The following is a 43,331-nucleotide window of genomic DNA, read 5'->3' as shown; positions in this document are numbered from 1 at the left end:
GCCGGGAGTCATACGCCCCCGACCAGCACGAGCACCCCGAAGCCCATGCACACCAGCCCCGTGACCTGCAACTTCACGATGCACACAACTCATTGTGCCGTGATCTGCGGCGGGTCGAAGCGGTGGATGGTCAAAGCGGCCTCGGCACCCATGTGGTGGCGCAGCGACTGGTCCTCGATCAGCCGGTTGAGCTGGTAGGCGAGTGCATCGACGTCGCCGTGCGGCACCAGAAGCCCGGACCGGCCGTCCAGGATGATCTCAGCGGGGCCGTTGGGGCAGTCGTAGGAGACCACCGGCACGCCGGCCGCCTGTGCTTCCATGAGAACCAGCGGGAACGCCTCGTTACGAGAGGTCATGAGGGCGATACTCGCCTTGGCCCACTCCTCCGCCAGGTGCGGGGTGTTGCCGTTGAGCTGGACACTGTCGTGCAGGCCGAGCTGGTTGATCTGGCGGCGCAGTGCGCCGGCCATCGGGCCGTCACCGAAGATGCGCAGCACCCAGTCGGGGTGGTACGGGGCGATTGCGGCCCAGGCGCTGAGAGCGTGGTCGAGCTGCTTCTCCCCCACCAGTCGGCCCGCGGTGACCACCGTGCGGGTCTCCAGCGTGGAGCGGGGACGAAAGCCGTGGGGCAGGGCGTTGGGGATGACGTCGATCCGCGGGGCGCTTTCGCCGAGCGTCTCGGCGAACCAGTCGCGGGTTCGGCCGCTGAGCACCGCCAGGGCATCCAGTCGCGCCGAGTACTTCAGAAGGGGTTCGCCGCTGGTGCCCCGCAGCTCGGACACCCGGTGCTCCTGGTGCACGGTGATGACGCGGCTCGGGGCGAGCTGCACCGCCAAGGCCATCAAGGCCGGGGTGGTGGTGATGAGGATGTCGGTGTCGGTGTGCTGGAGCGCGAGTTCCAGTTCGATGTCGGACAGCCGGTTGAACGCTGCCTCCCAGGCGCGGTCGACGAGCACGCTCGGCTGCCCCGCGAGGGCTGCGTACGCGTCATCGCCGAGGTCGGCCCGCCGAACGGGTCGGGCGATCGGGCCGGTCTGATCCACGAGGTAGTCGATACGGACCCGTTCGTCGATGGGAAAGAACAGCTGGGGTTGGCTGCGGAAGACACTCAGCACCCGCACGTCGTGACGCCCCACGAGTTCCGATGCCTGGTTGAAGACAGCGCGCTCCGTGCCTCCCACGGCATCAGCGGTGGTCAGCAGAAAGGTGATCTTCATCAGGTTCTCCGCCCGGCCTCGGGCATACGGCTGCAGGTGACACGGAAATTCCCCGCAGGGGTGTAGCGGGGCTGTACGAGCATGGGCGCCTGTCCCGGTGGGGCCACGCTCATGCGGTTGATGGCGAAGACACGGATGGGATTGCGAACGTCGTGCAGGCGCCGTCCGAGCCGCAGCCGCCATGCGCCGTCCGAGCAGAGCGTGACATCCCAGTGCTCCGTCGCACGCCGCTGCGGCGACATCTCCTCGAGGGGCACGGTGACCCGCAGGACTCCGTCACCGACATGGTCCACGGGCCGTTTGATCCGTCGTCCGGCCGCGGTGAACTCGGACCACGGCGCTGTCACATCGGCACCGAGGAGGCGGAAGTCCACGGTGAGTGCGGTGTGCGAGAGGTCGACCTTGACCACCTCCGCGGAGGGGCGGGCGTCGGCCGTCACCACGCGGAGGTTGCCCGTCAAGGAGCGTCCGAGTCTGTGCCGCTGGCCGGTCAGCGGGGAGGCAGGCATCGGTTTCGTCGGGCCGTCGTAGGGGCGCGGGGGCTCGACGAGAAGTAGCGGAATCCTGCTGGTCCGGCGACCGGTCCGCAGCCTCAGCCTCACCTTCCAGCGGCCGTTCGCAACGGGCACCCCACCGGCTTCGGCACCAAGCAGCACGACGGCGTCCATCAGGACGCTTCCCGTGTGGTCCTCGTAGACGCGCGCGGTGGCCTCGTACCGCTGCCGGCCTCGCTGGAGCACGACGTCGGCCCGGTCGGGCAGTCGGGTGCCACGGGGAAGGGCCGCGTGCAGGTTGGCCGTGTGGCCGTCGAGAACCGCGGCATAGAGCAGGCGCGCGGCCCGGTTGGCACGTATCGGCAAGAACACCCGCAGCATCAGCCACGAACGCCACGCGACGGCGCGTTCGGTGAGTCGAAGTCGGATACCGGCCAGATGCCTACGTCGCGGAATCATGCCTGTCCCATTCCAAGTTCTGCCGTACGCCTCGTCGGCAACGCCTCCGCGCCGGGGAGCTCATACGGGCTCGGCACAGGGAAGTAGCTCTCAAGGAAACGTTGCACCATGCGTTCTTGCGCAGCAGGGTCCTCGGGGACCACCGTGTCGTTGATGCAGAAGGTGTCGAAATCCCGCCGTGCCACGAGCCGATCGAGTCGACGCTGCGCCAAAGCGTCACCGATGTCCACGTACACGTAGCGCAGATTTCCCTGGGTCGCCCGAGCGGAGTGGTACGCGAAGTAGTGGTGGAGCGAGGACGCGATGGGCACGTCGTGCGGCGAGCGGAATTTCGAGTGCTGCGTCACATGATGCGCGCGCGCATATGTCTGCTCGATCTCGGCAAGCACAGAGCGCCGCAACGCGTGTGGCGTGTGTTTCATTTTCTGCGAAATGACCGTGCCGAACTGCTGGGCGATCAGGCCACGGCTGTTCTTTCCTGCAGCATCGACCGGCAGATCCTCGGGCGAGATACCTCCGGCCGGTATCAGCGCCTTGGACATGAAGAACTTGGTCAGGCCATTCGGATGGAAGAAGTGATCTGGACGCACCGGCCGACCGAAGAACACGTCGTCGTTGAGGTAGAGGAAGTGTTCCGACAGATCGGATATGTGATGCAGTTGGCTCTCGATGGCATGCGAGTTGAAGGTCGGCAGCGCGGAGGGATCGGAGAAGATCTCCCGGTGGTCCACGACCCGGAGCCCGGGGTACTCCGTGTTCAGCCAGCCCGGCGCCTGTCCTGCGGTCACGAGGAAGATGTTTCGCACCCACGGTGCGTACTGGTGGATGGAGCGCAGCGAGTACCGGAGTTCGTCACGGCTCTTGAAGCGCGCATCGTTGGCAGCCTGCTCATGGAGTTGCTCGGTGGTTCCCGGGTCCAGGCCGCGGCGTGCGGCTTCCTTGCCCGCGCGCCAGACCGGATCCGCATCGTCGACCCATGTGTACACGACGTCGATGGGGTAGGAGTGATCCTCGGGAAGCCGCGCCATGAACTCGCCGACGGTCGCCGTGTAGCCCGTGTGGTACTGGCTCGGCACCGGGCTGAAGAGCCTCTGTTCCGCCACGCGACGCCGGGCACCGACGGAGAGCTTGGTCACCACGGAATTGGGGCGGGGAGCGAGCAACTCACCTTGGTCCTCGGACCAGAACTCGAGATCGCACCCTGACTCAGGGCCGAAGATCAGATGGCCCGTGGGATCCGCGACGTTCCACGTCAGGCGGAGGACCTTGCTGTCGCGGAACCGCCGCCATGTCTGTCGGGAAGAGCCGGTCCGCAGTTGCCCGCCCGCCACCGGGCGGACGTAGCCCGGATTGCGGCCGAATGCCATCTGGAGCACTTCCTCGACGTCCGTGCGGTGACGCGAGGACACCGCGACGCACGGGACGCCTTGTCCCGTGCCGCGTACCGCGAAATACTCGATCTCGGCTTCCTCGAGGACGGCCACGAGCATGTGGAGGTTCCGGGCCCGCGCGGCCCATTCGGTGGCGCCCCGCACAACCGCCGCCCGGGCATGCTTGCCCTCGACCTTGATCACACGCATACCGGCGTCCACGCTGTGCCTCGCGTACTTGCGACGGCCGCCCAAGGCGCGGATGACGACTGCGGAGCGGGCCGAGTCGAAAGTCGCCAGGGTCCGCATGACCGTGTTCCGCAGTGGAGCGGGAACGCGCCGGACGATACGCCGACGAGCCCGGACCGGAACCAGTGAGCGATAAGTCGATACAAGCGCACTGGTCTCGGGATTACTGTCGCTCGCCACTGCTGTCTGCACCATCCATACACACAAGGGGACGAAGCCCCGTCCTACGTCTTCGCCCACCGAGCGTCTGTCTGCCTCCGGCCGCCGTCGCCAGGGGCACACCGCCGCAAGATCTTCACATCTTGAACGTCAACTGTCCATCACGAGTCCACTTGCGACCACTTCCGTTACGCAGACGACATCAGGCCATCGATTCAGCGCCGCGAGCTGTGGAATTGCTCACGACCCACTGTGAGAGGGCAGGTTCCGGATCCGCCCTGGATCTCCGACGGGCCCCGGCCCGGATCGGTCAGACGCGGACCGAGGGCGCGATCACGAGCCCCGGCTCAGCCGCCTGAACGGCGACACGCAGCGCGCCGCTGTCGTCGAGCGTGGCAAGCACGACGCGGCCGTACGCGTCGCACGCCAGGGCCGGCGGTGCGGCGCACCTCTCCACGGTCGCCGACCACCACAGGCCCGACGCCTCGTTCTCAGCGGCGCAGGCGGCGAGCATGACCGTGCCGTCGGGGCTCCGGCCGGCAAGCACGGTGCAGTCGTACCCGTCCAGCACGGCACGCAGCACGGCCGGGCGGCCTTCGATCGGCCCCCCGCCCAACGGGATCACCCACTCCCCCGGACGATGGGCCACAAGGCCGCCTGCCGCGGCGTCCGACCAGAAGTACGTGATCCGTTCAGGGGTGGACTCCAGCCCCACCATCGTCCCCGGGTCAGGGGAGATTCGGAGGTTCGGGCAGCGCTCCAACTCGCTCTGCGGGTCGGTCTGGCACCATCGCATCGCGCGTCCATTGGAGGCAGGGACCAGGAGCTCGATGCGTCCGGAAGCCGTCGTCACGGCAACCATTCCGTCCAGCGCCAACTGTCCCTGGAGGCTGCCCCAAGCCTGCCACCGACCCTTCGCGTCCTCCTTGCGCAAGGCGACGGCACCACCGTCGCTCGCCAGGAAGACGTGAACCGCCCCCGTCCCGCTCACCGCAACAGCGGGAGAGGTGACCAGCCGGGCCCTGTTCGGGTCTTTGTGCGGGTTGCCGAGCGGCCGCCACTGGGTCAGAGGGCGACCGGTCTGGTACTGAGTGGCGTGCACGACGGTGACCGACCCGTCGCCGGAGCTGACACGTCGCCCGACGGCGTGCACGAACCCATCGGCGCCCTGGGCCACCGACACATCCGAGAGAGACGGTGCCGGGAGGAACAGCGGCCCTTCCCACTCCGTTCCCGCAGGCTTCAGTTGCGTCCAGCGCAGCAGCCCGCCGTCGGCTCGGGCGAAGGCGGTCAGTCGGTGGTCCTTGCCACGGAAGAGTCGCGGACCCTCACCGGGCAAGGGGCGCGGCAAGGCAGCCCCGCCCGTACGTCCGGCCACCGAGCCTCCGGCTCCCGCCGTGGCGCGCCTCACCCGCATGACCCGCCCAAGCCCTTCTCGCCAGTCCCGATCCGGCCACACGGCCACAGCTCCACGGGCCTCTTTGCCCGGAGCACCCGGCCATCAGAGACAGGCCGAGCTTTGGAGAGCCTGCTGATCCATGACCCGGCAAGCTCCACCGAACATCAGTTTGCCACACGCTTCAAGCAGCCTTCACTCGGTCGTGAACCGGTGGTCGCCCGAGAGTGTCATCGCCGTGCATCCGGGTGCCGCAGGCACCATCCCTCCCAGGCAGACGCCACCATTTCCCGGACGTCGTGACGGGCCGTCCAGCCGAGCTCCTCACGGATACGGTCCGCAGAGGCGACGACCCTGGCGGGATCGCCGGCCCGGCGGCCGGTGACGAAGGGCGCCGCTTCGGCCCGATATCCGGTCACCTCGCCGATGAGTTCGATCATCTCTCGCACCGAGACCCCTGAGCCACGGCCGATGTTCACCGTCAAATCGGACCCCGGGTCACGGGCCGACAGGGCTCGGGCCGCGGCAAGATGCGCCGAGGCGATGTCCGCGACATGGATGAAGTCACGTTCGCACGTGCCGTCCGCCGTGTCGTAGTCGTCACCGAAGATCAGGGGCGCGGCACCTGCGGTCAGCTTCTCGAAAACCATGGGGACGAGATTGGACACCCCTGTGTCGGCGAGCTCAGCCGTGGCGGCACCCGCGACATTGAAGTAGCGCATGCCGGCCGTGGCCATGCCGTGCGCACGACCGGCCGCGCGCACCATCCACTCACCCACCAACTTCGTCTCGCCGTAGGGGTTGATCGGGGCGCAGGGGGTGTCTTCACCGACAAGCTTCACGTCGGGCATGCCGTACACGGCCGCGGACGAGGAGAACAGGAAAGCCCGCACTCCGCTTTCCCTGGACGCTTCCAGCAGCGACTGAAGGCCCTGGACGTTCTCACGGTAGTAGTGCAACGGAAGCTCGACCGATTCGGCAACCTGCTTCTTGGCGGCGAGGTGAATCACGCCGCGAACGGAGAGCTCGTCCATCGTGCGTCGCAGGTGAGCCCCGTCCAGTGTGGAGCCTTGGACGAACGGGACGTCCGCCGGAACACGGGAACGGTCCCCGGTCGAAAGGTCGTCGAAAACCGCGACCGCCTCGCCGGCTTCCCGCATCGCCAGGACGACATGTGCCCCGATGTAGCCGGCTCCACCTGTGATCAACCAAGTCATGAACGGATAATAGGTCGAGGTGACACCGCCACCTGCACGTACGTTCTCGTGATCGCCTGTTCTATAATGCGACGGTCAGTCATGCACTTACGGACCGGTCGCACCCCCCACCCGAGTCCCACGCACTCCACAGCCCGGCCAGGGCGATGAACTTGAGGACTCCAGACCGGATGAGCCACGACGACGGCATCACACCGAGCCCGCAGGGTGACGGACAGGCAAGGAAGGGCCGCAGATCGGCCCCTCGCAAGCGCCGTCGCGGGCTGAAGATCACGCTTGGAGTCGTAGCGGTCCTCCTGCTGGCTGCGGGCGGCACCGCCTACTGGCTCTACAGCAGCCTTGACGGCAACATCAAAGGCGTCGACATCGACAAGGCCATCGGCGACGACCGGCCGCAGAAGCTGCCGACGAGTGGTCAGAACCTGCTGGTGCTGGGGTCGGACTCGCGGGCCGGCAGCAACGGCGGGCTCGCCGGAGGCGACGTCAGCGGCGCCCGTTCGGACACCGCGCTCATGATCCACATACCCGAGGGCCGTGCCAGCGCCACCGCGGTCAGCATCCCCCGCGACACGCTGGTCACCCGGCCCGACTGTGTGAAGTCCGACGGCTCCACCCTGCCGTCCAAAGAGCGCGTGATGTTCAACTCCGTCTACTCCCTTGCCGGTCCGGCATGTGTGGTGAAGACCGTGGAGAAGATGTCCGGGGTCCGGATGGACCACTATCTGGAGATCGACTTCTCCGGCTTCAAGGACCTCGTGGACGCGATAGGCGGCGTCACCGTCGACGTGCAGGAGCCGATCCGCGACAAGGCGTCGGGCCTCGACCTCGAGGCCGGTCCGCACAAGTTGAACGGGACCGAGTCGCTCGCGTTCGTCCGTACCCGGCACGGCATCGGCGACGGCAGCGACCTGGGCCGGATCGGCCTCCAGCAGCAGTTCATGCTGGCGCTGCTCAAGGAGGTCAAGTCGCAGGACCTGCTCGGCAGTCCCGCCAAGTCCTTCAAGATCGCGGACTCGCTCACCCAGTCGCTGACGACCGACTCCGGACTCGACTCGCTCACCAAGCTCACCGACTTCGCGCGCAGCATGGACGGTGTCGATCCCGCCTCGATGGAGACGATCATGCTTCCGGTCGCCTACGACAAGATCGACCCGAACCGGGTCGTGGCCGCAGAGCCGCAGGCGACCGAACTGTGGAAGGCGATCCGCGAGGACACGGAGATCCCCGCCTCCGCGAAGAAGTCGCCCGCCACGGGCGGCTGACCACGATCCGCGTTTCCGCGCGGCCCCGGGCACCTGGTTCCGGCCAGGTGCCCGGGGCTTCCCGCGTTCCGACCCGCCACCTGCGACCCTGACCCCATGGACTGTCTCCCCGTGCTCCTCGTCGTCGACGGCGCCAATGTCGTCGGTTCCGTGCCCGACGGATGGTGGCGGGATCGGCGCGGTGCCGCCGAGCGGTTGCGGGACGCGCTGGTGGCGGTGGCGCGGGAGGGGATCGAGGGGTGGCCCGGGCCACTGGAGGTGGTGCTCGTGGTCGAGGGCGCGGCCCGGGGCGTGGCGTCCGTGCCGGAGGTGGCGGTCGAGTCCGCGCCCGGGAGCGGTGACGACAGGATCGTTCAGACCGTGAAGGCGGCGGCCGGGCGGGTGTGTGTCGTCGTCACCGCCGACCGGGGGCTGCGGCGGCGGGTCGAGGCGTACGGCGCGCGGTGCGTGGGTCCGCGTGCCGTACGGCGGCCGGCCGGCCGGTCAGTACTTCGCGTCGGAGCCCACCCGGCCCAGGCGGCTGTGGCTGCGCCCGTAGACGGCGTACACGACGCAGCCGAGCGCCATCCACACCGCGAAGCGGAACCAGGTCTCGACGGGCAGGTTGAGCATCAGCCACACCGAGGCGGCGACTGACAGGACCGGCAGCAGCGGCACCAACGGGGTGCGGAACGCGCGGTGCAGATCGGGGCGGGTGCGGCGCAGGATGATGACGCCGAGCGCGACGACGACGAACGCGAAGAGCGTGCCGATGTTCACCAGGGTCGCCAGCTCGTTGATGCTGGTGAAGCCGGCGACAACGGCGATGATCACACCGAGCAGGACGGTCGGGCGGTACGGGGTGCGGAACCGCGGGTGGGTCTTGGAGAAGAACCGCGGCAGCAGGCCGTCTCGGCTCATGGCGAAGAACACCCGGGTCTGGCCGAGCAGCAGGATCATGCACACCGTGGTCAGGCCGACGGCGGCGCCGAAGCTGATGACGCCCGCGTAGAACGGATGGCCGACGGACTTGAAGGCGTCGGCGAGCGGGGCACTGGTCGACAGTTCGGTGTAGTGCTGCATGCCGGTCACCACGAGGGAGACCGCGACGTAGAGCACGGTGCAGATGAGGAGCGACCCGAGGATGCCGCGCGGCATGTCGCGCTGCGGCACCTTGGTCTCCTCGGCGGCGGTGGCCACCACGTCGAAGCCGATGAAGGCGAAGAAGACGACGGACGCGGCCGTGAAGATGCCCATGACCCCGAAGTTGGTGGGCTCGTAGCCGAACAGCAGCTGGACCAGGGGCGCGTCCCAGCCCGAGCCCTCGATCCGGCCCTGTGCCTCGGGGATGAAGGGGTCGTAGTTGGCGGCCTCGACGAAGAACAGGCCCGCGACGATCACGATGAGGACGACGCCGACCTTGATGGCAACGACGATCGCGGTGATCCGGGCGGAGAGCTTCATGCCCATGACGAGGATGGCGGTCAGCACGAGGATGAGCAGGAACGCCAGGAGGTCGAAGGCGCCGCCTTCCACATCGGGCCCTTGCAGCGCCGCGGGCAGATGCCAGTCCGCGTTGTCCATCAGCGAGCGCACATAGCCGGACCAGCCGACCGCGACGACCGCGGTGCCGAGGGCGAACTCGAGCACCAGGTCCCAGCCGATGATCCAGGCCGGCAGTTCACCGAGCGAGGCGTACGAGAAGGTGTAGGCGGAACCGGCCACCGGGACGGTCGAGGCGAACTCGGCGTAGCAGAGGGCCGCGAGGGCGCAGACCACCGCGGCGGCGACGAACGCGAGCGCGGTGGCGGGGCCGGCGGTCTCCTTGGCGACCTTGCCCGTGAGGACGAAGATGCCGGTGCCGATGATGACGCCCACGCCGAAGACCGTGAGGTCCAGCGCCGAGAGCGACTTCCTGAGCGCGTGCTCCGGCTCCTCCGTGTCCCTGATCGACTGCTCGATCGATTTGGTACGGAGGACGCCGCCCGCGGGGTCTGTCTCAGTGCTCACCGCTGTACCTCCACGCTCGTCGTCCCGACCATGATCGGGACGACGGGTGGCCGGTACGGCGCCGGACGGGGTGGAGTTCAACCGAATGGGCCGGGGGGACCACCCTTGCAGGGTGGTCCCCCCGGCTGTGAACCGTACTTGTGCACCCGCTCTTGTGCGCACGGCGCCGTACCGACGGTCGGCCCCTTCCACGGCGCGTTCGCGCTCACGTGCAAGGGGCCGACACGGATCGGTGGCGGGTGGGTCTCTGTCAGTCGCGAGCGGGTTCGACCGCCTCGCTGTCGATGCGGCCGTCGAGCTTGGAGACCAGTCCGGTGACCTGCCGGGCGATGTCCGGCGCGGTCAGGCCGATCTCCGCGAGCACCTCGCCGCGGGAGGCGTGGTCGAGGAAGCGCGGCGGGATGCCGAAGTCACGCAGCGGAACGTCGACGCCCGCGTCGCGCAGCGCCTGGGCGATCGTCGAACCGACGCCGCCGACCCTGCTGTTGTCCTCGACCGTGACGACCACCCGGTGCTGCTCGGCGAGCGGCGCCAGCGCCTCGTCGACCGGCTTGACCCAGCGCGGGTCCACGACGGTGGTGGAGATGCCCTGGGCGTCCAGCAGGTCGGCGATCTCCAGGCACATCGGGGCGAGGGCACCCACGGAGACCAGGAGCACGTCGGGCCGCTCCGCGTCGCCGGGGCGACGCAGTACGTCCATGCCGCCGGCCTTGCCGACGGCCTTGACTGCGGGGCCGACCGCGCCCTTGGAGAAGCGGACCACGGTCGGCGCGTCGTCGACGTCGACGGCCTCGCGCAGCTGGGCGCGGACCTGGTCGGCGTCGCGCGGGGCGGCGATCCGCAGGCCGGGCACCACCTGGAGGATCGACATGTCCCACATACCGTTGTGGGAGGCGCCGTCGGTGCCGGTGACACCGGCCCGGTCCAGTACGAAGGTCACACCGCACTTGTGGAGGGCGACGTCCATGAGGACCTGGTCGAAGGCACGGTTGAGGAAGGTGGCGTAGACGGCGAAGACGGGATGCACCCCGCCGGTCGCCAGGCCCGCCGCGGAGACCGCGCCGTGCTGCTCGGCGATGCCGACGTCGTAGACCCGGTCGGGGAATGCCTTGGCGAACTTGTCGAGGCCGACGGGCTGGAGCATCGCGGCCGTGATGGCGACGACGTCCTCGCGCTCCTTGCCGAGCTTGACCATCTCCTCGCCGAAGACGGAGGTCCAGTCGAGCCCGGAGCTGGAGATGGGCAGACCGGTGTCGGGGTGGATCTTGCCGACGGCGTGGAAGCGGTCCGCCTCGTCCGCCAGGGCGGGCTGGTAGCCGCGGCCCTTCTCAGTGAGGCAGTGCACGATGACCGGGCCGCCGAAGCGCTTGGCGCGGGCGAGGGCCGACTCGAGCGCCTCGATGTCGTGGCCGTCGATGGGGCCGACGTACTTCAGGCCGAGGTCCTCGAACATGCCCTGCGGGGCGATGAAGTCCTTGAGGCCCTTCTTGGCACCGTGCAGCGTGCCGTACAGCGGCCTGCCGACGACGGGGGTCCGCTCGAGCAGGTCCTTGCCGCGGGCGAGGAAGCGCTCGTAGCCGTCGGTGGTGCGCAGGGTGGCGAGGTGGTTGGCGAGGCCGCCGATGGTCGGGGCGTACGAGCGCTCGTTGTCGTTGACGACGATGACGAGCGGGCGGTCCTTGGCGGCGGCGATGTTGTTGAGCGCCTCCCAGGCCATGCCGCCGGTGAGGGCCCCGTCGCCGATGACGGCGACGACGTGGTCGCCCTTCCTCAGCACCTCGTTGGCCTTGGCGAGGCCGTCGGCCCAGCCGAGCACGGTGGAGGCGTGCGAGTTCTCGATGACGTCGTGGTCGGACTCGGCCTGCGAGGGGTAGCCGGACAGGCCGCCCTTCATCTTGAGCCGGGAGAAGTCCTGCCGGCCGGTCAGCAGCTTGTGGACATAGCTCTGGTGCCCCGTGTCCCAGAGCACCTTGTCCTTCGGGGACTCGAAGACCCGGTGGAGGGCGATGGTCAACTCGACCACGCCGAGGTTGGGCCCCAGGTGTCCGCCGGTCTTGGAGACTGCGTCCACCAGGAAGGTCCGGATCTCCGCGGCCAGCTGCTCCAGCTGCTCCGGGCCGAGTCGATCCAGGTCACGCGGTCCCCTGATACGGGATAGCAGAGCCACCCGTGCCTCCTTGCATTCGAGCTGCCTTCGAGCTGATCGAGTCGAAGCTGATCGTGCCGTACCGATTGACCGAGTCTAATGTTCCGCACACGCGCCGCATCACAGGGCGGTGCGTACCGTGTCACGCCTATGACATACGCACGACAGTGCCCGGCACCGCGGAGCGGTGCCGGGCACTGGGGGTGTTACTAGGCGCGACCTGCGGTCCTCTGCGTCTTGCGGGTGATCGAGTCGATCACCACGGTCGCCAGCAGGACACCGCCGGTGATCATGTAGACCACCGGGGTCCTGATGCCCTCCAGCGCGAGGCCGTACTGGATGGAGACGATCACCATGGCGCCGAGCAGCGCGTTCCAGGTGCGGCCCCGGCCACCGAAGAGGCTGGTGCCGCCGATGACGGCCGCCGCGATGACGTTCATCAGCAGCTCTCCGGCGCCGGCGCTCTGGTTGGCCGCCGCGATCTTGGACGCCCAGAACAGACCGCCGACGGCCGCGAAGAAGCCCGCGATGGAGAAGACGGAGATCCGTACGGCGGTGACGTTGATGCCGGCGCGCCGCGATGCCTCGACGCTGCCGCCGAGGGCGAAGACCTTGCGTCCGTAGGAAGTGCGGCGGAGCACGAAGTCCGTGATGACCAGCGCGGCGAGGAAGAGCACCAGGGCCAGCGGCAGACCGCGGTACTGGTTGAACACGGCCGCGGCCGCGAAGGCCACGACGCCGAGCAGTGCCGTACGCAGCAGCGTGTCGGACAGCGGCCGGGACGGCACGCCGGCGGCGTCACGGCGACGGTTGTCGAAGAACGACGAGAGGAAGAACACGGCCACGGCGGCCGCGGCGAGGCCGTAAGCGGCCGCCACGTCGGAGAAGAAGTACGTGGTCATCCGACCGACCACGCCCTCCGAGTCCAGGTTGATCGTGCCGGTGTCACCGAGCATCTGGAGCATGAAGCCCTGCCAGAACAGCAGGCCCGCCAGTGTGACGGCGAAGGCGGGGGCGCCGATCCTGGCGAAGAAGAAGCCGTGCAGGGCGCCGATGACCGCACCGCCGGCGAGGGCGATGAGCACGGCGAGCCACTCGTTCATGCCGTTGGTGACGCTCAGTACGGCTGCGAGGGCCCCGGAGACGCCGCTGACCGCGCCGACGGACAGGTCGATCTCGCCGAGCAGCAGCACGAAGATGATGCCGACGGCCATCATGCCGGTGCCGACCATCGTGACCGAGATGTCGGTGAGGTTCTTCGCCGAGAGGAACTGGGAGTTCATGCTCTGGAAGATGACGGCGATGACGATCAGGCCGATGACCACCGGGATGGACCCCAGGTCGCCGGCGTGCATCTTCCGCTTGAACTCCGACCAGTAGCCCTTGACGCCCTGCTCGCGCACCAGCAGCCGCGGGTCGACGGCGGTGAGCGCGTCGTGCGCGGCGTCCGGGTTGACGACCGGCGGGTCCGCGGGGGTCGAGGTCTTTTCCGTGGTCACTTCTGAACCTCCGCGTTGCGCGCCGCACGGCGGGTCACGGCGTTGTCCGTGGCACCGGTGATGGCGGAGATGATCTCTTCCTGCGAGGTCGACTTGACGTCGAAGATCCCGTTGTTGCGGCCGAGTCGCAGTACGGCCACCTTGTCGGCCACGGCCTTGACGTCGGCCATGTTGTGGCTGATCAGGATCACGGCGTGGCCGCGCTCCCGCAGCCGCTCCACCAGGTCGAGCACCTGTGCGGTCTGCTCGACACCGAGGGCGGCGGTGGGCTCGTCGAGAATGACGAGCTGGGGCTCGCCGAGCATCGACCGAGCGATCGCCACGGTCTGGCGCTGACCGCCGGAGAGCGAGGCGATCGGGATACGGACACTGGGGATGCGGATCGAGAGCGTCTTGAGGAGCTCAAGGGCCCGGCGCTCCATCTCGACCTCGTCGAGCACGCCGCGCTTGTGCAGCTCCCGGCCCAGGTAGAGGTTGCCGACGACGTCGATGTTGTCGCAGAGCGCGAGGTCCTGGTAGACGGTCGCGATGCCGAGGCTCTGGGCGTCGTGCGGACGGTTGATCGACACGCCCCTGCCCTCCCATTCGATGACGCCTTCATCGATGGGATGCACGCCGGCGATCGTCTTGACCAGCGTGGACTTTCCGGCGCCGTTGTCGCCGACCAGCGCGACCACCTCGCCGGCGTGGACCTCAAGCTCTACGTCGGTGAGCGCCTGGACGGCACCGAACCGCTTGGAGACCCCGCGCAACGCCAACACGGGCGTAGCGGACACGTGAACCATCTCCTTCGCCGCCTGACCGGCGGGGATGCCGCACCGCCGGGGTGAGGCGGCGCGGAGGCTGAGCAGTATGGGCTGAAAATGTGAAGAGCTGAAGCGGAGAGAATCGGGTGAACATTCCGTCCGGTGCCCCGCCCCCGGCGGGGGACGGATGGGGAGGCGGGGCACCGAAGGGTTCATGCGGGACGTCGCGGCCCCGGCGGACATCGATCCCGGCGGGGGTGGCCGCGTGTCCCGGCAAGGGGCCGGAGCACCCCGGTCGGACCCGGGGGCTCCGGCGAGCCCGAGCGGGACCTTACTTCAGGCCGAGCTTGTCACATGCGGCCTGGAGCTTCGGGGTGCAGATCTCCTGGACCGTGTAGACGCCGTCCTTGACGACGGTGTCCTTGATGTTGTCCTGGGTCAGCGAGACGACCGGGACGAGAACGGCCGGAACACCCTTGGTGGTGGGGCTGTCGACCGTGGACTTGGCGATCGAGTCGAGCTTCTCGCCCTTGGCGAGGGCCACGGCCATCTCGGCGGCGGCGGACGCCTCGGGAGCGTACGGCTTGTAGACGCTCATGAACTGCTCGCCGGCGACGATGCGCTGCACACCGGAGATCTCGGCGTCCTGGCCGGTGACCGGCGGGAGCGGGGAGACGCCGGCGGCCTTGAGGGCGGTGATGATGCCGCCCGCCATGCCGTCGTTGGCGGAGTAGACGCCGACGATCTTGTCCTTGCCGAGGGCCGAGATCGCGGCCTCCATGTTGGCGTTGGCGTTCTCCGGCTTCCACTCCTTGGTGTCGTACTCCTTGCCGATGTTCACCTTGCCGTCGAGCTCGGCGTGGGCGCCCTTCTTGAACAGCGCGGCGTTCGGGTCGGTGACCGAGCCGTTCATCATGACGATCTGGCCGGACTCGGCCTTGTCGCCCAATGCCTCCAGCAGCGCCTTGCCCTGCACCCGGCCGACCTCTTCGTTGTCGAAGGAGGTGTAGGCGTCGATGGGGCCCTCGGCGAGGCGGTCGTAGGCGACGACCGGGATGCCGGCGTCCTTGGCCTTCTTCACGCTGTTGGCGATGGCCTTGGAGTCCACGGCGTCCAGGATCAGGGCGTCGACCTTGTTGGTGATCATGGTCTCGACCTGCTGGGACTGCTGTGTGGCGTCCTGCTTGGCGTTGGCGTAGACGACCTCCGCCTTGCCGTTCGTGAGCTCGCTGATCTTCTTCTCGATGAGCGGCTTGTCGAACTTCTCGTAACGAGCGGTCTGGTTCTCCGGAAGGAGCAGGCCGATCGTGATGTCGTCGCCCTTCTTGGGGCTCGACTCGTTCGAGCCTTCGTCCGAGCCACCGGCCTGGCCGCAGGCGGCCAGCGAAACGGCCATCGCAGAGGCGGCGAGACCAACAGCGGCACGACGCAGATGTGCGTTCACGATGAGAAACCTCCCTGACGAGGCCGCGTCGCTGCGGCCGAGGTGGCTGGAAGTCAACTCGGCCGCGCCGTCACCGTCAAGGAGTAAATCCTTAACGAGACGACAACGGTGCCATTCGTTATCTAAGTGAAGGCAGGCGTACCGACGTGCAGTGCACTGTCAGACCCTTGCAAAAGCGTTGAATCACCCATTTCGCTGAGCACGAGCGCCAGCGCGCCGAGCACCTCGGCACGCCCGCCCAAGGCCCCCGGAGCCACCGAGAGCTGCCTCGCCGCGCTGGGAATCGCGTAGCGGGAGACGGACTCGCGGATCGGCCCCAGTACCAACTCTCCAGCTTCCGCCAGATCCCCGCCGAGCACCACTCGGCTGGGGTTGAGGAGGTTGCACAGGTTCGCCACGCCGCTGCCGATGTGACGGCCCACGTCGGCCACGACACGACGGCAGCCCGGATCGCCCTCACGGGCGAGCTGCACGACGCGTTCCATGGTCAGTTCGGCGCCGTGGCTCGGTTGCAGCAGCGGCAGCACGTACCTGGCGGCGGCGAAGGTCTCCAGACAGCCTCGGTTGCCACAACGGCAGACCGGGCCCGACTCGTCCAGCGTGATGTGCCCGATCTCCCCGGCCGTACCGCCGGGGCCCCGGTAGATCTGGCCGTCTATCACCAGTCCGGCGCCGACACCGCTCGCCACCTTGATGTACGCCAGATCCTTGACCCCGCGGCCACTGCCCCAGACCAGCTCGCCGAGCGCGCCGAGGTTGGCGTCGTTGTCCACGTAGACCGGCACACCCAGACGTGCCGACAGCTCCTCGCTGGGGTTGATGCCCGTCCAGCCCGGCAGGATCGCCGTCGAACCCAGCGTGCCCGACTCCACGTCGATGGGGCCCGGCACACCGAGCCCCACGCCGACCACCTTGCCCGGCGCGATCCCCGTCGCCTCGATCAGCCGGTTGACCAGCGCCTCCGCCCGGCCGAAGCCCTCCGCGGACGACGCGTCGACATCGAGCGGCTCGGCCTCCTCCGCGAGCACCTGGTGCGCGAGGTTGCCGATGGCCACGCGCAGGTGCGTATGGCCGAAGTCGACGCCGATCACGATGCCGGCGTCACCGCTGAGCGAGACGCTGCGGGCTCTGCGGCCGCCCGCCGAGGTGGGCGTCACCTCCACCGTGCCACCGTCCTTGAGCTCACGGACGATGTTGGAGACGGTGGCCGCGGAGAGGCCGGTGCTCCTCGCGATCTCCGCCTGCGTCAGCGAGCCCGCCATGCGGACGGCACGCACGACGCGCTCGAGATTGGCCCGGTGCAGAGATGTCTGCGACCCCGGAGTCTCCATTGACTCATCCACTCCTGCCCCCGGTGGACGGCGCGACGGCCGCCCCCGGCCGGGGCGACGTGATGGCGGCCCCGGCGTCTCTCCAACTTGTGAACTCTGAGTTCAACCTTTTGGTGCTTATCCCGTCAAGACCTTGAGCAGGGGCGTTACGCCCTGGCGGGCGTGGCCGGATCTTTGCCCTGGCCCTCGACCTGGCCCGGCCCGGGCCTGGTGCGCCTCTGCCGGTGGGGGCCGCGGAGGTCGCGGCGTGGCGTCGCCCGGCTGCGTCTGTGGGGGGCGTGGTGCGGAGGTCGGGGCCTGCGGGAGGTCAGGGCCTGCGGGAGGGGGTGCGCAGATCGGGGCGTCGCGTCGCCTGGCTGCGTCTGTGGGGGGTGGTGCCGGGGGTCGGGGCCTCCGGAGGGCGTGCGCGGATCAGGGCGTCGCGTCGCCTGGCTGCGTCTGTGGGGGGTGCGGAGGGGCGGTGCGCGGATCAGGGCGTCGCGTCCCCCGGCCGCCACCGCCGGGGGTGGTGCCGGGGGTCGGGGCCTCCGGAGGGCGTGCGCGGATCGGGGCGTCGCGTCGCCTGGCTGCGTCTGTGGGGGGTGCGGAGGGGCGGTGCGCGGATCAGGGCGTCGCGTCCCCCGGCCGCCTCCGCCGGGGGTGGTGCCGGGGGTCGGGGCCTCCGGAGGGGGGTGGCCGGAATGGCTTTCCTCACCGCGCTGCGCGCGAGTTGCGACGCTTTACTTCCGGACACCCCCCTCCTACGACCCCGCCCCCCTCCCGACGACCGACGGACCGGACGGTTGGCGGTCGCCGCTACTGGCCGTGCCACTTCCGGCAGAGGGGAACGAAACCAACTACTGGGCAGTTCTCTTGCCTCAGCCGGTCGTTGGTCTGGGGATGCCGTTGACTGACGCCCATGGGCGCGGAGCGGACTCGGAGCGGGGTGGCCGGTGGCGCGATCGCGTTCAAGTTCCAGACCGGAACGTAGTGGGTTCACCTGCCGGGGAAGTACGGGGAACAACCGGCTCCGGACGGGGGCCGTCGATGGCACCCGGGAGCGCGTGTTCACCGCGCGGGTGGTGCAGGCCGACGAGGATCCGAACTGGGCGGTCCCGGTTTTCCCTCAGCGTTTTCGCGGTCGTAGAACCGCCGAGAGTTCGGGTGGTGGCGGACGCTGACCAGCCCCGAGGTGTGGAGGACACGCTGAAGCATTCGGTGGTGGACCACAGGCCGGTGCACGTTGCCGCTGGCTCGCGCGGCCTGGGGGCGACACCGGCGAAGGCCGCCAGGGCGTCCGGGGAGTCGAACTCCGCCAGGTCGCCGCCGACGGCTGCCAGGAACTCTGCACCGAGGGTGGCGCCGATGCCGGGGACGCGCACAATGATCTCGGCGAGTTCGTACTCGCGAAGCCGGCCCTCGATGAGGTTGTCCATCTCGGCGATCTGCTCGTCCTCGGCCGGAGCGTGGGCCGGCCCGGCTTCGGGGACTCCACGCAAGCGGGGTCGGCTCGCCACGACCCGCACCCCACGCAACAGCGTCCTGCTGCCGGAGCGGGCCCTGGCACCGGCCGAGGAGCAGGAAATCAGGCGGTGGCCGTGATCGTGCGGACCCAGTCGGTCATCGCACGGTCGTCGTACACCTTGATTGTCACTTTCCTGCCCTCCGGAATGTTCAGATCCACCTTCTTGACATCCCAGGCTGCGGACGTACCCGCGGGCGTGTACAGCCCGTACCGTCCACCATCACCTTCATAGGACACCTTGTAGTAGAGGCCGTCACCGTCGTTCGCGACGTCGTACATCCACAGTATTTCGTCGTACGGATGGAATTCGACCTTTGCCACCGCGTAGCCACTCGCGTTGCCGAAGACGGCCTTTCTCCCTATCCCACCGTCGTCCTCCTTGAAGTAGGTGCCGTCGATGTCGTCGTTGAAACGGCAGGGGCAGTTGACCGTGTGCACGCCGTCGTCCTGGAGGATCCTCGGGTTGGGGTTGTAGGCGCTCGCCGGTGCTGCGGTCGTGGCAGTGACGGCGAGTGCGGCAGAAACCGCTCCGACAAGGGACGCGACTGTCCGATTACGCATCTTCATCCTTCGATTGCGTCAACGATTCACATGGACGTACTCCGCGCAAGGAAGGGGCCCTTCTTCACCCCCCGCTGCACAGAATCAGTTTGAGCGTGCAGGTGAGAGCAGCGTCGCTGGTTTCCCTGCAACTGGCGCGAGTTCGGGTCGTTGCAGGCGGAGATCTTCGCGGTAAGGGCGCCTCCGCCATCCATGCCCCCTCGACCTGTGCGCGCCGATCAGGAGCGTGGCTCCTACGTGAAAGTCGGGTGCTGTGCAAAGCGATCGTGATCGTGATCGTGACCATCCGCCACCCCCTGTTGGTATCTCATCACCGCGTATGGGATATCCCGGGACGTGTCCGGCTCCGACCTGCGGCCACGTGCAAGAGATCGGGATGCAGTGGGACGCCTGAGACGACGCCTGGGACACGAGTTGCACCGTCATGTCCTGGCGCAGTGCCTCTCACCGCTGAGCGGAGAGAGAGTCCGGCGTTCGCCCTCGCCGGGATTGGTGTTCCTTGATCGGTTCGGCGCGTTCGACGCTCTTCCCAACGTGGGTCTTCGATCTTGAGCGGTGCGCCTCGCCTGACACCCTGACTCTTCGTCACAGTCGGTGACCCGGCCCCATCGGCGCCGAGGCCGGCCTCGCCGTCCCGCGCCCCGATCCACGACGGCATCGCGACGGTGATCTGCGCGCGGTGGAGACCGGCCAGGGCTTCTCCACGCTCGCCCGCCAGAACCTCCAGGAGACACTGGGGATCGACGAGGTCCGAGTGGTCTCGGTCGACACCGACCAGCCCCCGGCGGGCCCGGCGGCCCACGGCCGCCACACCTGGGTCTCGGGCGGCGCGGTCGAGCGGGCCGCCAAGATGGTCCGTACCCGGCTCCTCCAGCCCCTGGCCCACAAGTGAGGTATGTCCACGGAGCTTCTCCAGATCACCGACGGCAAGATCACCTCGTACGACGGCGTGCTCTCCACGACGGTCACCGAGGCGATGGACGGCAAGGAACTGTGGGCGACGGCCCAGTGCCGCCCCACCCCACGGAGCCACTGGACGAGGCGGGCCAGGGTGACGCTTTCGTGGGCCTGGCCTTCTGAGCGATCCGCGCGGTGGTGGACGTCGACATCGAAATCGGCTCCATCCGCGTGGTCGAGATGGCGGTGGCAGGACATGGGCCGCGTCCTGAATCCGGCCCAACTGGCCACCGCATCGAGGCGGGCATCCCCCAGGGCGTCGGCACGGCCCTGACGGAGAACTTCCGCACCACCCGAGGCCTGCTCCGCCACCCGGACCTCACCGGGTACGCCCTCCCCACATTCCTGGACGCCCCGGACATCCGCATCGTGAAACTGGTGGAGGAGCGGGATGTCGTCGCGCCCTTCGGGGCGAAGGCCGCGGGTGCGGTGCCGGTGGTGACGTCCCCGGCGGCGGTGGCCTCCGCGGTGCGCGCGGCCACGGGCAGGCCGGTCAACCGGCTGCCCATCCGGCCGCAGGCGGCGGTCGCTGTCACTGACTTGTAACGGATGGATATGTCCAATTTCTGAGGGTATGAGGCGGGTTGCTGGATGCGACGTGCGGCAAGATCGGTCAATAATCGGATCTTGCACGTCACATCCTGTCGCCAGGAGGGTCATGTCTTTCGAAGAAGAGTGGGCCGGTCTCAAGGCGGCGACCGCTGCCCGTATGCAGCTGAACGGTGCGCCGACGATGGACCCGCACCCTTCACCGTCCGACGGCGACCTCGTCATCTACGACGACGAGCTGGGCAAGATCGGCCACTCTGCCTATCTGCTGCACAACAACCTGAAGGCCGACGGGAAACACGCCCAGACCACGAGCAAGGCCGCCGGTACGAGCCTGACGGCGGACGGTTTCGAGACCGGCAAGGCGCTGACCGATGCGGCCAAGGTGTGGGAGAAGCAGGTCGGGACGCTGCTCGACGCCTGCGCACACATCTCCAACCATCTTGATTTCACCAAGGCGTCGAAGAAGAAGGACGACGAGTGGGTCGCCGCTCAGGTCGGCGCGTCAAAGATCTCCAAGTACTACGACGTGCCCGAGGAGAGGCCCGCCGACTCCGGCGCACCTTCGGTGACGAAGCCGCAGGGCCCGATCATCTGATCCCCCACACTCCCCGGCCCCCCACTTCCCCCCACCCGCGTACAGGTTCTGGTCGCTAGGCGAGGTACCCATGCTGGTGTTCCAGCAGCTTCTCAATCTGAAGACGAAGCCGCTCGACGAGGCGATCGACGACTGGGTCGCCATGCTCAAGAAGCTCAAGGAACTCGCCAAGGGCGCCGGGGATATGGGCACCTACGCACAGGGGACGGCCTGGAAGGGCAAGAACGCCAACGTCACCAAGCCGTTCGTGACGAGGACGGTGTACGAGTTCCAGGACGCGGTGACGCAAGCCGAGAGCATCCTCAATCTGCTCAAGGACGCCCACAGCACGTTCACCAAGGCCAAGGCCGACCTGAAGGCGATCTACGAGAACCCGCCCAAGGGCCTCACCATCGCCCCCGATGGCGTTGTCGGCTACCGGGAGGACTCCGACGCCGACGAAGGCGCGGCCGAGGCGCTCCTCAAACGGATGGAGGCCGTGCTCCAGCGCGCGGTGGACGCGGACGCGGCCTGTGCCTGGGGCCTGGCGAACCTCACCAAGGACAGCCGCGAATTCAACAGCCTGCACTACGGCTCACTGAAGGACGCGGCGGCGGGCGCGGCCAACGAAGCGCAAATGAGGCTGGACGAGTTGCAGCACCAGCCCGAGCCAAAGTGGGGCAGCGGCACCATCAAGCCGGTGGCCGAATTCCTCAGCTACCGCTCGTGGATGAACAGTGGCGAGTACTTCCTGCGCGGTGACATGGACAAGGGCTGGAAGTACTTCATGGGTGGTGCGCCCTCGGCATCTGCCGGCCTGGTCGCCGGCGGCCTGGAGAAGAACATCGGCGGCGGCGGGCTGCACCGTAAACCGTCCGCGGTGAACATACTGGGCAAGTTCGGCGGCAAGGTATTCGGCGCACCGGTAGCGGTCGTGGCCACCGTGGTCGACTTCTATTACACCCCGCCGGGATCAAACAAGGAGCCGGGCGACGAAAAGATTCTCGCCCCCGATGCACCGCCCCGGGTGGAGTACAACAAATGAAGCACGCGAGCAACAAACCCACCTCATACCGCGGACCTTTCTCCTCCAACTGGCTGAAACCCAGAGGGCATCGCACATTCCTCCTCGGAATCGGCGCCTCGGTGGTCGGCTTCGCGGGCGCCCTCAGAAGATTGCTCGAGGGATCCGGAATCCTGCCGGTCCTCGGATTCTTCGCGGCGGGTGTGCTCGGAGTGACGCTCACAGTCGCGTGGATCGTGACGTACGCGAAGGAACACTGAGCCCGGCGAAGGACTCTCCTCTCCTGCCCCGGTGGTCTGCGGCGGTTGGTCATCGACCACTTGGCGGCTCACGCCATGAAGGCGTTCACCGCCACCCGCATCGGCCGGGGCTATCGAGAAGCCTGAGTGCGTGCCCCGCCGCACATGGGAGGTCGTACTCATGCCGCCGACGGTGTCGCCGCCGCAGCATGGGTGCACCGGATCACCGTCGCCTGGGCAGGAGTCCCAGCCCATGGACCGCGCACCGCTGTATGCTCCCGCCGGACCGGCATCGGCCCGCGCGCCGTTTCCCCGCGGCTCCGTCCAGCGGTCCGCAGCCACGGACACGGCGGGTCGATGGGTCTTCAATGTTGAGCGGTGCGGAGGTGTCCGCGGGCTCGGCGGGTGGTGACGCAGCGCGTGCGTAGGCGTTGGTCCTCTGCGCTGCGGAAGCCGAAGGCGTTGCGGGCGACGAGCTTGATCACGCGGTTGATGCCCTCGCTCTTGGCGTTGCTGTGGCCGGTGTCGAGGAATGCGGCGATCTCCGCCCACCACCGGTCCACGGTCACGGCCAGCCGGACGACCTCGGGGATGTCCGAGTCCGCGCACCAGGTGAGGAACTTCCATCGGACATGGCCGATTTGGTGTCGGTCGGCGCTGGTGCGGGCCAGGGCGAGGAGATTGCGCAGGCTCTCCTTCGCGATCCACGCGGTCAGCAGCGTCTGCCCGATCTGCCCCTCGTCCAGCAGTGGGTTCCACATCTTTGCGAACTGCTCATCGGTGAGGTCCTCGCGGTTGCGCAGGAGACGTCGTCTGGCCTTCCATTCCGGGTCGCTGGCGCGTCCGCGTCGGCCGCGGGCCTCGGCGGTGGTGCGGCGCCTGAGTGTGGAGAGCATTTTGTTGGCGAGCTGGACAATGTGGAAGTGGTCGACCACGACGGTGGCGTCGGGCAGGCCGGTGCGGATCGCGGCGCGGTAGGTGGCCGACATGTCGATGGCGACGTGGGTGATGTTCTTGCGCCAGGTCAGCGGCGTGGTGGACAGCCAGGCCAGGACGTCGGCGACGGTGCGGCTCTCGACCTGGCCGAGCAGCCCGCCGTGGCCCAGCGCGTCGACGAACCCGGTGTGCCACCGATCCCGGGTCAGGCGCCACTTGCCGGACTCGGGGTCCTGCTCCCACTTCGTCCTGCCCCGCCGGGTCTCGTCGACGCCGAGCACCATCACCTCGGGCAGCGGGGCGTCGACGACCTCGCGCGCCGATATGCGGAAGGCACCCATCACCGTCGGCCAGGACAGATGCAGGTCGCGGGCGGCCTGGATGACCGTGGAGCCGGCATCGCGCACCCGGCGCCCGGCCGCCTGGCGCAGCCGGGCGGTGATCCGCGCCCCGGCCGGTATCTGGGCGACGCTCTCGGTAAACGACTTCCTCGGGCACTTCGGCTCGCGGCACCACCAGCGGCGCTTGTGCCACAACAGCACCAGCCCGCGCTCCCCGTAGGGAAGATCCCGAGGACGGGTCCGGGCTGTGCCCTTCACCTTCCAGGCGAAGGCCCCGCACTCCGGGCAGGCGCGAGCCGTTTCCTCCGCCGTGGCCAGATGCACCCGGCGGGTGCCGTCCTCAAGCCGCTCGACCCGTATGACGGACACCCCGTCGAGGTCGAGCAGCAACGACGTATCGTTGACCACGCCCGTGGCTCCCACATGATCGTTCTGCCTAGAGAACAGAAATGATCACTCAGGACCACGGGCTCCTTGCATCAGGGGGCACCAATGACCCCCACAGGTGACCGACTGTGACGAAGAGTCAGGCTGTCAGGCGAGGCGCACCGCTCAAGATCGAAGACCCCCCAACGTCGTGGCGCCTGGCCCGTTGCTTGTTCTTCGAGCCGGGAGGCCGTCCGGAGCCTGGTCGGGACGCCTTCAGCGCGCTTGCCGGGCGGGCTCTGTACGTTCGCGCGGACGTTGCGAACCCCCGGCAGACACGGGCGGGGGTGAGGCGGCGGGGTTCCGCGGGCCGTTCCCAGGGGCGACGGAGGCCCTCGGCGAGGGCCCGGGCGAGGCGGGAATGGTCGTCGACGCCAGGCGTCCTCCACCGCGCGGCGGGCCGGGCGCAGGCGTCCGGTGCCGGTCAGGCGTGCACGCCGGGCACGAGGGCCTTCCGACCGTTCGGAGTGGACGTCGCAATCCACACCGAACCCGGACTGCTCAGCCGGGACCGGGCCCCGCCCGAGAGCGTGACCCGGTGCGACGGCTGCCCGGGGGTGACGACCATCCGAAGGCGGCGCTACTTCAGGGCGCCCGCCGTGAGGCCCGACTGGACCTGGCGTTGGAAGATCGCGTAGACCACGAGGACCGGCAGCATCGCGATCATCATGCCGGCCATCAGCGCGCCCCAGTCGTTCTCGTAGCCCTGCTGCAGCGCGAGCGTCGCCAGGCCCTGCGTCAGGACGTACTTGTCCTCCTGCTGGTTGAGCACCATCGGCAGCAGGTACTGGTTCCACTGGCCAAGGAAGTTGAAGATGCCGATGCTGATCAGGCCGGGCTTGGCCATCGGCAGCATCACCTGGAAGAACGTCCGGCTGTGGGACGCGCCGTCGATCAGCGCCGCCTCGGCGATCGACACCGGGAGCGTGCGGAAGAACGAGGTCATGAAGAAGACCGTGAACGGCAGCGAGTAGGCGATGTAGACCAGGATCAGTCCGTGGTACGTCGCCAGCAGGGAGCTGCCGGGGAAGTCCCGCATGACGAAGAAGAGCGGGATGACCAGCATGAAGACGGGGAAGGACATGCCGGCGACGAACAGGTAGTAGATGAACCGGTTGCCCGGGAACTCGAAGCGGGCCAGTACGTACGCGGCCATCGAGCCGAGGACCATCGTGCCGACGACGCTGCCGCCCACGATGACCGCGGTGTTGATGAAGTACTGGCCCATGTTCGCGTCCTCCCACGCGTTGGACCAGTTCTCCCAGTGCAGGACCGTCGGCAGGCCCCAGGGGTCGGTGAGGATGCCGCTGCTGTCCTTGAAGGCGCTCCACGCCACCCACAGCAGCGGCACTCCGACCATCAGGCCCCAGAGGATCAGGATGCCGTGGGAGAAGACGTTGAGGACCTGGCCCTCGGAGGAGCCGCCCTTGGCGGGTGGCCGGGGCGCCGGGGGTTCGCCGGGCGTGTCCTGCTTGGCCACCGCTTCGATCTCGTCGGTCGTCATCCGCGCCACCCCTAGTACTCGATCCGCTCACGCCGCGCGAAGCGCATGGTGAGCACTGCGAAGGTCATCGTGACAATGAGCATCGCGACGCCCATGGCGGAGGCATAGCCGAACTGGCTGTCGCGGAAGGCCGTCAGATACAGCCGCAGCGGCATGACGTCCGTGGCGCCGTCGGGGCCTCCCATGTTCACCGACATGATCTGGACCAGGGCGAAGGCGTCCAGCGCGATGATGCCCATGTACACCCAGCCGGTCTGGACGGTGTCCCACAGCAGCGGGAGGGTGATCCTGAAGAAGGTGTGGAAGCGGTTGGCGCCGTCCAGCAGCGCCGCTTCGTAGACGTCCCGCGGGACGGAGGCCATGGCCGCGGAGAAGAGGACCACGAAGAAGCCGACGTGGCCCCAGACCATGACGGCGCTGATGCACCAGAGGGCGAGGCTCTTCTCGCCGAGCCAGGCGTTCTGGAGGGCGTCGAGCCCGATCGCGCCGAGGAGGGAGTTGAGCATTCCGTCCTGCGGGTCGGGGTTGTAGATGTTGAACCAGATGACCGCGATGATCGCGATGGAGATGACCTGCGGGAAGAAGAAGACGAACTTGTACGTCTTCGAGCCGGCCACTCCGGTGATGACTTCGTTCTTCCGGCGTTTTCCGCCGACGTTGAGCATGAAGGCGAAGAACATGCCGAGGCCGAGGGTGACGACGGGGACGAGCGCCAGCATGTAGACGTTGTGGCGCAGCGCGTTCCAGAAGTCGTCGTTGTCCCAGAGCCGCTGGAAGTTCTCCAGGCCGATGAACTCGGCCGTTCCCACGAGCCCGGACCAGTCGGTCATCGAGATCTGGAACGCCTGGACGAAGGGCGAGATCACGAAGATCGCGTAGATGATCAGGGGCAGGGCCAGGAAGCCCACGATGAATCGGTACTTGCCGTGTTGCACTGTTGCTTCCCGGCCCTTCCCTCGGAAGCCGAACTGTCAGGTCAGGCGGTGCGCTTGAACTTGTTCACCGAGTCGTCCTTGGCGACCTTGTCGGCCTCTGCCTGGGTCTTCCTGATCCAGTCGGCGGCCTTCAGTTCACCGGTGAGCAGCTGGCCGGTGAGTCCGCCGATCTTCTCGTCGGTGAGGGCCGGGTACCACTCCTGGAGCTGCAGGCTGATGAGGTTGTCGCCGGCGTCCGCGAAGACCTTGCTGGCCGAGGCCAGGCCCGGCGAGAGGGACATGCCCTCGGTGGCGTCCATGACGCAGGTCAGGGACTTGACCTTGGTGGCGAAGTTCTGCGCGTGCTTCTTGGAGAGCATGATGCGCAGCAGCTCCATGCCGCCGATCGGGTTCTTGCCCTTGGAGGCGACGATGTACGGCTCGCTGGGCTCGCCGCGCAGGGTGCCGTGGGGCATCTTGTCGCCGGTTCCGTCGAAGAGCGGACCGACGGACATGCCGAAGTCCTCGGGCGTGGTGGGGGCCGACTCGTTCTCGACCCAGGAGCCGTTCGGGAGGAAGACGGCCTTGCCCTTGTTCCAGGCGGTCTGGGACTGGATGTGGGTCAGGCCCTGGCTGCCTTCGAGGAAGTACTTCTTGGCGGCGAGCTCCTCGTAGTGCTCGATGACCTCCCTGACCCCGTCGTTGGAGGTCCAGGCGTTCGGCTCCAGGTTGTCGATCGCGATCCACTTCTCCATGCCGCCGATCTTGGCGATCTGGGCGAAGAGGTTGAAGTGCACGTAGTACGGATACTTGCCGGGGTACGTCCAGGGGGCGATGCCGGCCTTCTTGATCTCGCCGCAGAGCTTCACCATCTCGTCGAGGGACGTGGGGTAGGCCCAGCCCTTGTCGTCGAGCAGCTTCTGCGAGTACCAGGTGCCGTAGATGGTGAAGGCGTAGTAGAGCACGTCGAACTTGTCGCCGTGCTTGCCCTTCTCGATGGTGCTGGGATGGATCGTGTCCCTGACCTTCTTGGCCGGGTCGTCCATCGAGGGGGCGTCCAGCAGCACGGTCAGGTCCTGGAGCTGGCCCTGGGTGGAGAGCTGGTTCATGTTGAGGTGGTCGGCGCCGGAGTTGTCGATGACGTCCGGCGGGTTGCCGCCCGCGAAGCGCGGGGTCAGCTTGGGGCCGACCTGCTGGGTGCCGGTGTGCTTGACCTCGGCGCCGTAGGTGGCCTTGTAGTCGGCCTCCGCGTCCTTGGCGTACTGGTCACCGAGGCCGCCCTTGAAGATGAACGCCTCGAGCGCGGCGCCCTGCTTGACGCCGAGCGGGTTCTTCTCGGACTTCTCGCCGGTGGGGGCCTTGGTCTCCTTGTCGCTGCCGCCGCCTCCGGTGGCGCAGGCGGAAAGGAAGCTCATCGTCGGAATCGTGAGCAGGCCGAGCGCGGCAGAACGCTTGATCAGACCGCGACGGCCGACGCCCTCGTTGTCGTGGGCGGGGGTGGATCCCATGCTCAAGTCCTCGCCTTCTCCAGGACTCAGGCGGTGTACCGGTCACCCGTCCGTCTCGCCTCAGGCGAAGGGTCCCGCCACCGCAGTCAGTTGCTGTGTTCTCCCGTGGGGGAGACTCAAGTCGAAGCTCGGGTCGTGCACGTCTGACAGCGGGAACCGCTGCGGTCGGCGGCCGCGTGCTGCGCACGTGCCCGTCGCCCTCGTCCCCCCTGGCCCGCCACAGGAAACAGCTGTGCGGACGCCGACAGGTATAGTCCACTTCCCGCCGAGTGAGCAAGATCAAATGCAAGGTTGGGTGGCCATCTTTCCCGAGTTGAGACCTCGGCGGCCGGGAACCTCCGAAATCGACCCGGCGGCCACAGCATTCTTCGCGGAACGTCTGATTCCGACCGGCGCGCCCCGCCAACGCCCTTGACACCGTATGGCACTTGCCTCCCTACTGGAGCCTGCGCCTCGCACCTGACAACGTTGTCCAACGCGATTTTCCCTGGAGGACGATCCGGGATGCAGCCCAGAAACAGACTCCGGCACCGACAGATCAATCCGGTCACCCTGGTGGTGACCGCTTGCATGCTGGTGTTGACGGCTCCTTCCGCCGCCATCGCCCTCCCTCCCCAGTCCGGGCAATCGTCGTCGCCGGACCGGGAATTCAGGTCATCATTCGAATCGGAAGAAGCCCAGCCCGACTGGCGCAATACCGTCGACGTCACCGCCGGTGGTGAGAAGCGCTCGTCCGGTGTCGACGGAGGCTTCGCCGGCGGAATTCCGGGCAATGTCACCGACAAGGTGATCGAGCTGCGCGCCAGCGACGAGAACACCGGCGCGGGTGAGACCAAGGAGAACCTGGTCGACCTGCTGCCCGGCAGCAAATGGCTGGGGTTCGAGGCGACCGCCTGGATCGAGTTCGACATGGACGAGCCGGTCGGGCTCGCCATCTACGCACTGACCTCCGCCAACGATTTCGCGAACCGCGACCCGAGGGACTGGACGCTCAAGGGCTCCGCCGACGGCGAGAGCTGGACGGTCCTCGACACCCGCTCCGACGAGACGTTCGCCAAGCGCTTCGAGACCAGGACGTTCGACATCGGTGACCCGTCGGAGGTGACGGCGTACGCCCACTACCGCCTGGAGATCACCAGGAACAACGGCGCGTCCGACGCCACCCAGCTGGCGGACGTCCAGTTCTCGAACGGGGACACCGGCACGCCCGCCCCCGACGACATGCGCACCCAGGTCGACCGGGGCCCGAGCGGCTCCCCCACCGCGAAGGCCGGCGCCGGCTTCACCGGCAAACGCGCCCTGAGGTACGCGGGCACCCACAAGCCGGACGGCCGGGCCCATTCGTACAACAAGGTCTTCGACGTCGACATCGCCGTCCGGCGCGACACCGAGCTGTCCTACAAGGTCTTCCCCGCGATGGCGGAGACGGATCCGAACTACCCCGCGACCAATGTCTCGGTCGACCTCGCCTTCACCGACGGCACCTACCTGAGCGACCTGCCGGCCACCGACTCGCACGGCGGTCCGCTGACCCCCCAGGGCCAGGGCGCCGCCAAGCGGCTGTACGTCAACCAGTGGAACGCCGTCGCCTCCGGTATCGGCACCGTCGCCGCGGGCCGGACGGTCGACCGGATCCTGGTGGCGTACGACTCCCCGAAGGGCCCGGCGGAGTTCCAGGGCTGGATCGACGACGTCACGATCGCGCCCAAGGCACCCGAGAAGCGGCTCGCCCACCTCTCGGACTACGTTTCCACGACCCGCGGCACCAACTCCAGCGGCTCGTTCTCCCGGGGCAACACCTTCCCCGCCACCGCCGTCCCGCACGGTTTCAACTTCTGGACGCCGGTCACCAACGCCGGTTCCCGGAGCTGGCTGTACGAGTACGCCCGCGGGAACAACGCGGACAACCTGCCCACCGTGCAGGCGTTCAGCACCAGCCACGAGCCGAGCCCCTGGATGGGCGACCGCCAGACCTTCCAGGTGATGCCCTCCGCCGCGGCCGGCACCCCGGACACCTCACGTTCGGCCAGGGCCCTGCCCTTCCGCCACGAGAACGAGACGGCCCGCCCGCACTACTACGGCGTCACGTTCGAGAACGGCCTCAAGGCCGAGATGACACCCACCGACCACGCGGCGATGATGCGCTTCACCTATCCGGGGGACGACGCCAGCGTCCTCTTCGACAACGTCACCCGGGAGGGCGGCCTCACCCTCGACCCGGCGACCAGGTCGTTCACCGGCTACTCGGACGTCAAGAGCGGCCTGTCCACGGGCGCCACGCGGCTGTTCGTGTACGGCGTCTTCGACGCGCCCGTGACCGACTCGGCCTCCGAAGGCGTCACCGGGCGGCTCCGCTTCGACGCGGGCAAGGACCGCACCGTCAACCTCCGGACAGCCACCTCGCTGATCAGCGTGGACCAGGCGAAGAAGAACCTCGCCGACGAGATCCCGGCCGGCACCCGCTTCGAGAAGGTGCGCGCCACGGCGCAGCGCGCCTGGGACCGCATCCTGGGCAAGGTCGAGGTCGAGGGAGCCACCCGGGACCAGCTGGTCACGCTCTACTCCAGCCTCTACCGGCTCTACCTCTACCCCAACTCGGGTTTCGAGAACACCGGCACCAAGCGGAAGCCTGTGTACCGCTACGCCAGCCCGTTCTCGCCGATGACCGGACCCGACACCCCGACCCGTACCGGCGCGAAGATCGTCGACGGCACGGTGTACGTCAACAACGGCTTCTGGGACACCTACCGCACGACCTGGCCGGCGTACTCCTTCCTCACGCCGAAGAAGGCGGGCGAGCTGGTCGACGGCTTCGTCCAGCAGTACAAGGACGGCGGCTGGATCTCCCGCTGGTCCTCCCCCGGCTACGCCGACCTGATGACCGGCACCAGCTCCGACGTCGCCTTCGCCGACGCGTACGTCAAGGGCGTCGACTTCGACGCGGAGGCGGCGTACGAGGCCGCGCTGAAGAACGCCACCGTCGTGCCGCCGTCCTCGGGCGTGGGCCGCAAGGGCATGGAGACCTCGCCGTTCCTCGGCTACGCCTCCACCTCGACCCATGAGGGCCTGTCCTGGTCGCTGGAGGGCCACCTCAACGACTACGGCATCGCCGAGATGGGCCGGGCGCTGTACGAGAAGACCGGGAACCCCCGCTACAAGGAGGAGTCCGACTACTTCCGCAACCGGGCCCGGAACTACGTCACCCTCTTCGACCGCGAGGCCGGCTTCTTCCAGGGCCGGAACCTGAAGGGCGACTGGCGGGTGCCGAGCGGGCAGTACGACCCGCGGGTGTGGGGATACGACTACACCGAGACCAACGGCTGGGGCTACGCCTTCACCGCCCCGCAGGACAGCCGCGGTCTCGCCAACCTCTACGGCGGCCGCGCCGGGCTCGGCGAGAAGCTCGACACCTACTTCGCCACGCCCGAGACGGCGTCGCCCGAGTTCGTCGGCTCGTACGGCTCCGTCATCCATGAGATGACCGAGGCGCGCGACGTCCGGATGGGCATGTACGGCCACTCCAACCAGGTCGCCCACCACGTCACGTACATGTACAACGCGGCCTCGCAGCCGTGGAAGACGCAGGCGAAGGTCCGCGAGGTCCTGTCCCGCCTCTACACGGGCAGCGAGATCGGGCAGGGCTACCACGGCGACGAGGACAACGGCGAGCAGTCGGCCTGGTACCTCTTCTCCGCGCTCGGCTTCTACCCGCTGGTCATGGGCAGCGGCGAGTACACCGTCGGCTCTCCGCTGTACACCAAGGCGACCGTGCACCTGGAGAACGGCCGCGAACTGGTCGTGCAGGCTCCGAAGAACAGCGCGGAGAACATCTACGTGCAGGGCCTGAGAGTCAACGGCAAGAAGTGGAACTCCACCTCCCTGCCGCACGACGTGCTCGCCAGGGGCGGCACGCTGCGGTTCGACATGGGCCCGGAGCCGTCCACCTGGGGTACGGGCGAGAACGCCGCCCCGGTCTCCATCACCCAGGACGACGAGAAGCCCGCGCCGCGCCGGGACGTGCTGCGGGCGGACGGTCCGCTCTTCGACAACACCTCCGGCACGTCGGCCGCGTTCACCTCGGTCGAGCTGCCGGCCGCCGCGGCGGCGAGGGCCGTGCAGTACACGCTCACCTCGGCCGCGAAGGACCAGGCTCCCTCCGGCTGGGTGCTACAGGGTTCCGGCGACGGGACGTCGTGGACGGACCTGGACGAGCGGTCGGGCGAGTCCTTCGACTGGGACCGGCAGACCCGCGTCTTCAGTGTGGCGGAGCCGGGTTCGTACGAGCACTACCGGCTGGTGGCCACGGGCGAGGCGACGCTCGCGGAGGTGGAGCTGATCGGCTGACGACGGCCGGTCCGCGCATACCGGCCGCGGCGTTTCCGGCCCCCTTTCGACCGGACGCACCGCGCCGAAGGACCGCACTCCGCCGAGGAGTGCGGTCCCCGCGTTTCCGGCAGGCGCCCGGACGTCACCCACTCGTGTCGACTTTCCCGCAGACGCACACGGCGGGCCACCGGCTGGCTACGCTCGCGTCCATGTCGCAGCCGAAGGAACTGGACCCCTACAACAACCCGCGGGCCTTCTACGGCGCGGAGTTCCGCCGGCTGCGCGAGCGTGCCGAACTGTCCCAGGAGCAGCTCGGGGAGCGGGCGTTCTGCTCGGGCTCGTACGTCGGGCAGTTCGAGGCGGCGTCGCGCAGACCGCAGCTGGAGCTCTCCCAGATGTTCGACCGGTTGCTGGGCAGCGGTGAGCATCTCCAGCGGTTGTGCCGCCTCGCCAGGAAGTCGAACGTGGCGGACTACTTCGCGGACGCGGCGGAGTTGGAGCGCCGTGCCAGGACCATCTGCGAGTACGCCCCCGTCCTGGTGCCGGGCCTGCTGCAGACGGAGGAGTACGCCCGGTCCATCACCCGCACGGCGAACCCGTTCGCGCCCCAGGAGCACGTGGAGGATCTGGTCCGCGCGCGGATGGACCGGCAGCACATCCTGGACGGCCCGGACGCGCCCGTGGTCTGGGAGATCCTGCACGAGGCGGTGCTGCGGGCGCCGATGGGCGGCCCGGAGGTGATGCGCCGCCAGATCGAGCATCTCGTCGAACTGGCCCGGCGAGAGCGGGTGGTGCTCCAGGTGCTGCCCTTCTCCGCCATGGCGGAAGCGTTCATGGACAGCATGGTGTCCGTCATGACCTTCGCCGACTCCCCCACCGTCGTCTACACCGAGGGTGCGGGCAGCGGACAGCTCATCGAGGATGCGGCCCTGGTCGAGCACAGCGCACGGGCATACGATCTCGCCAGGGCCGCCGCCCTGTCACCGGCGGCGACCCTGAAGCTGCTCGCGTCGATGGCGAAGGACTACGAGAACCCATGAGCACCCCACAGGATCTGAGTCAGGCGGTCTGGCGGAAGTCGTCCTACAGCGACGGAACCGGCGGTAACTGCGTCGAGGTCGCTGACGGGCTCCCCGGTGTGCTGCCGGTGCGGGACAGCAAGGTGCCCGACGGGCCCGCGCTGTTCTTCTGCCGGGCGGGCTGGGGCGCCTTCGTCACCGCCGTCCGGCACGACGAGTTCTGACGCGCCGCGCCGGGCCGTCGGCCACGCCGAAGGGGCCGCACTCCCCCGCCGGGAGTGCGGCCCCTTCGCATTGCGCCCGGCCCGTCAGCCGTGACTGCGCCTAGCCACGAATGAGGTTCCGCAGCACGTACTGCATGATGCCGCCGTTGCGGTAGTAGTCCGCCTCACCGGGGGTGTCGATGCGGACGACCGCGTCGAACTCCACACCCGTGCCGGTGGTCACCTTGACCGTGCGCGGCGTGGTGCCCTCGTTCAGCTCGGTGACGCCGGAGATGGAGAAGGTCTCCTCACCGGTCAGGCCGAGAGCCTCGGCGGAGCCGCCCTCGGGGAACTGCAGCGGCAGGACGCCCATGCCGATGAGGTTCGAGCGGTGGATGCGCTCGTACGACTCGGCGATGACGGCCTTGACGCCGAGGAGCGCGGTGCCCTTGGCGGCCCAGTCACGGGACGAGCCGGAGCCGTACTCCTTGCCCGCCAGGATGACCAGCGGGGTGCCGGCGGCCTGGTAGTTCTGCGAGGCGTCGTAGATGAACGACACCGGGCCGTCAGCCTGGGTGAAGTCGCGGGTGTAGCCGCCCTCCGTGCCCGGCGCGATCTGGTTGCGCAGGCGGATGTTGGCGAAGGTGCCGCGGATCATGACCTCGTGGTTGCCGCGGCGCGAGCCGTAGCTGTTGAAGTCGCGGCGCTCGACGCCGTGCTCCGTGAGGTACTTCCCGGCCGGGGTGTCGGCCTTGATCGCACCGGCCGGGGAGATGTGGTCGGTGGTGACCGAGTCGCCCAGCTTGGCCAGCACACGGGCGCCGGAGATGTCGCCGACCGGGGTCGTCTCCATCGTCATGCCCTCGAAGTACGGGGGCTTGCGCACGTAGGTGGACTGCGGGTCCCACTCGAAGGTGTTGCCGGTCGGGATCGACAGCGCCTGCCACTGGGCGTCGCCCGCGAAGACGTCGGCGTAGGACTTGTTGAACATGTCCTCGCCGATGGCGTTGGCCACGACGTCGTTGACCTCGGCCTCGGTCGGCCAGATGTCCTGGAGGTAGACCGGCTTGCCGTCCTGGTCGACGCCCAGGGCGTCCTTGGTGATGTCCACCTTCATGGAACCGGCGAGGGCGTACGCGACGACCAGTGGCGGCGAGGCCAGGTAGTTCATCTTGACGTCGGGGTTGATCCGGCCCTCGAAGTTGCGGTTGCCGGAGAGCACCGAGGTGACGGCGAGGTCGTGCTCGTTGACGGCCTTGGAGACCTCGTCCGGCAGCGGGCCGGAGTTGCCGATGCAGGTGGTGCAGCCGTAACCGACCAGGTTGAAACCGACCTTGTCGAGGTACGGGGTCAGGCCCGCCTTGTCGAAGTAGTCGGTGACGACCTTGGAACCCGGGGCGAGGGTGGTCTTGACCCACGGCTTGCGGGTCAGGCCCTTCTCGACCGCCTTCTTGGCCACCAGCGCGGCGGCGACCATGACGTACGGGTTCGAGGTGTTGGTGCAGGAGGTGATCGCGGCGACGGTGACGGCGCCGTGGTCGATCTCGTAGGTCGAGCCGTCGGGGGCGGTCACGGTGACCGGCTTCGACGGGGCGCCGTTCGGGGTGTTGGCCGGGGCGTCGGAGGCCGGGAAGGACTCCTTGCCCGCCTCGTCCACGTCGTCCACGTAGTTGCGGACGTCCTGGGCGAACTGCTCGGCCGCGTTCGCGAGGACGATGCGGTCCTGCGGGCGCTTCGGACCGGCGATGGAGGGGACGACCGTGGAGAGGTCGAGCTCCAGCTTCTCGGAGAAGTCGGGCTCGGCGGCCGGGTCGAGCCAGAGGCCCTGCTCCTTGGCGTACGCCTCGACCAGCGCGACCTGCTGCTCGTCGCGGCCCGTCAGGCGCAGGTACTTCAGGGTCTCGTCGTCGATCGGGAAGATGGCGGCGGTGGAGCCGAACTCCGGCGACATGTTGCCGATGGTGGCACGGTTGGCGAGGCTCGTCGCCGCCACACCCTCGCCGTAGAACTCGACGAACTTGCCGACGACGCCGTGCTTGCGCAGCATCTCGGTGATCGTGAGGACCAGGTCGGTCGCGGTCGTGCCGGGCTTGAGCTCACCGGTGAGCTTGAAGCCGACGACGCGCGGGATGAGCATGGAGACCGGCTGGCCGAGCATCGCGGCCTCGGCCTCGATGCCGCCGACGCCCCAGCCGAGCACACCGAGGCCGTTGACCATGGTGGTGTGCGAGTCGGTGCCGACGAGGGTGTCGGGGTACGCCTGGCCGCCTCGGACCATGACCGTACGGGCCAGGTGCTCGATGTTCACCTGGTGGACGATGCCGGTGCCGGGCGGGACGACCTTGAACTCGTCGAAGGCGGTCTGGCCCCAGCGCAGGAACTGGTAGCGCTCCTTGTTGCGGCCGTACTCCAGCTCGACGTTCTGGCCGAACGCCTCGGCGGTGCCGAACTTGTCGGCGATGACGGAGTGGTCGATGACCAGCTCGGCCGGGGCCAGCGGGTTGATCTTCGCCGGGTCGCCACCGAGCTCCTTGACGGCCTCGCGCATGGTGGCGAGGTCGACGACACAGGGAACACCGGTGAAGTCCTGCATGATCACGCGGGCCGGCGTGAACTGGATCTCCTGGCTGGGCTGCGCCTGGGAGTCCCAGCCGCCGAGCGCCCGGATGTGGTCGGCGGTGATGTTCGCGCCGTCCTCGGTACGGAGCAGGTTCTCCAGCAGGACCTTGAGGCTGTAGGGGAGGCGCGCGGCGCCTTCGACCTTGTCCAGCCTGAAGATCTCGTACGAGTCGTCGCCCACGCGCAGCGTGCTGCGGGCGTCGAAGCTGTTCGCCGACACGACAGTCTCCTTCATCAATGTGCGCGTACTACCTCAATGCTGCCGCCACGGCTGCTCGCCGATCCGCTAAGGTAAGGCTCAGTTAGGTAACCCTTACCGATTGGCGGCTTGCGGTACGCCTTCGGCAGATATCTCGATGTCGAGATAACTCTAGTACATGACCGCTGAGAGGTCATGCCCGGAGCCCCTGTTCTGTCGCACCGAAGGTTGAGCATTCTCAGCGAAAGTTGAGTGGCTACGGGCCGGGGCCCGGGCCGGCACGAGGGCTGTGGTGTCCTCGCGACAGCCGTCCTCTCGGAACTGAGGGTTCTGAGACGGGGTCCTGAGAGGCGTTCCTGCCCTGCGGCCCGCATGCAAGATCAGCCTCACCGGGCTGCGCTGACGCCCCACGACCGATGCGGGTCCCACGTGTCATCACCTTGAGTAGCGTAAGCGCCGCATAATGTGTCGGTCAGGTGTCTGCGCCGTCGGTCATCACGATGTGCTGGGCTCTGCCCCGCCTACAACATCCGGGACAGCCACGGTCCGCAGAACCCGGCATATGCCGTCAGCGGTAAGGGAGCGCAGTGAGCGACAAGGAACCGAAGCTGATCTACGGCCAGGGGGCCGAGGCGTGCCCCGAGGAGAACTTCTGTCTCTACCGGGCCAGTAACTTCAACGCGGGCCAGACCCCGGGGCGTGGCGACAAGATCCTGGCCATTCCGATGGGTGCGTACATCAACGACTTCTCCGAGTACGGGTTCGACCACAGCGGTGACGGGGTGAGCGCCGTCGTCAACAACACGGTCGAGGACAACGCGCTCTTCTCGGCCGCCAACCAGCAGGGGCATTCACTGCCGGTGGACCGGGGGACCTCGATCGCGAACCTGCGGCACATCCCCATGGCCGGGAGTCCGAACGGCTCCTGGAACGACCAGGCCCAGTCCGCGCTGGCGTCCCGCTTCATCGGGAACCTGCGCGTCGACCAGGAACTGCGCGGCCACTGGGCGCAAGCACCGGGGCACGTCTACTCCTACCGGCTCACGATGCACGCCGAGGACACCCGCGTCATGAAATGGGCCGTGGGCTTCGGCGACCTGCCGGAGGGAACCTCACTGTCCAAGAGCTTCACCGACGCCTTCTGGGGCGAGATCCTCCGCAACGGCACCGACGGCGCCGTCCTGCTCAGCTCCCCCCAAGGCGGCGGACACAGCGTCGATCCCGGCACTGCCCTCCCCATCGACATCCAGGTCATCTACCCCGACGAGAACCCCGCCTACGAACGCCTCACCGGCCTGAACGCCCAACAACTGGGCTGATCCGACACCAGCCCACACCGAACTCCCCCGGACGGCCACGTCCGGGGGAGTTCGGTTCCCGACCGGCACGCCGGTGCGGGCCAGGTCCCGACACAGGGCCTCGTGCGTGCGCCGAACGCGAAAGCCGCAGCCACTCAGCCTTCGATGAGATTGCTCAGTCTTCAGCGCGACAGGACAGCCCCTGATGTCTCGCCTCGGCGAAGTCGGTCGCCGCAGACGCCGCTGACTCGGTGGACTGGATGGGCTGAGACAGCCGTCGGCCCGGGACGCCCCGCTCGCCGGGGATGCCCCGTCCCAAGCGAATTTGGTCCCTGTTCTCAGACGATCCGGTCCGATTCGCTCGTCGTCTCAGACGATCCGGTCCGATTCGCTCGTCGTCTCAGACGATCCGGTCCGGTGGCGCTACTCATGTCACGCGAGACCTCGAACCGCACGGCGATGAAACCCCGGCGTCTCGCCTCGCCTCGCTGAGCATGGACAGGTCGTCTCACGGATCTGCGCGGGGCGGCCGTCCAGTCCCATGTTCGGTGGCTGTGGCCGAGGACGGGCCACTCACCGGGGTGACTCGCGTCCCGCTCCATGCGGCTTGTCCCACGGCATCGGCGACGGTCGCGTCATGGATGGGTTGCAGGTCCTGACCGCACCGACGGCGCGGTCACCGGGCAGAAGCCGACCGACGAGGCGGAGGCCCGCCGCGTACGGGCGGAGGACTCCGGCAGCGACGTGCCCGAGGACCTGACGCTACCGAGATGAGGGCGGCCGGGTCGCCGGGGCGGCCTGGCCCACGCGGGCCTCGACGCACTCCCGTTCGCCGTCTGCCGACGCGGGCCAGAAGCAGGCCCGGACCGTGCTGCCGGGGCGGGCCGCAGCCATCTCCGTGTAGACGTACGTTTCCGCGTCGGCCCTGCCCTCGATGCGCACGTCGTGGGACGGGCCGCCCGCCGTGACCTCCACCCGGTCACCGATCCGGGTCCCCCACGTCCGGGCCCAGCTCGCGCCGCACTTCTCGCTGTGTCGCAGCTCCACGTGGGCGCCGGTGGCGGTGCGGTACGTGGTGAGGGTGTCGGGCCCGATGCCGCAGGCCAAGCGCATCGGATCCCGGCCCTCGCAGGCTTCTCCGTGACATTGGGCGGCAAGAGAGTACGGGGCGGAGGCCGCCGGCGGTTCGGCCTCCGGGGCATCCCGGTCCGGCAGCAGAACGAACACCAGCGCCACCACCACCACCCCACAGGCGAGCAGGGTGTACATCGACGCCGGCACCACCATGAGCCTGCCCCTGCGGCCGCGCTGCCGCCCGGTCTCGGGAGCCCGTGGCGGTTCCTGCGGCTGTGGTCGCGGCTCCTCGGCGGCAGGGGCCGCCGCCGCGCGTCCGCTCCAGTCCGACTCTGCGATCTCCCACAGGGCCAGCAGCCGTCCGTCCGGTTCGTTCGCGACCCGGCACAGCTCCCGTACGGCCTGATGAGGAGGCAGGCTCTTGCCGTTGAGGTAGCGCTCCCACGAGGACTTGCTGTAGGGCGTGCGTTCCGACAGTGCCGCCAGGCTCAGACCCGTACGGGCCCGCAGCTCCCGCAGCTCCGCGACCAACCGGGCGTGTTCGGTGGTCACTTCGGCGCTGCCTCCCGCAGGGCCTTCCAGGTGTGCGGGCCGACGACACCGTCCACGACCAGCTCCTCCCGTGTCTGGATGCGCTGGACCGCGCGCTGCGTCTTCGGGCCGAAGACGCCGTCGATGTCCCCCGGCGAGATGCCCGCCCTGCGCAGCAGGCACTGCGCCTCGGCCACGTCCTGCCCCACGTGGGTGTACGCCAGGATGGTCTCCGTGGTGCGGCTCAAGCCTGCGTACCAGCGCCCGTCACGCTGCTCCAGCCGGCAGGTGTAGACGACCGGTACCAGGGACTCCGACACCGTGGCCGGGGCCGCCGCGCCCGTACCGGGGCGGGCGTCCGCGAGTTCGGCGCGGGCGTCGGCGAGCCGCACGGCCAGCACGAACACTGCGGAGACGGACAGCACCAGGGCCACTGCTCCCGCCGTGACCGCGGCGTGCAGGTAACGCCCGTACGGCTCCTGCTCCGTGGGCGTGTGCGCCGACGCCGCCGGGGCGCTCTCCGAAGCACCGGCGGTGGCCACGCGTCCCTCCGCCCAGCGTTCGGCGGCGGTCTCGTGCAGCGCCAGCAGTCGGGTCGGATCGTCACTGCCGATTCGGGCCATCGCTTCGACGGCCTCCCGGGGCGGCAGTGACCTGCCGTTCAGATATCGCTGCCACGACTTCGCGCTGTACCCGGTCTTCGCGGCCAGTTGCCAGGTGCTCAGTTCGCTGCGGTCCTTCAGTTTACGCAATCGCACGATCAACTGCTGGACGTGTGGATGCAGTTCGGCCGGCAGCTCTTTCCAACGCGACATGTCTCCCCCGCTCGCGTTCAGGACCGCTGGTCCGGTCCCGCGTGTCCCGGTCTCATTCTGCATCAGCCGTCACACGGAACGGGAGACCCCGCCCTGGCGCAGAATTCGCCCGTCCCCGCTCGTGAACGTCCCGCCGTAGCGACTCGGCGGGCGGCATCCCAGCAGGTCAGCGTGTGGGACGTCCCGGGATGAGGTCACTTCTGCACCAGCTGTGGCCGGACATCGCGCCGAACCCGCAGTCTCGTCGCGGAGCCGGCCGGTGCGGTCGGCTCCGCCCATGTCACCTCACCCGGAGCGTTCTCATGAAGCTGAACAGAAAGCCAGCGACGACCCTGCTCGCCGTCGGCCTGGCCGCGAGCCTCACCCCGCTGACGGCCTCCCCCGCCTCAGCCGCCAGCATGCACGGCTGCTCGTACCCGCGCGTGTGTCTGTACGCGGGCACCTACTCCGGCGGCAGCCTCATCGGCTGGTTCCGGGACACCTACTACCAGAACCTGCCGACCGCCATACGGAACGAACCGGACTCGGTCGTCAACACCCGTAACGACGACTCGGTCTGGCTGATCGACACGGGCGCCTCCCCGGACGCGTACATCTGCATCCCGAAGAACAGGGCCGTGAACCTCGGCAACTACAACCACCCCAACGGCACCACCTGGGCGAACGACGTCGACACGATCAAGATCTGGGGTGATCCCGACAACGGGTTGTGCAGCGGCGCCAATGCGGTGCGGCAGGGCCGCATTCCCGACGGCTGGCGTCCCTGACACACGCGGCCGTTCCACGAACCGCACCACGGCCCGTCCTCCCCACTGTGTTTTCCGCGGTCCTGCGGAAGGGGACGGGCCGCGCTCGTGTCTCTGCGGGTGTTCCGGAGCCGCTCGGGCGCCTCGATGCCCAGCAGGGTCATGCCCCGGTGCAGCGTGCGGGCCGTGACGTCGCGCAGCAAGAGGCGGCTCTCCGCCTGCTCGGGCGTCTCGGCCTCCAGGACCGGGCTCTTGACATCAGTGTGGCCGGCCGGGCCGTCTGCTGGTCGCAGCCGTGTACTCCCGGTTTGTTGCCGAGCCGGAGCCTCGGCCGTTGACCAGTGTGCGGTCGAGGAGGGGTGGCAGGCGGTCCCAGTGGCGCTCCAGTCCGGCGCGGTCGAAGGCGCCGGTGTCGGACATCGTGAACCCGTGCACGATGCCGGGGCAGATCCCGGAGGTGTAGTCGACCTTCGGCACCCCGGACCGGTTCAACCGGGATTCCCGGCGGCCCGCCGGGTTCGCGGGGGCGCCTGGCCGCCGGTGCCATCGGCGCGGACGGCGCCGGCGATCAGGAGGTTCCGAGGGCGGGATATCACCAGGGATTCCTTCCAGGAAGCGACATGCGGGCGCAGACGAATACCGCCCGACCGGGAGAAGGCGGCCGGCGTCGTCGTCATGCCGGTTTCGCCCGCCGAGAAGGACCGGAAATCACCGCCGGTACGGTGACACGCACGCGGGCTCCAGGCATTTCGCCCGGTCGGCACGATTCCCCCTCGCACCCGGAGCGAGCTCCGGCAAAGCCGCCTGAAAGCTCATCTCCCGGCCGTTCCGGCCTCCGGCGGCGATCGCACGACACCAAGCCGTCAGCCAGGAAGGAACTCGCAGTCGGCCCGCGCACAAAGGACCCTGACGTGTCGTCACCAAAGGTGCGTGTGTGGCTTGTTGCCGCCGCGACCACTCCGGCGGCGCTGCCGGTGCGTAATGGTGCGACGTATCCTCACGGAGGCTAAATCCCCTTCTTGGACCGCGCATTGGCCGGAAATGAAAGGTTCATCCCTCTTGATAAAGCGATACAGAACCCGGACCGGTTCATTCCGGATACCCGGGGCCAATCGCCGCGTGACCGGAGCGCAGAATTCCGTGCGGGCCCTCTGCGTGGCCCTTCTCCTCTCGCTCGTCGTGGGACTCCTCGGTACCCCTGCCCTGGCGGTGCCGACGGCCGAGTCACCCGATCCCGGCGGACCGACGAGTACCGGCCATATTCCGGACACTTTGCGGGGAGAGGTCCTGCGGGCTTGGAAGCTGGGCGGGCCCGGCGTGAAGGCAGCCGCGGAAGCGGCGCTGCTGGGCTCGGACGCACAGGTGCGCACGTTCCTCGACAGCGAACGGGTGGCCGCCGAGCTGGCTGACGCCCGGGTGGCCACCGTACAGATCTTCTCGGCCGGCGGCCGGGGCGTACGGGAGGCTGCGCAGCAGGCGCTGGCGGGGTCGGCCGCGGACCTGGAGACCTTCCTGGAGTCGGGCTGGCAGGCGCCGCTGGAGCAGGACCAGCAGGTCCGCGCCACCCAGATCATCAGCGCCGGCGGGCCGCAGGTGAAGCAGGCCGGTCAGGCCGCCCTGAACGGCACCGCCGAGGACGTGCAGCGCTTCATCACCGACGGCCAGTACGACGCCCGGCGCAACGACGAGCGTGTGGAGGTGGTGCAGCTCCTCTCCACGGGCGGGCCTGCCACCCAGGAGGCCACACGCACGGCGCTGAACGGTACGCCCGAGGACGTGACCGAGTTCCTGGAGGTGGGCCGGCATGTGGCCCGGGCTCGCGACCAGGAGCAGGCCACCATCGAGGACCTGGTCAAGCTGGTGGAGGAGTCCGGCCGGCTGGCCCGGGTGGAGACCGAGGCGGCCAAGGAGGCTTCCGCGCGCGCCATCGCTGCCACCAAGCTGGCCAAGGAGGCCGCGCAGAAGGCCGCCGCGGAGACCGCAGCGGCCAAGAACGACGCGACCAAGGCATCCAACGCCGCCGGCCGGGCCGCCGACGCGGCCCGCGGTGCCGCCAAGGCGGCCCAGGAGGCGATCAGCGCGTCCCGTGCCGCCAACACGTCGGCACGCATCGCGGCCAATGCCGCCGCCCAGGCGGCCTCCGCGGCCGCCGCCGCAGCCCAGTCCGCCGCGGGGGCCCGCAATGCCGCCGCGGCCGCCGCCACGGACGCGACCAAAGCCTCGGCCGCCCGCAAGGCCGCCGAAGGCGCGTACGCCGCGGCCAAGGGCGCGGAGACCGCGGCCAAGGCGGCCGACCACGCGGCGACCGCCGCCGATGAGGCCGGCAAGGCCGCCTCGGCCGCCGCCGGTGCGGGTACCAACGCCGACCTCGCCGCCGCCGCGGCCCAGGCGGCCAGCGGTCACGCCAACGTCTCCAGCGAAGCAGCCCGGACAGCAACGTCCCGAGCCAAGGCTGATCTTCGACGATCCGCTGGACCAGCAAT

At 68.6% G+C, this 43,331-nt stretch carries 29 protein-coding genes and 6 pseudogenes; 12 read left to right on the top strand and 23 right to left on the bottom strand.

Annotated elements, in window-relative coordinates; all coding sequences use genetic code 11:
• Positions 1-92: 92 nt before the first annotated feature.
• The 5 genes and pseudogenes from AB0903_RS28920 to galE form a co-directional block, all read right to left on the bottom strand.
• A pseudogene (locus tag AB0903_RS28920) lies at positions 93-1,217 on the bottom strand (glycosyltransferase family 4 protein); the annotation flags it as partial.
• The gene (locus AB0903_RS28915; RefSeq protein ID WP_366707667.1) at positions 1,217-2,170 is read right to left on the bottom strand and encodes a hypothetical protein; all 954 of its coding nucleotides are present in this window, start codon (positions 2,168-2,170) and stop codon (positions 1,217-1,219) included. The gene AB0903_RS28915 and the pseudogene AB0903_RS28920, both read right to left, overlap by 1 nt.
• The gene (locus AB0903_RS28910; protein ID WP_366707668.1) at positions 2,167-3,969 is read right to left on the bottom strand and encodes a stealth family protein; all 1,803 of its coding nucleotides are present in this window, start codon (positions 3,967-3,969) and stop codon (positions 2,167-2,169) included. Before AB0903_RS28910 ends, AB0903_RS28915 begins: the two co-directional genes overlap by 4 nt.
• Before the next feature lie 289 nt (positions 3,970-4,258).
• Positions 4,259-5,326 carry a hypothetical protein gene (locus tag AB0903_RS28905; RefSeq protein WP_366707666.1) on the bottom strand — a complete coding sequence of 356 codons (1,068 nt, stop codon included), beginning with the start codon at positions 5,324-5,326 and terminating at the stop codon, positions 4,259-4,261.
• A gap of 248 nt (positions 5,327-5,574) precedes the next feature.
• The gene (gene galE, locus AB0903_RS28900) at positions 5,575-6,561 is read right to left on the bottom strand and encodes a UDP-glucose 4-epimerase GalE (RefSeq protein ID WP_366707665.1); all 987 of its coding nucleotides are present in this window, start codon (positions 6,559-6,561) and stop codon (positions 5,575-5,577) included.
• 170 nt (positions 6,562-6,731) lie between these two features.
• On the opposite strand from galE, the gene AB0903_RS28895 reads away from it, so the two are divergent.
• Together AB0903_RS28895 and AB0903_RS28890 are read left to right on the top strand one after the other, a co-directional pair.
• Entirely contained in the window at positions 6,732-7,823 is a 1,092-nt protein-coding gene (locus AB0903_RS28895) for an LCP family protein (protein ID WP_366707664.1), read from the top strand.
• Between the two features lie 96 nt (positions 7,824-7,919).
• A pseudogene (locus tag AB0903_RS28890) lies at positions 7,920-8,291 on the top strand (NTP pyrophosphohydrolase); the annotation flags it as partial.
• Positions 8,292-8,306: 15 nt separating this feature from the next.
• Here the strand turns inward: AB0903_RS28890 and AB0903_RS28885 are convergent.
• The 8 genes and pseudogenes from AB0903_RS28885 to AB0903_RS28850 all read right to left on the bottom strand — a co-directional run bounded on the left by AB0903_RS28885 (position 8,307) and on the right by AB0903_RS28850 (position 19,043).
• On the bottom strand, positions 8,307-9,812 hold the full coding sequence (locus tag AB0903_RS28885) for an amino acid permease (RefSeq protein ID WP_366707663.1): 1,506 nt from the start codon (positions 9,810-9,812) through the stop codon (positions 8,307-8,309).
• Between the two features lie 250 nt (positions 9,813-10,062).
• Positions 10,063-11,979, bottom strand: coding sequence for a 1-deoxy-D-xylulose-5-phosphate synthase (gene dxs, locus AB0903_RS28880; protein ID WP_366707662.1), 1,917 nt, complete (start codon positions 11,977-11,979; stop codon positions 10,063-10,065).
• Positions 11,980-12,167: 188 nt separating this feature from the next.
• A complete protein-coding gene (locus tag AB0903_RS28875; RefSeq protein ID WP_366707661.1) occupies positions 12,168-13,457 on the bottom strand; it encodes a sugar ABC transporter permease in 1,290 nt (429 codons plus the stop codon).
• Complete coding sequence (locus AB0903_RS28870) at positions 13,454-14,242, bottom strand: ATP-binding cassette domain-containing protein (RefSeq protein ID WP_366707660.1); 789 nt, start codon at positions 14,240-14,242, stop codon at positions 13,454-13,456. Before AB0903_RS28870 ends, AB0903_RS28875 begins: the two co-directional genes overlap by 4 nt.
• Positions 14,243-14,534: 292 nt before the next feature.
• Positions 14,535-15,647 carry a substrate-binding domain-containing protein gene (locus tag AB0903_RS28865; protein ID WP_366707659.1) on the bottom strand — a complete coding sequence of 371 codons (1,113 nt, stop codon included), beginning with the start codon at positions 15,645-15,647 and terminating at the stop codon, positions 14,535-14,537.
• A gap of 122 nt (positions 15,648-15,769) precedes the next feature.
• Positions 15,770-16,978, bottom strand: coding sequence for an ROK family transcriptional regulator (locus AB0903_RS28860; protein ID WP_366707658.1), 1,209 nt, complete (start codon positions 16,976-16,978; stop codon positions 15,770-15,772).
• 1,098 nt (positions 16,979-18,076) lie between these two features.
• Positions 18,077-18,417: pseudogene (locus AB0903_RS28855) on the bottom strand (transposase); the annotation flags it as partial.
• Between the two features lie 125 nt (positions 18,418-18,542).
• Positions 18,543-19,043 (bottom strand): hypothetical protein, encoded by a 501-nt coding sequence (locus AB0903_RS28850; RefSeq protein WP_366707657.1) that lies wholly within the window; start codon positions 19,041-19,043, stop codon positions 18,543-18,545.
• A gap of 679 nt (positions 19,044-19,722) precedes the next feature.
• On the opposite strand from AB0903_RS28850, the gene AB0903_RS28845 reads away from it, so the two are divergent.
• From AB0903_RS28845 to AB0903_RS28830, 4 genes are all read left to right on the top strand, one after another.
• Positions 19,723-19,935: a molybdopterin cofactor-binding domain-containing protein gene (locus AB0903_RS28845; RefSeq protein ID WP_366707656.1), complete on the top strand. Its 213-nt coding sequence runs from the start codon at positions 19,723-19,725 to the stop codon at positions 19,933-19,935.
• 200 nt (positions 19,936-20,135) lie between these two features.
• The gene (locus AB0903_RS28840; protein WP_366707655.1) at positions 20,136-20,546 is read left to right on the top strand and encodes a molybdopterin cofactor-binding domain-containing protein; all 411 of its coding nucleotides are present in this window, start codon (positions 20,136-20,138) and stop codon (positions 20,544-20,546) included.
• Positions 20,547-20,658: 112 nt separating this feature from the next.
• On the top strand, positions 20,659-21,147 hold the full coding sequence (locus AB0903_RS28835; RefSeq protein ID WP_366707654.1) for a hypothetical protein: 489 nt from the start codon (positions 20,659-20,661) through the stop codon (positions 21,145-21,147).
• Between the two features lie 70 nt (positions 21,148-21,217).
• On the top strand, positions 21,218-22,171 hold the full coding sequence (locus AB0903_RS28830) for a hypothetical protein (RefSeq protein ID WP_366707653.1): 954 nt from the start codon (positions 21,218-21,220) through the stop codon (positions 22,169-22,171).
• A 583-nt stretch (positions 22,172-22,754) separates the two neighbouring features.
• On the opposite strand, the gene AB0903_RS28825 is transcribed toward AB0903_RS28830, so the two are convergent.
• From AB0903_RS28825 to ngcE, 5 genes and pseudogenes are all read right to left on the bottom strand, one after another.
• Complete coding sequence (locus tag AB0903_RS28825) at positions 22,755-24,074, bottom strand: ISL3 family transposase (RefSeq protein ID WP_366707652.1); 1,320 nt, start codon at positions 24,072-24,074, stop codon at positions 22,755-22,757.
• Between the two features lie 118 nt (positions 24,075-24,192).
• Positions 24,193-24,450: pseudogene (locus tag AB0903_RS28820) on the bottom strand (hypothetical protein); the annotation flags it as partial.
• Between the two features lie 222 nt (positions 24,451-24,672).
• A complete protein-coding gene (locus AB0903_RS28815) occupies positions 24,673-25,596 on the bottom strand; it encodes a carbohydrate ABC transporter permease (RefSeq protein WP_366707651.1) in 924 nt (307 codons plus the stop codon).
• Between the two features lie 11 nt (positions 25,597-25,607).
• Positions 25,608-26,531 carry a sugar ABC transporter permease gene (locus AB0903_RS28810; protein ID WP_366707650.1) on the bottom strand — a complete coding sequence of 308 codons (924 nt, stop codon included), beginning with the start codon at positions 26,529-26,531 and terminating at the stop codon, positions 25,608-25,610.
• 41 nt (positions 26,532-26,572) lie between these two features.
• Positions 26,573-28,018 (bottom strand): N-acetylglucosamine/diacetylchitobiose ABC transporter substrate-binding protein, encoded by a 1,446-nt coding sequence (ngcE, locus tag AB0903_RS28805; RefSeq protein WP_366707649.1) that lies wholly within the window; start codon positions 28,016-28,018, stop codon positions 26,573-26,575.
• 504 nt (positions 28,019-28,522) lie between these two features.
• Here ngcE and AB0903_RS28800 point away from each other — a divergent pair.
• From AB0903_RS28800 to AB0903_RS28790, 3 genes are all read left to right on the top strand, one after another.
• Positions 28,523-32,362 carry a GH92 family glycosyl hydrolase gene (locus AB0903_RS28800; protein ID WP_366707648.1) on the top strand — a complete coding sequence of 1,280 codons (3,840 nt, stop codon included), beginning with the start codon at positions 28,523-28,525 and terminating at the stop codon, positions 32,360-32,362.
• A 191-nt stretch (positions 32,363-32,553) separates the two neighbouring features.
• Positions 32,554-33,384 carry a helix-turn-helix transcriptional regulator gene (locus AB0903_RS28795; protein WP_366707647.1) on the top strand — a complete coding sequence of 277 codons (831 nt, stop codon included), beginning with the start codon at positions 32,554-32,556 and terminating at the stop codon, positions 33,382-33,384.
• Entirely contained in the window at positions 33,381-33,587 is a 207-nt protein-coding gene (locus tag AB0903_RS28790) for a DUF397 domain-containing protein (RefSeq protein ID WP_366707646.1), read from the top strand. Before AB0903_RS28795 ends, AB0903_RS28790 begins: the two co-directional genes overlap by 4 nt.
• 100 nt (positions 33,588-33,687) lie before the next feature.
• On the opposite strand, the gene acnA is transcribed toward AB0903_RS28790, so the two are convergent.
• Positions 33,688-36,405, bottom strand: coding sequence for an aconitate hydratase AcnA (acnA, locus tag AB0903_RS28785; RefSeq protein WP_366707645.1), 2,718 nt, complete (start codon positions 36,403-36,405; stop codon positions 33,688-33,690).
• Between the two features lie 566 nt (positions 36,406-36,971).
• Between acnA and AB0903_RS28780 the strand changes: the two genes are divergently transcribed.
• Positions 36,972-37,703 carry a hypothetical protein gene (locus AB0903_RS28780; protein WP_366707644.1) on the top strand — a complete coding sequence of 244 codons (732 nt, stop codon included), beginning with the start codon at positions 36,972-36,974 and terminating at the stop codon, positions 37,701-37,703.
• Between the two features lie 741 nt (positions 37,704-38,444).
• On the opposite strand, the gene AB0903_RS28775 is transcribed toward AB0903_RS28780, so the two are convergent.
• Positions 38,445-39,308, bottom strand: a complete 864-nt coding sequence (locus AB0903_RS28775; protein ID WP_366707643.1) for a DUF2690 domain-containing protein — start codon at positions 39,306-39,308, stop codon at positions 38,445-38,447.
• A complete protein-coding gene (locus AB0903_RS28770; protein ID WP_366707642.1) occupies positions 39,305-40,102 on the bottom strand; it encodes a peptidoglycan-binding protein in 798 nt (265 codons plus the stop codon). Before AB0903_RS28770 ends, AB0903_RS28775 begins: the two co-directional genes overlap by 4 nt.
• Before the next feature lie 302 nt (positions 40,103-40,404).
• Here AB0903_RS28770 and AB0903_RS28765 point away from each other — a divergent pair, with 302 nt between their 5' ends.
• Positions 40,405-40,869, top strand: coding sequence for a hypothetical protein (locus AB0903_RS28765; protein WP_366707641.1), 465 nt, complete (start codon positions 40,405-40,407; stop codon positions 40,867-40,869).
• Between the two features lie 107 nt (positions 40,870-40,976).
• On the opposite strand, the pseudogene AB0903_RS28760 reads toward AB0903_RS28765, so the two are convergent.
• Positions 40,977-41,102: pseudogene (locus AB0903_RS28760) on the bottom strand (DALR anticodon-binding domain-containing protein); the annotation flags it as partial.
• Between the two features lie 4 nt (positions 41,103-41,106).
• Positions 41,107-41,340 (bottom strand): annotated as a pseudogene (locus AB0903_RS28755) (hypothetical protein); the annotation flags it as partial.
• A gap of 627 nt (positions 41,341-41,967) precedes the next feature.
• On the opposite strand from AB0903_RS28755, the gene AB0903_RS28750 reads away from it, so the two are divergent.
• A partial coding sequence (locus tag AB0903_RS28750; RefSeq protein WP_366707640.1) for an ALF repeat-containing protein occupies positions 41,968-43,331 on the top strand: 1,364 nt, incomplete at its 3' end.

The sequence above is a fragment of the Streptomyces sp. NPDC048389 genome (assembly GCF_040706335.1).
Classification (GTDB): Bacteria; Actinomycetota; Actinomycetes; order Streptomycetales; family Streptomycetaceae; genus Streptomyces.
The sequence above is the reverse complement of the archived record's forward strand: the minus strand, read 5'-3'. Positions and strand labels throughout refer to the sequence as shown.

What these genes read in the sequence shown, in the direction of transcription:
- AB0903_RS28895 (WP_366707664.1), top strand. Translation starts at nt 6,732, where the DNA reads ATGAGCCACGACGACGGCATCACACCGAGCCCGCAGGGTGACGGACAG.
- AB0903_RS28830 (WP_366707653.1), top strand. Translation starts at nt 21,218, where the DNA reads ATGCTGGTGTTCCAGCAGCTTCTCAATCTGAAGACGAAGCCGCTCGAC.
- AB0903_RS28800 (WP_366707648.1), top strand. Translation starts at nt 28,523, where the DNA reads ATGCAGCCCAGAAACAGACTCCGGCACCGACAGATCAATCCGGTCACC.
- AB0903_RS28870 (WP_366707660.1), bottom strand. Translation starts at nt 14,242, where the DNA reads ATGGTTCACGTGTCCGCTACGCCCGTGTTGGCGTTGCGCGGGGTCTCC.
- AB0903_RS28850 (WP_366707657.1), bottom strand. Translation starts at nt 19,043, where the DNA reads ATGCGTAATCGGACAGTCGCGTCCCTTGTCGGAGCGGTTTCTGCCGCA.
- galE (WP_366707665.1), bottom strand. Translation starts at nt 6,561, where the DNA reads ATGACTTGGTTGATCACAGGTGGAGCCGGCTACATCGGGGCACATGTC.
- AB0903_RS28915 (WP_366707667.1), bottom strand. Translation starts at nt 2,170, where the DNA reads ATGATTCCGCGACGTAGGCATCTGGCCGGTATCCGACTTCGACTCACC.
- AB0903_RS28795 (WP_366707647.1), top strand. Translation starts at nt 32,554, where the DNA reads ATGTCGCAGCCGAAGGAACTGGACCCCTACAACAACCCGCGGGCCTTC.
- AB0903_RS28815 (WP_366707651.1), bottom strand. Translation starts at nt 25,596, where the DNA reads ATGACGACCGACGAGATCGAAGCGGTGGCCAAGCAGGACACGCCCGGC.
- AB0903_RS28835 (WP_366707654.1), top strand. Translation starts at nt 20,659, where the DNA reads ATGTCTTTCGAAGAAGAGTGGGCCGGTCTCAAGGCGGCGACCGCTGCC.
- AB0903_RS28770 (WP_366707642.1), bottom strand. Translation starts at nt 40,102, where the DNA reads ATGTCGCGTTGGAAAGAGCTGCCGGCCGAACTGCATCCACACGTCCAG.
- AB0903_RS28860 (WP_366707658.1), bottom strand. Translation starts at nt 16,978, where the DNA reads ATGGAGACTCCGGGGTCGCAGACATCTCTGCACCGGGCCAATCTCGAG.
- ngcE (WP_366707649.1), bottom strand. Translation starts at nt 28,018, where the DNA reads ATGGGATCCACCCCCGCCCACGACAACGAGGGCGTCGGCCGTCGCGGT.
- AB0903_RS28765 (WP_366707641.1), top strand. Translation starts at nt 40,405, where the DNA reads ATGAAGCTGAACAGAAAGCCAGCGACGACCCTGCTCGCCGTCGGCCTG.
- AB0903_RS28790 (WP_366707646.1), top strand. Translation starts at nt 33,381, where the DNA reads ATGAGCACCCCACAGGATCTGAGTCAGGCGGTCTGGCGGAAGTCGTCC.